The following is a 55,859-nucleotide window of genomic DNA, read 5'->3' as shown; positions in this document are numbered from 1 at the left end:
CCCGGTTCCGCCACTGCGACTTGTACTCCGAGGCCGCGATCGTCAGCACACCGTCCACCAGGCGGGACTCCAGCCGCTCCAGCGCGCGAGTCTTCAGTACGCCGGACAGAGCCGTCGTACCGGCCAGGTCGAAGCTCAGCTCGACCCGGCTGTCGGTGGTGTTCACCGACTGCCCGCCCGGCCCGCTGGACCGGGAGAAGCGCCAGCTCAGCTCCCCCTCGGGCACCACCAGCCCCGGTCGCACGATCAGCCCCGTCTCCTCCACCCACCTATTACACCGTGTTGCCCCTGCCGCTCGTTACCCTTTTCCCGTGCAAACGGGGAGGCCGCAGCAAGGGCCGGCGGAAGAGCAGGAGCCTGAAGAGCTTCCGGAGCTGGCGAACCTGAAGGTCCGCGGGCGATCGGTCAAGACCTGGGTGATCGGCGCGAGCGCCGTCGTACTGGCGGTTTCGGCCGCGTTCGGCGGCCTGGACAAGGCTGCCGCGGAGACGCCGCCGCTAACCGCGGGGAAGGCGGTGGACGCCGGTCAGTTCGCGGTGACCGTCGACCGGGTCGTCACAGTCAAGCACCTGAAGCCGCTGTTCCAGCCCGAGCCCGGTGGCGCCCTGATCGCGATCGTGGCCAAGGTCAAGGTCACCGACGACCTCGGGACCAAGCCGCCGTCGGACCTGTTCCGGCTGATCGGCGTCCCGGGCATCAAGGACACCGAGGCACCGATGGGGACCACCACCATCGACGACGAGACGATGAACCCGGTGCTCACGCCGGACGTCGAGCAGCAGGTGGCCTTCGTCTGGAAGCTGCCGAAGCTCTCCGACCTGCCGACCGAGGTCAAGGTCAGCGTGCAGGGTTACAAGCACTACGACGAATCGCTGCTGGACCACCACGAGAAGTGGCTGCCCGACGAGCTGGCCGGCGCGGGCACGATCAAGGTGAAGGACAACACGAAGTGACCGGCCGCAAGCTCCTGAACGGCGCTCTGACGCTGGTCGTCCTGGTCGCGATCATCGGTCTCTACCGGCTGACGCCGACCCAGAAGGACATCCAGGACCCGACCCCGGTGAACGGCGCCGTCGGCCGCGCGGCCGATGCGGGCCGCTTCAAGCTGACCGTCGATGCGGTGCGGGTCGGCAAGACGTTGAAGATCCCGAGCAGCTCGCCGGACCGCAAGACCCAGACCAGCTTCGTCGTCGTGGACGCGACCGTCACCGCCACGCTGGAGCCGATCCATCTGAACTGGGTGCGGATCCGCAGCGCCGACGGGATCAGCTACCTCGGCGCCAACCGCAGCGGCCTGGACCGGGTCGACCTGACCAGCTTCCAGTTCGCGCCCGGGATCCCGGCGCGTGGCTCGTTCGTGGTCGAGATGCCGGCCGACAAGTTGCCTGGAGCAACCTTGCAGGTGATGGAGAAGTCGATCATGAACGACCTCGAGCCCCAGGTGAACGTGCCGCTCGACGTGAAGGCCCCCGAGGTCAGCCCGGTCGTCACCTTCACCCGCGTGAGCGCGTTGTGACCGGGGCACGCCGGGCCCGGCGTCGCAGCGGCTGGTTCAGCAAGAACGTCGCCGCCCTGACCTCGCTGGTCGTCACCGTCCCGCTCGCCGGGTGGTGGACGACGCGATCGGACTACAAGACCTGGTACGACGCCGAGCCGCGCGACGCGGTAGTCGTGGCCGATGGCGGAACGCCGTACCAGGGAGCCACTTGGTACGCCGCCAGTGTCGAGGAGAACCCGGAGCCCAAGCGGGCCGGGGCTGAGGATCCGCTGCCGGCGGAAACCGCCCGGATCCGCGTGTACTTCCGGCTTCAGGTCGACGACGTCAAGACACTCGACGAGCCGGGGCTCGGCGGTTGCCGACCGCACCTGCGCGCTCCGGACGGGCGGATCTGGGACGAGGACATCCTCGCCGACGACTACCAGGACCGGCCGAACAGCTGCACCGGCGGGTACGACGACAAGCCGCAGAGCTTTCGCGGTCCGAACGCTCAGCACTTCGTGAAGCCGGTCGCCGGCAAGCCCTACGAGATCGTGGCGGTCTTCGTCGTACCGAAGTCTGTCGCGGCCAGTGTGCAGCCGACGATCACGTGGGCTACGAAACTCCCTGAGTATCTGGCATTCCCGAGGTAGCGGCGGTCAGGTCGGCGACGCCGCCCTGCTCGCTGTCGTCCTGCTCGACGACGGGGCGCGTGCCGCGGTTCAGGTAGCCGGCCAGGCCGCCGATCATCCGGTCGTAGGCGGCCGCGAGGAGCGCCACCTGGAGCATGATCTTCAGCCCGTCGGTGAGCAGGTTGAGCGGCTCGTCGATCACCAGCCAGAACTGCAGCGTGTGCGGGCCGAGCACCCACAGCTTCAGCGCGATCCACACCCCGCTGGCGAGGAAGGTGACGACCGCCCAGGCGAGGAAGTAGCCCAGCATCGGGCGCAGGCCGGAGCGGAGCACCAGCCGGAACGCGTCCGCCACCGGCGTCCAGCGATCCTTCCAGTCCGCGACGACGGTGTTGCCGGCCGCCTGCACGAAGCGCGGCGTCTGCTGCCAGCGGTTCGTCAGCCGGTCGAAGCGCCAGCGCGGCTGCTGCTGCGCCTTGTGCACGGCCCGGCCGTAGATCACCGCGGTCATGGTGATCCACATCAGCGGGAGCACAGCAGCACTCCAGAGGTCACCGACGCCGGCGGCGATGAAGCCGGTGACGGTGTCCCAGATCTCGCGGAACTGATTGACGCCCAGCACATGGTCGAGGAGCCAGACGTAGCCGTCGTGTATCCACTGCCAGATCTGGCGCTCCTGCAGCCACTGCTTCGGTGACGGGACGTACGACGACGCCTGGTAGATGACCACGAAGATCCAGAGCGCCTCGAGATACGTGACGAACAGCTTGCGGACCGGGCCCTCGTCCTCCCGCTTCCACTTCTTGAACCCGAAGCGGAGCAGGTACGCCACGGCACCGAGGCCGATGAACAGCCAGGTCGACAGCGACTGCAGACCCTGCGACGGCTCAGGGACGGTCCCGCCGCCGAGCACCGTGGCTGCGGTCTCGTTCACCTTGTGAACGGCCAGTTGGTACTCGTAGTCAAGCGCCTCGGCCTGCAAGAACTTGTACGCCGCGTAGAACGCCAGGAACGGCAGCAACGCCGCGGCCAGCGCATCGACCGGGCGGCTCTCCTTCCCCGGCTCGACACCGTCGGGAGCCAGCATGCCCTCGGCAACAGCTCGCCGGTGGAACGGCAGCTCACCGCGCAGGACGAGGAACATCGCGACGTACATGGCCAGCGAGACCACGACGATCAGCGCCAGGACGGCGAGACCGGCCGCCTCCGCGGCAGCACCGGCCTGGACAGCCACCCACTGCAGCCCGCGATGGGCGAGCTGGGCGATGAGAAACACCGCCAGCAACCTCGGCCACGCCTTACCGAACAAGACCCCCGCGCGGCCCACCGTGGTGAGCAACGACCCCGACTCCATCGCCACGCGCAGAATCTACCTGCCCATGGGGGCTTGGTGCTGATTCAGGCGGGTGCCTCGGCCGTTTCGCGCTGGCTGGCGGTCGGTGGGACCACGAAGCGGTAGCCGACGTTGCGGACAGTCCCGATCAGTTGCTCGTGCTCCGGGCCGAGCTTGGCCCGCAGCCGCCGTACATGGACGTCGACCGTCCGCGTACCGCCGAAGTAGTCGTAGCCCCAGACCTCCTGGAGGAGCTGCTCCCGGGTGAACACCCGCCCGGGGTGCTGCGCCAGGAACTTGAACAGCTCGAACTCCTTGTACGTCAGGTCGAGCGCCCGCCCGTTGAGCTTGGCGGTGTAGGACGCCTCGTCGATCACCACGTCGCCCGTGCGGATCAGGCTGGTGTCCGGGTCCTCGTTGCGGGTCGCGGCGAGCCGGCCGATCACCAGACGCAGCCGGGCCTCGATCTCCGCGGGACCCGCGGTGTCGAGCAGCACGTCGTCGGCACCCCAGTCCGCGTTCACTGCGGTCAGGCCGCCTTCGGTGACGACCAGAATCAGCGGTACGTCGATTCCCGTCGTACGGATCAGGCGGGAGACGCCGCGAACGGCGACCAGATCCCGCCGGGCGTCCAGCAGGACGGCATCCGCGTCGGGGGCATCCACCAGAGCGGCCACCTCGGCGGGCAGGATCCGGATCTGGTGCGGCAACAACGCGAGCGACGGCAGCACCTCGGTAGAGGCCTGCAGTGCGTTCGTCAGCAGAAGCAACGTGCTCACGTTGTCCCCCTGTTCCTGTCGTAGTGCACGTCGAGCCCCAACGGCGTCATTGCCGGGGGCCCGAGACACTGGATAGCAACAGCAAGCTGACATAATAGCGGAAGACTTAACCGATTAGTGAGGTCGCCTCCAGATGCCGGAAGTCACCATCAGGTACTTCGCCGCCGCCCGCAGCGCCGCCGGCGAGTCCACCGCGACCGCTGAGGCCGCCTCGCTCGGCGATCTGATCAGCACGGTCTCGTCCGGCCGGCCAGAGCTCGCCCGGGTCCTCTCGCTCTGCACCTTCCTGCTCAACGGCGAGCGCGCGACACCCGCCACCCTGCTCCCCGCGGGCGCCCAGGTCGACGCCCTGCCACCCTTCGCCGGCGGCTGAGTTACGGCTGTGATCTAGACCGGTCGTGTAACGCCAGAAGTGTTGTGTGACTGGTGAGGCTGTTGTGCGGCTGGCCTTTTACGACTGTCAAGGATCCTGCTACCTTGCGTATTCCGTCGTTCCACGGAAGGTCACCGATCCTCGATGGCGCACGTTGCTCCGACCTCGCATCGCCGCGCGACCCGCGCTTCGCACCGCGGTCACCGGACCGCTGACGGACCGATCCGCCGGCCCACCTGGCTGGGCCTGACGTTGGCGATGATTCTCGGCCTGGTGCTCAGCGGCCGCGAGCACGTCGGCATCCACGCGGGCGGAGTCACCCTGCTGGTGATGCTGGTCCCGCTCACGCTGGCCGTCTTCGGTGCCGCCCTGCGGCGCGGCTTCGGCGGCCTCGCCGCGATCACCACCGCAGGCGCACTGACCTTGGTGGTGCTCAGGCTCCTGCCGTGAGTGCGCCGCACTGAGGCGACGCACTCATCGGAGTCAGGGTCAGGAACCGATCGAGATCCGGTCGGTCGGGCCCGGGGTGTACGGGTCGTGCGCGGTCAGGTACTTCGCGAAGGCATCGATGTCGAGCCCACCGAAGAACTTGTTCGTCGCCGACGCGAACGCCGGGAACCCGTCGCCACCATCGGACAGGAAGTTGTTCGTGACGATCCGGTACGACGTCGCCTCGACGAGCGGCTGCCCGGCGATCTTCACCGACCCCGGCACGATCTTCGAACCCGCCGCGGCGGCCGGGTTCCACGTGTAGGTGATACCGGCCACCTGGAGCACCTTGTACTTGCCGGCCTCCGGACCGTTCACCCCGGAGAACTGCTGCTCGAGCAGGGCCTTGATCTGCGTCCCGGTCATGTCCATCGAGACCAGGAAGTTGTTGAACGGCTGCACGGTGAAGGCCTGCCCGAAGGTGACCTCACCCGCGTTCGACGCCAGGTCGGCCCGGATCCCGCCCGGGTTCATGAACGCCGCCACCGGCACCTTCCCACCGGTCACCGTCGACGGGTCGGCCAGCTGCCCGTCCGCGATCAGGTTGCCGAGCGGGGATTCGAGCGAATCGTCCGGTGTCCGGGAGACCGACGTACCGGTGAGGTGACCGATCACCTTGTTCGAGATCGGAGCGACCAGCGTCTGGTACTTGCCGATCAGCTCGCTGGTCCGGCGGTCGGCCGGCACGTCGCGGGTGACGATCTGGTTGTTGGCCAGCGTGTTCAGCCGGTCGACGTCACCGGTGGCGTTGTTGATGCTCAGCCGCACCTCGGTGACGAGGCGGCCGAACGACGAACCGCTGGTGACGAGCCGCGGCTGACCGGCGCTGTCCGGCAGGCTGCAGTTGTAGCCCTGGTGGGTGTGGCCGGAGATGATCGTGTCGATCTCCGGGTCGAGACCCTTGTTGATGTCGACGATCGGGCCCGAGATCCCCGGGCAGCTGTTGTACGCCTTCGGGTCGGCCGGGAAGCCACCCTCGTGCAGCAGCAGGACGATCGACTTCACACCCTTCTTCTTCAGCTCCGGGACCAGCGCGTTCGCCGTCTCGATCTCGTCCTTGAAGGTCAGTCCCTCGACACCCGCCTTGGTGACGATGTTGGGCGTGTTCTCCAGGGTCATCCCGATGAAGCCGACCTTGCGGCCGTCGTCGAAGGTCTTGATGGTGTAGGGCTTGAACAGCGTCCGCTTCGTGTTCTCGAAGAACACGTTGGCCGCCAAGTACTTGAACTTGGCGCCCTCGAACGGGCGCTTCGGGTCCGGGCAGGAGTTCTGGTTGTTCTGCCCGTCGCCGTCCGGCAGACAGCCACCGGTCTGCATCCGGAGCAGCTCGTGCCAGCCCTCGTCGAACTCGTGGTTGCCGACCGAGGCAGCCTCCAGGCCCATCCCGTTCAGCGCCTCGACGGTCGGCTCGTCGTGGAACGCGGCCGACAGCAGCGGCGACGCCCCGATCAGGTCACCCGCGGCGACCGTCACCGAGTCCTGCCCCTTCGCCTCGGCCGCAGCGCGCATCTGCTTCAGGTGCGTGGCGAGGAAGGCCGCCCCACCGGCCGGAACGCCGTTGATGTTGCCGCTCGAGCCACTCGGCGCCTCCAGGTTGCCGTGGAAGTCGTTGATGGCGAGCAGCTGGATCTGCGTGTGCGTCGGCTTCAGTTTCGCCGGCGTTGCCTGGGTCACGGTTCCCCCCGTGGCCAAGCCGAGCACCGCGGCCGTGCCGACGGCGATCAGGCCCGCGGCCCGGCGTCGGTTCAGCCACTTCATGTCTCGTCCTGTCAAGGCCATGTCTACTCCGTCGTCGTAGCGATCACCGCACGGATTCGCCATGCGGTCCCGCGAAATTACCCGACGCGCGGCGACCCTTCCAAGGACTCGAGCATGAACTCGCCAGGACCTTTTACGGTATTCACGTGACTCTCGAAGCAGTTCCCTCACCGTTGCCCCCGGCCACCGCCGCCGCCGTCACGGAGCTCGCTCACACGGCCGCACACAGCGACGGCGTGAACCCGCTCGACGAACGCACCCTCCTGCACCTCGACGGCGAACACCCCGGCGACCTGCACGTCCTCGCCTACGACGGCGAACCCGGCACCCTCGAACCCACCGGCCTCCAGTCCGCCCGCAACCTGATCGGCTACGCCGCCCTCACCCCCGAAGGCTCCGCCGAACTCGTCGTCACCCCGGAATACCGCCGCCAAGGCACCGGTACGGCGCTCCTGCGCATCCTGCTCGACCACGCCGGCCCCCGCCTCGCCGTCTGGGCCCACGGCCGCCTCCCCGGCGCCGACGAACTCGCCGCCCGCCTCGGGCTCGAGGTATCCCGTGAGCTCTACTTCCTCCGCCGTACCCGCGCCGACCTCCTCGAGCCCACCTGGCCCGAAGGCATCACCGTCCGCCCCTTCGTCCCCGGCCAGGACGACACCGCCTGGCTCGAAGTCAACCGCCAAGCCTTCGCCACCCACCCCGAACAAGGCTCCTGGACCCAGTCCGACCTCACCGACCGCCTCAACCAGCCCTGGTTCGACCCCGAAGGCTTCTTCCTGGCCATCGATGCCGAAGGCAACCTGGCCGGCTACCACTGGACCAAGATCGAAGACGGCACCGGCGAGGTCTACGTAGTAGGCGTCTCCCCCACCCACCAAGGCGCCGGCCTAGGCAAAGCCCTAACCCTCCAAGGCCTCACCTACCTCCAAACCACCCGCAACCTCGACACCATCACCCTCTACGTAGACGGCACCAACACCCCCGCCCGCCACCTCTACAAAACCCTCGGCTTCACCACAGCCGCCCAACACGTCCAATACACCCCCAAATAGCTGCCCCGGGCCCCGATCCCCCTCCCGTGACCGACACCACACCGAACCCATCCCCTCACTCCGCGTCATAATCCCCCTCCCCACCCGTCCCACCCACAACCAGGAGCCGTCCGCGCCTCTAACCCCCCAGCCGGACGGCTCCTGGCCCCCACTTATCCACAGCCCCACCAACTGACCTCCCACCCCCACCGACTCCGTCTACCATCAGATTGACTACGGAGAGGTGACATCGGTGACACCCCGCAACTGGCTCCCAGCCGCCCTAACCTCCTGCGCAACCGCCCTAGCCCTAACCGCCTGCGCCCCCAACAGCCCCGAAGCCGGCCGCCCAAACACAGCGCCAACCTCGTCCTCGAGTCAGCCAACCGGCCCCGGAACAAACCCGCCCTCGCCCCCGGCCCTACCGACGACCCCTCCTACGCGCCTCCCGGCAGCCGCAGGCTCCAGCCTGGCCGCAGGCGAGGCATTCGTCGGCTTCTACGTCGGACTGATCAACTACGCCTATGAGACCGGGGACGCCGAGCCGCTGCTGGCCGAGAGCGACAAGGGCTGCCTCGGGTGCAAGGGGTTTGCGGAGTACGTCCGCAAGACCAACGCAAAGAACGGCGGGCTGACCGGTGACTACAAGGACCGCCTGACCAACGTGAAGGAAATCTTCCGAGGAACCGGTGGAAAGGTCGGCGGCTCTGCCGAGCTGAAGAGTGGAGTCTTTGAAGAACGAACCGCTCCGACCGCTGAGCCCGTCACACATGATCCGGGCACCGGGACGATGGAGTTCACCTTGTCACCGCGAGACGGTGACTGGGTCATGTTCGAGATGCAGATCAAGGAATGAACAGTCACCTGCCCCGTCGTGGCTTGTCGGCCACGATTTCAGCCATCCTGATCATCGGTGGATCCAGTGTGGCCAACGCTGCTGAGCGGGAAGCAGGGCAGGTGCGGTCGCTCAGCTCGGCGTCCGTGAAGGAGACGAAGCCACCGAAGCCGAAGGTCAAAGGAAAAGGGACTGCTTGGGGCTCAACGATCACCGGCACTCAGAATCGCCGGACGACGAAACGATTGACGCCTTCCGTCCCGCACTCTGCAGGCAAGCCACGGAAACCACCGAGAAAGCAGATCCCGAAGGCGCCGAGGGGCACCGATGGCGCTCGCCCGTCCTTTCGGCTGAACATCGGGATCTGTGGACGTCTGGGGCCTGACGGGACGGTTCCTGGGCCGACTCGTTGTCAGCCGACCGGGCCGGTTCGAGGCCGGCGGCCGGGGCGGCCGGCTTCGCCGCCTCGGGTTGTGCAGCCGCGGCCTGAGGATGTTACTTGGGAGCAGGTGGTGGCTGAGTCGAAGGACGTGATCTTTCCGAAGTTGCGGGTTTATGTGCAGCCGAGGGAGCGGACTCTGGTCAATCTGGAGACGATCGTTTACACGGATGACAAGGGTGTGACTACGGTGCCCGTTCGCGTGGCTGGGTTTGCGGTTGTGGTGACGGCGGTGCCTGTCAGCTATACGTGGCACTTTGGTGACGGGGCTAGTAGGACCACGGAGTCTGCGGGGAAGCCGTATCCCTCTCAAGAGATCACTCACAGATACATGAAGCGTGGTGATGTGCGCTTGTCGGTGACCGTCAACTATGACGCCAGGTTTGAGGTTGAAGACCTCGGTCCGCAGTTCATCGGCACTGTCCCGATCACCGGGCCCGCCACGCCGCTTCAGGTTCGGGAAGCCGTGCCGGTTCTTGTTGAGCCGCCTCGTTAGTGGAGGGCTGACCTTAGGTGGGTGGTCAGGGTGGTGATGGCTTCGGCGGTGGCGCCGGGGATGGTCTGGAGGTTGTAGTGGCCGTGGGGGAGGGTGGCGTGGTTGAGGTGGGTTACTTGTACGCCGGCGGCCGTCAGGGCTTCGGCGTACTCGGTGCCTTCGTCTCGGAGGGGGTCGAAGCCGGCGGTGGTGATGAGGGCTGGGGGGAGACCGGCTAGGGACTCCGCCAGTAGCGGGGAGACGACGGGGTCGGGGCGGAGGGCGGGGTCGGGGGTGTAGTGGTCTCGGTACCAGAGGATGTCTTCTTCGGTGAGGAGGAAGTTCTCGCCGAAGAGGTCTCGGCTGGGGCGGCGGCCGACCAGGTCCACGGCGGGGTAGAGGAGCACCTGGAGTGCTGGGCGTGGGAGGTCGCGGACCACGGACTGCTGGGCGACTACCGCGGCCAGGTTGCCGCCGGCGCTGTCGCCGCCGACGGCTATCAGGGCGGGGTCGACGGTCAGGTCTTCGGCGTGTTCGACGGCCCAGGTGAAGGCGGCCAGGGCGTCTTCGGCCGCGGTGGGCGCCGGAGCTTCGGGCGCGAGGCGGTAGTCGACGGAGAGGACGCGGATGCCGGCGTCGGCGGCGATGGTGCGGCAGAGCGAGTCGTGGGTGTCGAGGTCGCCGACGACCCAGCCGCCGCCATGGAAGAAGACGAGCAGCCCGCGGCCGGCGTCGCGAGGTACATACAGGCGAGCCCCGAGCTGGCCATCGGCTCCGCGGACGGTGAGGTCGGTCACACGCTGTAGCTCGCGGGGGTGACCGGCGATCAGCTTGCTCACGCTGCGCAGATGGGCGCGGGCCGTGGCGGCGTCCTTTTTCGTTGTGCCGGGCAACAATGACTCCACGCGCAGGAGCAGTTGCACTTCGGGGTCGAAGGTGTTGCCGTCGATCTGGATCGGGGCGCCGGCCAGGCGTCGGCGGACGGCGGTGGGCAGCGCGTAGAGCGGCGTCAGCGCGTTCGCTTGTACGGCGGACACGGTGCCGCGGAGCAGGGCGTCCAGTCGAGGGTTCACAAGGAGTGACGCTAGCAACAAATTCGGGCGGTCCGTCGACATGCCCTCGGCAACCTCATGTTCATCAAAGGATGGGATGCTGGTCAACGTGGCTGGAGACTTGCTGGCATCCCACAATCGGGAGTACGACGTAGAACCGCCGTACGACATCGCGGCCGCGGGAGATCTCCCGGCGGATCGCTTCTCCGATCGTGAGTTGAGCTGGCTGGCGTTCAACCAGCGAGTCCTGGAGCTCGCCGAGAACGACACGGTCCCGCTGCTGGAGCGGGCCAAGTTCCTGGCCATCTTCGCGAGCAACCTGGACGAGTTCTACATGGTCCGGGTGGCCGGTCTGAAGCGCCGGATCGCGGCCGGGGTCGCGGTGAAGGCGGCCAGCGGGCTGCTTCCCCGTGAGGTGCTCGACCGCAGCCTGACCCGCAGCCGCGAGCTGATGGACCGGCAGGCCGACACCTGGCGCAAGGTGGTTCAGCCGGCGTTGACCGAGCAGGGTATCGACATCCTGCGCTGGGTCGAGCTGGAGCAGAGTGAGCGCGAGGAGATGACCCGGTTCTTCCGGGACCGCGTCTTCCCGGTGCTGACGCCGCTCGCGGTCGACCCGTCACACCCGTTCCCCTACATCTCCGGCCTGAGCCTCAACCTGGCCGTCGTGGTCCGCAACCCCGACACCGGCGGTGAGCACTTCGCGCGAGTGAAGGTGCCGCCGCTGCTGCCGCGGTTCGTGCAGGTGGCGGAGGGCCGGTTCGTCCCGCTGGAGGACGTGATCGCGACCCACCTGGGCCAGCTGTTCCCGGGGATGGAGGTCACCCAGCACCACACCTTCCGGGTGACCCGCAACGAGGACCTCGAGGTCGAGGAGGACGACGCGGAGAACCTGCTGGTGGCGCTCGAGAAGGAGCTGCTGCGCCGCCGGTTCGGACCGCCGGTCCGGCTCGAGGTCGAGGAGTCGATCGATCCGCAGGTGCGGGCGCTGCTGCTGTCCGAGCTAGGTGTCAAAGAGGCCGAGGTGTTCGAGCTGCCCGGTCCGCTGGACCTGCGTGGCCTGTTCGCGATCGCCGGTCTGGACCGCGCCGAGCTGAAGTATCCGGCGTTCGTCCCGTCCACCCACCCGCACCTGGCCGAGGTGGAGACGTCCAACCCGGCGGACATGTTCTACGCGCTCAAGCAGCGCGACGTCCTGGTCCACCATCCGTACGACTCCTTCTCGACCAGCGTGCAGCGCTTCATCGAGCAGGCGGCCGCCGATCCGCACGTGCTGGCGATCAAGCAGACGCTGTACCGCACCTCCGGTGACTCCCCCATCGTCGACGCCCTGATCGATGCAGCCGAGGCCGGCAAGCAGGTGCTGGTGCTGGTGGAGATCCAGGCCCGGTTCGACGAGCAGGCGAACATCAAGTGGGCCCGGCAGCTCGAGCACGCCGGCTGCCACGTCGTGTACGGCGTGATCGGCCTGAAGACGCACTCCAAACTCTCGATGGTGGTTCGTGACGAGCCGGACGGTCTGCGCCGCTATGTCCACATCGGCACCGGCAACTACCACCCCAAGACCGCCCGGTTGTACGAGGACCTCGGTCTACTGACCAGCGACAGGGTGGTCACCGAGGATGTGGCCCACCTGTTCAACCACCTCTCCGGTTTCGCCCGCAACGCGGGCTACCGCCGGATCCTGGTGGCACCCCAGTCGGTACGGCGTGGTCTGCTCGACCGCATCGACCGCGAGATCCAGCACCAGCTGGCCGGTCGTCCGGCCCGCGTGCGGATCAAGGTCAACAGCCTGGTCGACGAGGCCCTGTGTGACGCGCTCTACCGAGCCTCGCAGGCCGGCGTACCGGTCGACCTGTGGATCCGCGGTATCTGCACTCTCCGACCGGGGATCGAGGGACTGTCCGAGAACATCCGGGTCCGCAGCATCCTGGGCCGGTTCCTCGAGCACAGCCGGGTGTTCTGGTTCGAGAACGGCGGCGAGCCCGAGGCCTGGATCGGATCGGCCGACCTGATGCACCGCAACCTGGACCGCCGGGTCGAGGTGCTCGTGCAGCTCAAGGAGACCGACCACATCGGCGAGGTCCGCGAGATGTTCGACATGGCTCTCGACGAGGGCACCCAGTCCTGGTGGCTGCAGCCGGACAACACCTGGGAAGCCAGACTGACCCGACCGGACGGTGAGCCACTCCGTGACCTGCAATCAAAACTGATCGCCACGCGTGGCCGCCGCAGAACTGCCGATCCGATTACCTAGGCTGAGGCTATGAGCAACCCGGCGACGGTTATCGCCGCGGGTGGTGTCGTCTGGCGTGAGCGCCGCGGCATCCGTGAGGTGCTGCTCGTGCACCGCCCCCGGTACGACGACTGGTCCCTCCCGAAGGGCAAGCTCACCCAGCGCGAGCACATCCTGCTGGCGGCTCGGCGCGAGATCGAGGAGGAGACCGGCGTACAGGTCGTTCTCGGTGCGCCGCTGGGTGTGCAGCGCTATCCGATCCGCAAGAACGGCGCGACGGCGCAGAAGCTGGTGCACTACTGGTCCGCCGTCCCCACCGGTGGCGTTGACTTCGAGCCGAACGACGAGGTCGACGAGATCGACTGGCTGCCGGTTGACGAGGCCCGGTCGCGGCTCAGCTACCCCCGCGACGTCGACATCCTGGACGTTCTGGCCCGCGTGGCGCCCGTCGCGGCGACGCTGGTCCTGGTGCGGCACGCGGAGGCGGTGAAACGCAAGGACTGGGACGGCAAGGACACGCTCCGCCCCCTCAACCCCACCGGTACGGCGGTCGCCGAGCGACTGAGCGACGTACTGGCTGCTCTCGGTGCGGACCGGTTGATCAGCAGCGACGCCGAGCGTTGCACCTCCACCCTGCTGCCGTACGCCAAGTCGATCGATCGGCACCTGCATCTCTGGCCGGAGATCTCCGAGCGTGGGTACGACGCTCATCCGCACGGCCTGCGTGGTTTGGCCGACCGGGCGTGGAAGGCGGACCGAGTGACCGTGGTCTGCTCGCACCGGCCGGTGCTCCCCGCGCTGCAACGCGAGCTCGGTCTCAAGGTCGGGAAGTTCTCCCCAGGCGCCTTCCTGGTCGCACACCGCCTGACCGACGGCCGCCTCGTGTACGAACGGTTCGGCGCACCGTAGAGACACGGCTCGGTGTCGATCCTGGCACAGCCGCAGGGGTGTCCGGGTGACACTGGAACCGACGGGTATGTTCCTACCGAGGAACCGGCGCCCCACCGGGTGCCGGTCTGAGGAGAGGTCGCACCATGACGATGATGCGAGAACTGACACTGATCGGGATCCGGATGGAATCGCCCAACCGGGCCCCGGTGATGATGCTGCGCGAGACCGAGGGTTACCGCTACCTGCCGATCTCGATCGGCTCGGTCGAAGCGACCGCGATCGCCTACGAGGAACAGGGCCTGCGCCCGTCCCGCCCGCTCACCCACGACCTGATGCGGGACCTGATCGAGGCCTGGGGCGTGCGGCTGGAAGCGGTCGAGATCGTCGAACTGCGGGACGCGGTCTTCTACGCAGAGTTACTGCTCGACAACGGTGCGCGGGTATCGGCGAGACCGAGCGACTCGGTGGCGCTCGCAGTCCGCCTGAACACCCCGATCCGCTGTACAGAAGAGGTTCTGCGCGAGGCCGGCGTGGCCACCCCCGAGGAGGAACAGGCCGAGCTGGAGCGGTTCCGCCAGTTCCTGGACGGCGTCGCGCCGGAGGATTTCTCCAGCTGAGTCGACCCTTTGCACGTGGATGCAATTGTTTTCCGGTCTGAACCGTTGACCTGTTATGGTCCGAGCCACGTACTGGCGGCAGGGGTGATCGCCAGGCGTTTCTCACCTGGGGTCTCTACATGCGCAGATTTGCTGCCACCACTGCGGCTGCGGCCGCCCTCCTGACCGCCGGCCTCGCCACGCCCGCCTGGGCGGCCGCTCCGGCTGCCCCGACCGACGTGACGGTCGCTTGGGGCGTCGACGGCAAGATCGAGCTGTCCTGGAAGGACAGCGGCGAGGCCAACGTCGTCTACCTGAAGTACCCGAACGACGCCACGCTCCTCGAGTTCGCCAAGGTGGCCGCCGCCGACGCCAACGCAATTCAGGTGCCGACGGGCATCTTCGCGCGCGCGGACCACGTGCAGCTGGTCGTCAAGTCGGCTGTGGCCGAGGAGCTCAGCGAGCCCGGCCTCTCGCCGGAGTTCGACACCTTCCTCCTGCCCGCCCCGGTGCTCCAGGACGCCAACCTGCTGCCGAACCTGTCGACCCAGCTCAAGTGGACGCAGGCCGCCATCGCGGACGGTACGCCGAACGACCCGCTGGACGACCCGCTCCGCGACGGGGTCGAGGTCACCGCCCTGCGGCCGAACGGCAGCACCGAGAGCATCGGGTTCATCCAGGCCCCGGCGACGACCTTCACGTTCGTACCCCAGCCGCGCCCGACCACGTTCACGCTGTACTCGCGCAACCCGTGGGGCCGGAACAAGGCCGTCAAGACCGTCAAGGTCGGCACGCTGGGCGCCGGGATCACGGTCCCCGCCTCGGCGGCGTACTCGAACCGGCTCGCCATCAAGAGCACCCTGGACCTGTTCACCAGCCCGGGCCGCGAGGAGCGCGCGAGCGGCATCCCGGTCGAGCTCCAGGCTCGCGCCAAGACCACCGACGCCTGGAAGACCTACGGCCGGTACGCCGGGAACACGACCGCCGCGTTCGACACCGGCATCGCTTCGCTGGGCAATCGCCAGTACCGGCTGTGGGTCCCGGCCCGGAAGGTTGTCAGCGGCAACGTCATCGTGCTGACCCCGGCGTCGTCGACCTCGGCGAAGTCCTCCAAGACCTTCGTCAACTACGCCGGCAGTGGCTTCAGCCCGTCGGCCGGACGGATCGGTACCCGCTGGACCTTCGCGGTCAAGATCCAGCCGGCCGTGACCGTGCAGGGCAAGCTGCAGTTCTGGGACGGCCGGGCCTGGTTCGACGCCGGACCGCTCCCGATCACCAAGGGGTCGTACGTCGAGCGCGGCGGCCCCGAGACCGAGCCGCTCAGCATCCGGCTCCGCGTCACCGTCCCCACGGTCGTCGTCAACGGTCTGACCGTCAACGCCACCACGAGTTCGGCGTACAACCTGACCATTCGCTGAAGACAACAACCAGTTGTCTTCTTCTGTCCCTATAAGAAGCGGGATTCACATGCGCAAGATTGCTCTCGCGGTGACAGCTGTCGCCGCCCTGTCCGCCGGTCTGCAGACCCCGGCCTTCGCCGCGGTTCCGGATGCACCGACCGATGTCAAGATCTCCTGGGCCGACAGCAACAACATCAAGCTGACCTGGGTCGACACCGACCTGGCCAACTCGGTCTTCTGGCAGTTCCCGGGCGGTAACGAACTCAAGTTCGCCGACGTCACCTCGACGGCTCCCAACGAGTTCCTGGTTCCGAAGAGCATCTTCTCGCGGAACGTGGACAAGATGAAGCTGATCGTCAAGTCCTCCAACGCCGACGGCGCGAGCGCTCCGGCTCCTTCGGCGGAGTTCGACACCTTCCTGCCGGCCGTACCGGCACTGAAGGACGCCAACCTGGTCGCGGTCTCGACTGCCTCCATCAGCTGGACCCTGGCCGCCGTTGCCGACCAGACGCCGGGTGACCCGCTGGACGTGGCCGGACCCGGTTCGGTCAAGGCCAACATCGACCTTCCCGGCACCGCGACCAACAGCCACACCTTCGCCGCCGGCCAGACCTCGGGTGTACTTCCGCCCGTCGCCCGGCCCGCAGCGATCCGGCTGAGCGCGGTCAACGAGTGGGGCGAGAGCGCACAGGACGCCAAGGTCCTGCGCGTCGGCAGCCTCGCCGCCGGAATCACCGTGCCTGCACGGGCCGTCTACGGCGCCCGGCTCGCCATCAAGAGCACCCTCGACCTGTTCACCAGCGAAGGCCGCGAGGAGCGTGCGAGCGGCATCAAGGTCGAGCTCCAGGCTCGCGCCAAGAGCACCGACGCCTGGAAGACCTACGGCCGGTACGCCGGTAACACCACGGCCGCGTTCGACACCGGCATCGCCTCCCTCGGCAACCGCCAGTACCGGCTCCTGGTCCCGGCCCGCAAGATCGTCGGCACCAACGTCATCGCGCTGACCCCGGCCACCTCCACCTCGGCCAAGTCCTCGACGACGCTGACCAAGTTCATCTCCGCGGGCTTCACGCCGGCCGTCGCCAACCGCGGCGCCAACGTGGACCTGTCCGCGCGGATCTCGCCCGCCTCGACGGTCAAGGCCCGCCTGCAGTTCTGGGACGGCCGCAGCTGGTTCGACGCCGGCCCCCTGCAGTTCAACAAGGGCTACGCCCTCCAGCACGGCAGCGCCGGCGACGAGCCCGGCTCGGCTCGCTTCCGCATCACCGTGCCCGCGGTCCTCGTCAACGGCCTGACCGTCAGCGCCACCACGAGCTCCGCCTTCACCCTCACCGTTCGCTGACACCCGTGCCCTCACCTGGGGATCCCATGCGTAAATTCGTCGTCATCGCGGCCAGTGCCGCCGTACTGTCGGCCGGGCTCCAAGCGCCGGCCTGGGCCGGAGCACAGGCCTCACCGACCAACGTCGAGATCGTCTGGACGCCCGACACCGATATCCGGTTGTCGTGGCAGGACCAGGGCGAGGGCAACACTGTCCAGGTCGAGTACGAGAACCCGCACCGGATCGAACTGGTCAGGTCGGTGACCGCTGCCGAAGGCAACGAGGTCATCCTCCCGGCCAAGTTCGATGCCGCGGATCGGGTGCGGCTGCTCGTCTCCACCAGTGACGGTCTCTCCGTGGCGACTCCGACCGCATGGTTCGACACCAGGCGTCCCCCGCCCCCGGGCCTGTACGACGCCCTGGAGACCAACAGGCAGGGCACCAACCTGTACTGGAAGGGCGAAGCCGGCCCCGACTCGACGCCGAACGATGCACTGGACAATCCGTATCCGTACGTCCCGGTTGTCCGGGCCGTCGTCGACCTTCCGGGCACCGCCACGGAGACCCATACCTTCAAGCCTGGGCAGACGTCGGCCGCACTGACTCGGATGGCACGTCCCGCAGCCATCCGGCTGATCGCCAGCAATGAGTGGGGTGAGACCCCCGACACCAAGATTGTGCGGCTCGGCACCATGGGGGCCGGCATCAGCGTCCCCGCATCGGCCGTTTACGGCAACCGGCTCGGTATCAAGAGCACCCTCGACCTGTTCACCAGCGAAGGCCGCGAGGAGCGGGCGAGCGGGATCAAGGTCGAGCTCCAGGCTCGCGCGAAGAGCACCGACGCCTGGAAGACCTACGGCCGGTACGCCGGTAACACGACCGCCGCGTTCGACACCGGCATCGCGTCGCTCGGCAACCGTGAGTACCGGCTGTGGGTCCCGGCGCGGAAGGTTGTCAGCGGCAACGTCATCGCGCTGACCTCGGCCACCTCCACGTCGGCCAGGTCCTCGAAGACCCTGATCAAGTTCGTGAGCAGGGGATTCACGCCGGCGGTCGCCCGGCGCGGCGCCAACGTGGACCTGTCCGCGCGGATCTCACCCGCCTCGACGGTCAAGGCCCGCCTGCAGTTCTGGGACGGCCGCAATTGGCTCGACGCCGGCCCCCTGCAGTTCAACAAGGGCTACGCCCTCCAGCACGGCAGCGCGGGCGACGAGCCCGGCACCGAGCGCTACCGCATCACCGTGCCCGCGGTCGTCGTCAACGGCCTGACCGTCAGCGCCACCACGAGCTCCGCCTTCACCCTCACCACTCGCTGACCCAGCTCCACAAGAAGCCCGCTCCGGCCATGAGCCGGAGCGGGTTTTCCGTGCCCAACCCCTGAGGAATCCTTCGTGCGTAAACTCGCCGCCGTCGCGGCGTCCGCCGCCGTACTGACCGCCGGCCTGCAGGCCCCTGCCTGGGCTGCCGATCCGGCCACCGACTTCGAGATCTCCTGGCTCGGCGCCAAGCTGCACCTGACCTGGAAGGACAACGGCGAGAAGAACATCGTGCTCGCCGAGTACGACGGCCAGTCGCAGCCGGTGCTCTTCACCGACGTCGCCGCAGGCGAGCCGAACGACATCCAGCGCTTCTCCACCCTGCAGGCGTCGGACAAGGTCCGGTTCGTCCTCCGCACGGTCGCCGCGGACGGATCGAGCGTGGACACACAGTCGCCTTGGTTCGACACCCGGGGCCCCGCCGCACCGGTTGTCCAGGACGCCAACCTGCTCACGAACCTGACCACCACGCTCACGTGGATCCAGAGCACCGTCGCGGACACGACCCCGGGCGACCCGCTGGACCTGCCGACCGGCGGTTCGGTCAAGGCCGTCGTCGACCTGCCCGGCACAGCCACGAAGAGCTACCCCTTCGCCGCCGGTACGACGTCCGCCACGATCCCCGCGCAGGCCCGCCCCGCGGCGATCAAGCTGATTGCGGTCAACGAGTGGGGTGAGACCGCCGGTCCCAAGACCATCCGCCTTGGCACGCTCGGCGCCGGGATCACGGTCCCCGCGTCGGCGGCGTACGGGAATCGGCTTGGTATCAAGAGCACCCTGGACCTGTTCACCAGCGAAGGCCGCGAGGAGCGTGCGAGCGGCATCAAGGTCGAGCTGCAGGCCCGTGCGAAGAGCACCGACGCCTGGAAGACCTACGGCCGGTACGCCGGTAACACGACCGCTGCGTTCGACACCGGGATCGCTGCCCTGGGCAACCGTCAGTACCGGCTGTTCGTCCCGGCACGGAAGGTTGCCAGCGGCAACGTCATCGCCCTGACCCCGGCCTCGTCCACCTCGGCCAAGTCCTCGGTGACGCTGACCAAGTTCGTCTCCGCCGGCTTCACACCGGCGACGGCCACGAGCGGCGCCGTCGTCAAGCTCACCGCGAAGATCCAGCCCGCGGTGACGGTCAAGGCCACCCTGCAGTACTGGGACGGCAAGCGGTGGTCCAACGCCAGCGCGGTCACGTTCACCAAGGGTTCGGCGCTCGAGAGCGGCCGCGCGGGCGGCCCGCCCGGAGTCTCCTCCTACCGCATCGCCGTGCCCCCGATCTCGATCAACGGCCTGTACCTGAACGCAACCCAGAGTGCCATCTTCAGAATCACCGTTCGCTGAGATTGCACGAAGCTGCAATTCATTGAGCTTGCCTGATCCCGCCGGTGCGTGCGCTACTTTTCCTGCACGCACTGGCGGCAGGGGTGATCGTCAGGCGCTCTCACCTGGGGATCACATGCGAAAGACTGTCCTGACTGCGGCCACTGCCGCCCTCCTGACCGCCGGCCTGCAGGCACCTGCCTGGGCCGCGGCCCCCGCCGCACCGACCGACCTCACTGTCGGCTGGGCCGCCGGCAAGGTCCAGCTGACCTGGAAAGACACCGGCGAGGCCAACCAGATCTTCGTCGAGTACGACGGCGGCTCGCCCGCCCTGATCGCCTCGGTGCCTGCTGACGGCGGCAACGAGTTCGCGCTGAGCAACCCGCTCACCGCCTCGGACAAGGTCCGGCTGATCGTCAAGTCCGTCGTCGGCGAAGAGGCCAGCGACGGTACGGCGACTCCGGCCTTCGACACCCGACGTCCCGCCGTACCGGCGTTGAAGGACGCGAATCTGACCGCATCCTCGACGGCTGCGATCAGCTGGACCCTGGCCGGCGTCGCCGACCAGACGCCAGGCGACCCGCTGGACATCGCCGGCCCCGGAGCTGTCAAGGCCACCATCGACCTCCCCGGCACCGCCACGCAGTCCGTGACGTTCCCTGCCGACGTGACGGCCGGCACCCTGCCGCCCGTAGCCCGCCCGGCGGCGATCAAGCTGAGCGCCGTCAACGAGTGGGGCACGAGCGCGCAGGACGCCAAGATCCTGCGGCTGGGCACGCTCGGCGCCGGGATCACCGTCCCCTCGAAGGCCCTCTACTCGGCACGCCTCGCCATCAAGAGCACCGTCGACCTCTTCACCAGCGAAGGCCGCGAAGAGCGCGCCAGCGACGTCAAGGTGGAACTACAGGCCCGCGCCAAGTCCACCGACGCCTGGAAGACCTGGGGCCGCTACACCGGCAACACCACCAGCGCCTTCGACACCGGCATCGCCTCCCTCGGCAACCGCCAGTACCGCCTCTGGCTCCCCGCCCGGAAGGTTGTCGTCGGCAACGTCATCGCCCTGACCCCGGCCGCCTCCACCTCGGCCAAGTCCTCCACCACACTGGTCAAGATCGTCAGCGGCGGCTTCAACCCGACGGTCGGCCGGCCCGGCGTCCGCTGGACCTTCTCGCTGAAGATCCTGCCCGCCGTGACCGCCAGGGGCACCTGGCAGTACTGGGACTGGGACACCAACACCTGGTACAACGACGGCAAGATCCAGCTCACCAAGGGTTCCTACTACTACCGCAGCGAACCCGACTTCGAGCTCGGCACCATCCGCCTCCGCGTCGTCGCGCCCACGGTCGTCGTCAACGGCCTGACCGTCAACGCCAACACCAGCCCCGCCTACAACCAGACCATCCGCTGACCAAGCTCCGTCCACTCACCGTCACGGCACCTGCTGCCGTGGCGGTGCGTGCTTTTGAAAGGCTTCCCATGCGTAGATTTGCCCTCGCGGCGACCGCCGTCGCCGCCCTCGCCACCGGTCTCCAGACGCCGGCTTTCGCCGCGGCCCCGGACACACCGACCGACCTCACCATCGGCTGGGCCGGCGAAGACATCCGCGTCACCTGGAAGGACGACAGCGTCCGCAGCGTCGTCTACATCGAGAAGGAAGGCGAGGCGCCTTTCATCGCGATGGCACTGCCGGAGACCGGGCCGAACGAGGCCCTGTTGAAGACGTACCAGTTCAAGGAATCCGACAAGACCCGGATCATCGTCAAGAGCGAAGTCGGCGACGTACTGAGTGCGGGCGCCGAGTCGGCGTGGTTCGACGCCAGCCGTCCCGCCGTACCGGCACTGAAGGACGCCAACCTGGCCGCGAACCTGACCACCACGCTGAGCTGGACACTCGGTGCGACCACGGACTCGACGCCGAACGACCCTCTCGACGTCGCGGGCAACGGATCCGTCAAGGCCACCGTGGACCTGCCAGGCACCGCCACCAGCAACTACACCTTCGCCACCGGTACGACGTCCGGCGTTGTACCGGCGCAGCCGCGGCCGGCGGCGATCCGGCTGAGCGCCACCAACGAATGGGGGTCAAGCGCACAGGACGCCAAGATCGTCCGCCTAGGCACCCTTGGTGCCGGGACCACCGTGCCGGCCTCGGCCGTGTACGGCGCGCGTCTCGGAATCAAGAGCACCCTCGACCTCTTCACCAGCGAAGGCCGCGAAGAGCGCGCCAGCGGGATCAAGGTCGAACTCCAGGCCCGCGCCAAGACCACCGACGCCTGGAAGACCTACGGCCGGTACGCCGGAAACACGACAGCCGCCTTCGACACCGGCATCGCCTCCCTCGGCAACCGCCAGTACCGGCTGTACGTCCCGGCCCGCAAGGTTGTCAGCGGCAACGTCATCGCCCTGACCCCCGCCGCCTCCACCTCGGCCAAGTCCTCCAAGACCCTGATCAAGTTCGTCAGCAAGGGCTTCACGCCGACCCACCCCGCGCGGCACGCCCGGGTGGACGTGTGGGCCAAGATCCAGCCGGCCGCCACCGTCCGCGGCACCCTGCAGGTCCTCCTCAAGGGCAAGTGGAGCAACGTCTTCCCGGTCCAGTTCCGGAACGGCTCCATGCTCGTGCACGCCAACACCGGCGCCGACCGTGGCCCCTACAGCTACCGCATCGCCCTCCCCGCCGTCACCGTCAACGGCCTCACCCTCAGCCCCACCACCAGCTCCCCCTTCCCGATCACCATCGGCTGATTGCACGAAGCTGCAACCGGTTCAACTTGCCTGATCCGCCAGTCCGTGCGCTACTTTTCCTGCACGTACTGGCGGCAGGGGTGACCACCAGGCGTTCTCACCTGGGGATCCCATGCGAAAACTCGCAGCCACCACCGCTGCCGCCGTACTCCTGACCGCCGGTCTGTCGACCCCGGCTATGGCTGCCGACCCGCCGCCGCCGACCGACGTACAGGTCTCATGGGCCGACGGCAAAGTTCGCGTCACCTGGGCGGACACCGGTCAGGCGAACATGGTTTACCTGACGTCCCCGGGTTATGCGTACCTCGCGGCCGAGCCGACCGCGGATGCGCCCAACGAGGTCCTGCTCGACCCCAGGAACATCCGGGACCAGGCCGAGATGCGGATCGCGCTCCGGACGATGGTGGACCGGCAGGAGAGTGCCTCGGCCAACAGCCCGGTATTCGACACTCACAGGGTGCCGAAGCCTACGATCCTCAGCGCCACGTCATTGTCCGGCAGCTCGGTGCGGATGTGGCTGAGGCAGGACGAGATCACGGACAAGAACCCGAACGATCCGCTGGATCACCCGGCCGGCGCGTGGCTGCGAGCCAGCATCAGCGGGCCGGCCGCCGGCGAACAGAGGGAGTTCCTGATTCCCAGCGGCACCAAGCAGGCTGACGTGCCGGTTCGGCCGGGCCCGGTGACGATCAAACTCTCCGCGAGCAACGAGTGGGGAAGCTTTCCGGTCTTCAGGACAGTGCGGGTCGGAACCATGCGAGTGTCCGCCGCGCTACCCGCGCGAGCGAGCTGGACCGGCTTCACCGTCAACGGCCAGGTGGAAATGTTCGGGCCTCCGGCCGGCGAAGGAGTCCCCGTCACCATCCACGCGCGCCCGAACGCGTCAGCTCTGTGGAAGACAATCTCCGGCACCAGCGCCGAGAAGTCCGGTCCGATCCTTCCGGCCGCACTCGGTCCCGCCGGTGGTCGGGAGTACCGGCTGTGGGTGTCGGAGACCGGGTTCTTGAGGGATGACACATTCCTACTGACCCCGGCCGCTTCGACATCGGCGAAATTCGTGCGGACGAACGCATCCATCAACCGCGCGGAGTTCTTCCCGACGAGGGCGCCTGCGGGCACCACAGTGAAGCTGATCGTCCACGTGGAACCGCAGCTGCCCATGAAAGCTGCCCTGCAGAAGTGGGACGGCAAGCAGTGGCGTTACCTGCGCGCGGTCCAGCTGGACGCCAACGGGAATGCCACCATAGCGATGCGCGCCCCGCTCCGAGGGACGGCGAAGTATCGGATCGCCACGCCCGCGGTGAAGGTCAACGGTCTGCCGGTGGACTTCAGTACCAGCCTCCCCTTCGCCCTGACGGTCCTCTGACATGCGCAAACTCACGGTCCTCGCGGCTTCCGCCGTACTGCTGACTGCCGGCTCGGCCACGCCGGCCTGGGCAGCCGTGCCTACGGCGCCGACCAACGTGCGGGTGGCCTGGGCCGGTGACAGCATTCGGGTGACCTGGGAGGACCAGGGCGAGGCCAACGTCATCAAGCGCCGGTACGGCGGTCGGCCGGTCGAGGCCGCGGTCACGACGGCCGAGCAGGTCAACGAGGTGCTGTTGCCGCCGGACTTCGACGAAAGCGCCGACGTACAGATCTCGGTCGAGTCGAAGTCCGACGGGCAGACCAGCGGTCTGGGCGTGAGCCCGCGCTTCGACACCTTGCGGCCGGCCAAGGCCACTGTGATGGGTGCGAACATGCTGACCGACCTGTCAGTGCGGCTGATGTGGAACCGGCCGACGAGGGACGACCCGTATCCGGACGATCCGCTGGACCGCCCGGACACGGAGTGGTTCAAGGCAACGGTCACCGGGCCGGGTGCCGGGCAGACGGAAGACTTCTCGATCCCGCTCGATCCGCAGACCACCGGCTTCACGGTCCCGGCCCGGCCCCGACCCACGACCATTACGCTTGCTGCCGGCAACGAATGGGGTACGACGCCCGGTGACGGGCCGCGGGTTCGGGTCGGCACGATACGCGTCGGCGCCGTCATGCCGGCACAGCAGGTCTACAACCGGGACATCCAGTTCGCTGCCACGCTGCACCGCTTCTTCTGCGCCTGCGCCGCAACACCGGACCCGGATCCGATCCAGGTCGACCTGCAAGCCCGCCCGAACAGCTCAACACCTTGGAAGACGGTCATCTCCAACAGCCGCCCCAACGGTCAGGAGATCCCGCTCCCCACTCGGTCACTGGGCAGTCGGCAGTACCGGCTGTGGGTGCCGTCGTACACGCGGTACTACGACGATGGCCACGCGATCGAGGTCACGGCCCCCGCCTCGACGTCGGCGAGAACCTCGCTCACGCTGGCGCATTTCGGCAAGGTCGGGATCTTCCCGGCATCGGCGCCGGTGAGTGCAACCGTCAAGCTGATCGTGCAGCTGTCACCGCAGGTCGACATGAAGGCCGCCTTGCAACGCTGGGACGGCAAGCAGTGGCGCTACGCCCGCGAGGTACGCCTCACCAAGGGCCACGCCGACATCGCCATCCGCGCCGCCGGCCGCGGCACCACCACGAAGTACCGGATCCTCACCCCACGCGTGATCGTCAACGGCCTCCCCACGGAGCCCAACACCAGCGCCCCCTTCACTCTCACCGTCCGCTAGGAACTCAGCACATGCGCAAAACACTGGCCACGACGGCCGCCGTCGCCCTCCTCACCGCCGGTCTGTCCGGCACCGCCTGGGCCGCTGCCCCGGACGCGCCGACCGACGTACAGGTCTCCTGGACCGAGGACGGCAAGGTCCGCGTCACCTGGAAAGACAACGGCGAGGCCAACACGGTCGCAGCCGTCTTCCCGGACACCGGGTACGGCCTCGACCAGCCGACGGCCGATGCACCCAACGAGCTCGTGTTCGAACCAAGGGTGCTCCAAGAGGCGCCCAAGGTCCGCATCTCGGTGCGGACGGTCGGAGCAGACAAGGAGCTGAGCGAGCCGGTCCGCAGCCCGCTCTTCGACACCCACCGCGTGCCCACACTGCGCATCAACAAAGCCCAGTCGCTGTCCACCACCTCGGTGCGCGTGTGGTGGGAGCGGGATCCCTTCGTGGACGAGACTCCGAACGATCCGCTCGACCAGCCGACCGGCACCTGGGCGAAGGCGACCGTGACTGGTCCGGCCGCGAGCCAGCAGACCGAGTTCGTGGTGCGAGGTGGCGTGTCGACGGCCGACGTGCCGGTACGCCGCGGTCCGCTGACGATCAAGCTCTCCACGGGCAACGAGTGGGGCCAGACACCGGCCGGTGAGTACCAGACCGTGCGCGTCGGAACGATGAGCGTGACCTCGACCCTCTCCGGGCCGGGCCGTTGGACCCAGACCAGCTGGAACACCAAGCTGCTGGCCAACTTCCCCGAGATCATCCGCAACGAGGTGTTCGAGGTCGAGGTCCAGGCCCGGCCGAACAGCTCCAGCCCCTGGAACAAGGCCGGCCGGAACGGCGGCCAGATCGACGGCAAGGTCTTCTACCCGTCCGCCGGTGCAGCCGGCGGCCAGGAGTACCGGCTGTGGGTCCCCGCGGGTCAGCTCTACCGCGGCGACGTCATCCTGCTCACACCGCCGGCCTCGACCGCGGCGCAGTTCGTGCGGAAGTACGCCGACATCGGCACCGGACACGCAGCGGACACGGCACAGGTGGGCGTGACCGTGCATCGGACGATCATTGTCGCGCCTGGCCTTCCGCTCAAGGCCGCACTGCACAAATGGGATGGCAAGCAGTGGCGCTACGTGCGCGCCGTCCAGCTCGACAGCAAAGGCAAGGCCGACGTGGCGATCCGCGCCGCCGGCCGTGGCACCACCCAGAAGTACCGCATCGCGACCCCGCCGGTGAAGGTCAACGGTCTACCGGTCGAGCTCAGCACCAGCCTCCCCTTCACCCTGAAGGTCGTCTGACATGCGCAAACTCATCGCCACCGCCTCCACCGCGGCCCTGCTCACCGCAGGCCTCGCCACCCCGGCCTGGGCTGCGGCTCCGGACGCGCCCACCGACGTACAGGTCGCTTGGATCGGTGACAAGATTCGCGTGACTTGGAAGGACAACGGCGAAGCGAACGTCGTCCGGGCGGAGTACCTGAACGAGGGCCAGAAGAACATCAAGGCCACCACGGCCGCCGGTGCGGACAACGAGGTCCTGATCGCCAGGAACCTCATCCTCAACCGCGACCGGATCCAGCTCACGGTCGACGCGAAGGGCGCCGACCAGAGCGTCAGCCCGGCCGCCGCGAGCCCGCTGTTCGACGCGCTGGTTCCGGTGTACCCGATCATCGAGGACGCGGATCTGCTGGCCGACGGATCAGTGCGGCTGAACCGATGGACGCAGCCCGCGATCCAGGACGCGACTCCTGGTGACCCGCTGGATCGGCCCGCGTCGGACGGCTACCTCGGAGCCCAGGTCGTCGTACCGGGCTCACCGGCGAAGGAGCGGATGCTCATCCCGGCCGGTGCGACGTCGTTCACGGTGCCGCCGCGCCCGCGACCGGCCACCATCACTTTGTACGCCGGGAACGAGTGGCGGGAGTCTTCCCTGCACCTCGAGGGTCACGGGCGAGAGCGCAAGGTCGAGGTGGGCACGATGGCGGCGTCGTTCTCGGTGCCCGCGATGGGGGTCTACAGCCATTACCTCGACATCAAGACCACTCTGAAGTCCAACCTGACGAACTTCGGCCCGCCTGTCCAGTTGCAGGCCCGCCCGAACAGCGCGTCACCGTGGAAGACGTACGGCCGGTACAACGGTGAAGTGGGCGATACCTTCGACACCGGGATGGCATCCCTGGGCGAGCGTCAGTACCGGATCTGGGTGCCGCCGGCGAAGGAGGTCACAATGCTGGCGATCAAGCTGACGCCAGCCGCGTCCACGTCCGCGAAGTCCTCGAAGACGATCGCCAAGATCTACACCCGCGGGATCGTTGCCTCGAAGGCGCGGGCTGGGCGGATGGTTGGACTGAAGGTGCAGGTGCAGCCGGCGATAGACATGAAGGCCGCGCTGCAGAAGTGGGACGGCAAGCAGTGGCGATACGTGCGCGAGCTGGCGCTGAAGGCGGGGGTGGCAAGCATCCAGTTCCGCGCCACGGCACCGGCCGGGACGACCCGGTACCGTGTCCTCACTCCGCCGGTGAAGGTGAACGGGCTCCCGGTACTGGCCACCAGTACGTCGTACTTCACTTTGACCGTCTACTAAGTGAAACGCTGAGCGTTACCGGAACGTGAGCAAACGCCTGTTTCTGTCTACGGAGAGTGACGGGCGTTAACTCAGTTCACCTGATGGCCGCCTGGTGGCACGCCGGGCGTCGTTTACGGTGCTGGAACCGTTCACCGGTCGTTTACCGACGACGGACCGGGCAGTCACCTGGTCTCCCTACCGTCTGTGGAAGTTCAGAAGTCTGATTCCCGCAGAAGGGCAACACTCTCGTGTTCGTGAATCGTCTGGTCCGCGTCGGCTCGGTCGCCGTGGCATCCCTCGGTGTGCTCGCTCTGAGCGCCTGTGGCAGTGACCCGGAGCCGTCCGGCTCCTCGAGCCCGAGCACGGGTTCCTCCTCGACCGGCGCCGAGTGCCCGCAGGGCACGCTGAACGCCGAGGGCTCCTCGGCGCAGAAGAACGCGATCGAAGAGGTCATCAGCAAGTACAACGAGACCTGCGACAAGGTCACGGTGAACTACAACCCGACCGGGTCCGGTGCGGGGATCAAGCAGTTCAACAACGGCCAGGTCGACTTCGCCGGTTCGGACTCGGCGCTGAAGACCGAGGCCAAGGACGGTGGCGAGAGCGAGGCCGCCCAGGCCGCGAAGCGCTGCGCGACCAACGCGGCGCTGAACCTGCCGATGGTGATCGGCCCGGTCGCGATCGCCTACAACGTCGACGGGCTGCCGAAGCTGGTTCTCGACGGTGCGACCGCCGCCAAGATCTTCCAGGGGACCGTCAAGACCTGGAACGACCCGGCGATCGCCAAGCTGAACGCGGGCGTCACGTTGCCGTCGGCCCCGATCTCGGTGTTCTTCCGTTCGGACGAGTCCGGCACCACGGAGAACTTCACCAAGTACCTGAAGGCTGCCGGTGGTGACGCCTGGAAGGGTGAGCCGGCCAAGAAGTGGACCGGTACCGGTGCGGGCAAGGAGAAGTCCGCGGGTGTCGCCGAGGGCGTCAAGAGCACCAAGAACTCGATCACGTACGTCGAGTGGTCGTACGCCGTCGACAACAAGCTCGGCGTCGCCCAGATCGACAACGGGTCGGGTGCGCCGGTCGAGCTGACCGCCGAGACCGCCGGTAAGGCGCTGGCCGCCGCGAAGCCGGCCGGTACCGGGTCCGACCTGTCGATGAAGCTGGACTACGCGACCAAGGAGGCGGGTGCCTACCCGATCATCCTGGTCACCTACGAGATCGCCTGCAGCAAGGGCCTGCCGGCCGAGAAGACCGCGCTGGTGAAGAGCTTCCTGACCTACTTCGCCGGCAAGGACGGCCAGGGCGCCCTGACCGAGCTGAACTACGCGCCGCTCCCGGAGGAGATCCGGACCAAGGTCGACGCGGCCATCCAGACGATCAGCTGATCCAGCCGATCCGCTGACGAAGAAGTTGCAGTGAGGCGAGCCCCGGCCGGTTCCGAGTTCCTCGGAGGACGGCCGGGGCTTCGCCGCGTCATCCCGCACCGCGCACAGCCCCACGACGACCCCAGGCGCTTGGAGCACCATCAATGAGTAGTCCAGACGGCACGGAACCGCCCGACCGGCCGGCGGAACCACGGATCGAGGACCTGGTCGAGACCACCGGCCCGGCCGCCGTGCACTTCGAGACGTTGACCGACGAGCAGGACGACGGGCGCCCGGCGGCCCCGGAGCCGGAGCAGAGCAAGGAGAAGCTCGAGCTCGGCCCGGTCGGTCACCTCGGCGACCGGCTGTTCTCCGGCCTGGCCCACGGATCCGGCGGCCTGGTGGTCGCGATCGTGGCGTTCGTCGGCATCTTCCTGCTGGCGCTGGCGATCCCCTCGCTGGCCGACAACAACACCAGCTTCCTGTTCTCCCGCGTCTGGGAGCCGGGCGGCTCCGATCCCAAGTTCGGGATCGCGGCGCTGTTCTACACGACGATCATCAGCTCGATCATCGCGATGCTGATCGCGGTACCGATCGCGATCGGGGTCGCGCTGTTCGTCACGTACTACGCGCCGCGGCGGATCGCCACCCCGGTCGCGCACGCCGTCGACCTGCTGGCCGCCGTACCGTCGATCGTGTACGGCCTGTGGGGTCTGCTGTTCTTCGCCCCGATCCTGCTGCCGGTGATCAACGGCCTGTCCGACGCGCTCGGCTGGATCCCGGTGTTCGAGAAGCCGGTCGGCGACAACGTCGGCGTGATCTTCACGATCTCGGTGGTGCTGGCGATCATGATCCTGCCGGTGGTCACCGCGATCAGCCGGGAGATCTTCGCGCAGACGCCGATCGCGCATCGCGAGGGCGCGCTGGCGCTGGGCTCCACCAAGTGGGAAATGATCCGGATGGCGGTCCTGCCGTACGGACGCTCCGGTGTGACGAGCGCCGCGATGCTCGGTCTCGGCCGGGCGCTCGGTGAGACCGTCGCGGTGATGATCATCCTGACGGTGCCGAACGGCAACGACCCGTGGAACTCGTCGATCTTCTCCGGTGGCGAGACCTTCGCGTCGAAGATCGCCAACAACGCGGCCGAGTTCGACACCCCGGAGAAGACCGGCGCGTTCATCGCGGCCGGCCTGGTGCTGTTCGTGGTGACCTTCCTGGTCAACTCCGCGGCCCGCCTGATCGTCGCCCGCAGCGCCCCGGGCGCCAAGCGCCCGCGCCGCACCCGCCGTGCAGGAGAAGGAGCGTCAGTATGACGGCCATCGTCGAGAACAAGCCGGCGTACGACGGCAAGGAACTGGATCTCACCGGTAAGTCCGGGGCCCGTGCCTTCAAGAACGTCCTGGCGACCGTCCTGATCGTTGCGGCCTTCGTGATCGCGCTGATCCCGCTGGTCTGGATCCTCTGGACTGTTATCAGCAAGGGCTATCACCTGCTGCTGAGCGCCGACTGGTGGAGCCAGTCGCAGCGCGGTGTCACCGTCCGCCGCGAAGGTGGTGGCGCGTACCACGCGATCATGGGCACGTTGATCATGGCGCTGATCACCGCCGTGATCGCCGTACCGATCGCGATCATGGGCGCTGTCTACCTGGTCGAGTACGGCAAGGGCACCAAGGCCGCCCGCGCGGTCAGCTTCATGGTCGACATCCTGACCGGTGTCCCGTCGATCGTGGCCGCCCTGTTCATCTACGCGGTCTGGATCACGGTCTTCGGCTTCAACCGGGTCGGCTTCGCGGTCTCGCTGTCGCTGGTGCTGCTGATGCTGCCGGTCGTACTGCGCTCCACCGAGGAGATGCTGAAGCTGGTCCCGGACGAGCTCCGGGAGGCGTCGTACGCGCTCGGGGTGCCGAAGTGGAAGACGATCCTGAAGGTGGTCGTGCCGACCGCGTTCGGCGGCATCGTCACCGGCGTGATGCTCGGTCTGGCCCGGGTGATGGGTGAGACCGCGCCGCTGCTGATCCTGGTCGGCTACTCCAAGAACATCAACCTGAATCCGTTCAACGGCTTCATGGGTGCCCTGCCGACGATGATCAACCAGGACCGGACCGAGCTGGCCCTGCAGCCGGCCGCGGACCGGGTCTGGTCGGCGGCCCTGACGCTGATCCTGCTCGTCCTTGCCCTCAACCTGCTGGCCCGGCTGGTTGCCCGGTTCAGCACCATCAAGTCGAAATAGTCAGAGAGGTTCTGAGTCGATATGGCTAAGCGCATCGAGGTCAGCGGCCTCAACGTCTACTACGGCGATTTCAAGGCCGTCGAGGATGTGTCGATGACGATCGAGCCCCGCTCGGTCACGGCGTTCATCGGCCCGTCCGGCTGCGGCAAGTCCACCTACCTGCGGACCCTGAACCGGATGCACGAGGTGATCCCGGGGGCCCGCGTCGAGGGCAAGGTGCTGCTGGACCAGCAGGACCTGTACGCGACCGGTGTCGACCCCGTCGCCGTACGGCGGGTCGTCGGCATGGTGTTCCAGCGGCCGAACCCGTTCCCGACGATGTCGATCTTCGACAACGTCGCGAGCGGCCTGAAGCTGAACGGTGTCAAGGACCGCAAGAAGCTCAGCGAGGTGGTCGAGGCGTCCCTCAAGGGTGCCAACCTGTGGAACGAGGTCAAGGACCGCCTGGACAAGCCGGGTGCCGGTCTGTCCGGTGGTCAGCAGCAGCGGCTGTGTATCGCCCGGGCGATCGCGGTCGAGCCCGAGGTGATCCTGATGGACGAGCCCTGCTCGGCCCTGGACCCGATCTCCACACTGGCGATCGAGGACCTGATCGAGAAGCTCAAGGACCGGTTCACCGTGGTGATCGTCACGCACAACATGCAGCAGGCGGCCCGGGTCTCGGACCAGACGGCGTTCTTCAACCTGGCCGCGACCGGTAAGCCGGGCCGGCTGATCGAGATGGCGGCCACCAAGCAGATCTTCTCGAACCCGACCGAGAAGGCCACCGAGGACTACATCACCGGCCGCTTCGGCTGATCACGGAGAATCACGTACCCCTGCCGAGCGGCGGGGGTACGTGACCCTGAACCCGTGGCCCAGATAGTCTGCGGGGATTCTTCGATGTCTCAGAAGGGACTGTGGTGAGCACTCCGACGCCTCCCGGCGATGACCAGAACGACCCCCAGGACACTCCTGGCCAGACTCCGGGCGGCCAGCCGGGGCAGTACGGCCAGCCTGGCTACGGCCAGCAGCAGCCTGGGTCCTACCCGGGTCAGCCCGGCCAGTACGGCCAGCAGCCCCCGCAGCAGCCTGGCTATGGGCAGCAGCCTGGTTACGGCCAGCAGCCGCCGCAGCAGCCTGGCTATGGCCAGCAGCAGCCCGGTTACGGCCAGCAGCCCGGCCAGCCGGGTCAGCCGGCAGCCGGTGGCTACGGCGCCTACCCGGGCGGCCAGAACGCCGGCTACGGCTACGGTGCACAGGCTGCGCCGAGCAACACCCCGATGATCCTGTCGATCATCGGCATCGTCTGCTGGTTCTGCTGCTCCCCCGCCGCGATCGGCCTCGGCCTGTTCGCGCAGAGCAAGTACCGCGAGCAGGGCCAGTCGGACACGCTGGCCAAGGTGGCCTGGATCGGCGGTATCGCGTTCCTGATCCTCGGCATCATCGGGTACGCCACCGGTCTCGTCAGCCGCCCCTGACGTTCACGCTCGAATGGCGCCGGGTAGCACTCGCTACCCGGCGCCATTCAGTTGAGGTTGCGAGCGACGCCGTACACGATCAGCAGTGCGATGACGGCCTTGACCAGCCAGTCGACGACGCGCGGGCTCATGGTGAGCCGTGGCAGCCGGACCAGCCGCAGGGCATCCAGCGCCCACGCCAGCAGCTGGTAGCCGACTGCGAGACCGATCAGCGGTCCCAGCACCAGTACGACGGGGTTGTAGTGCCAGGCGGCGTTCAGATCGCCACGTAGTAAGGCGGCAGCCATCCGGGTCGATCCACAGAGTGGACAGTTCAGACCGGTCGTGGCGTGCAGAATGCACGGGATGCCGAGCCCGGTCAGCTGGTAGACGCCGGCGAGCGCGAAGCCGCCGACACCGACCAGCGCGAGCCCCTGCACCCGTCGGTCCACCGGCACGACCGGTCCCGTGGGGCGAAGTACGACGCCATCACTCACCGCACCACAGTAACCTGCCTTGCAGCCCGCAGTAGAGCACCCGAGAGGAACCGCAGGTGACCACCCCTCCGTCCGGCCCGTACGACGGGTCCACGCCACCCGGTCAGCCCAACCAGTACCCGCCTGGTCAGCCGAACCAGTACCCGCCGGGCCAGCCTGGTGGGCAGCTCCAGCCGGGTGGGCACATCCAGCCGGGCTACAACCCTTATGGGCAAGGCCCTTCGGGGCAGGGCAACTACCGCTACGCACTTCCCGGCGAGCCGGTCGGCTACACGACGCGGGTGGGCGCATCCCTGATCGACGGCTTCGTGCAGGGCATTCCGGCGGGGATCGGGCTCATCGTCACGATCGCGATGCACACCTCGGATGCCGCCGGCACCCCGCTGTCCCTGGGCTTCCTGGGCAGCGGGGTGATCTGGTTCCTGAACCGGGTGATCCAGCAGGGCCGCACCGGCCAGTCACTCGGCAAGAAGATCACCGGCACCCGGATCATCAGTATCCAGACCGGTGAGCTGATCGGCTTCGGCCCGAACCTCGGCCGCGAGATCTGCGCCTACTTCTTCAACTACATCTGCTTCATCAACCTGCTCTGGCCGTTGTGGGACGAGAAGCAGCAGACCTGGCACGACAAGATCGTCAACGACATCGTCGTCAGCACCTGAGACAGGACACACAGATGACCACACCGTTCCCCCCACCTGGCAGCAACGACCCGTACGGCGCGAGCCAGCGACCCCAGGACACCCACCAGCCGCAGTGGGGCCAGCAGCCGCCGCCGTACGCGCAGCCGGCCAACGAGTGGGCCCCGCTGGCGGAGTGGCTGCCGCGGGTCGGCGCGTCGCTCATCGACGGGCTGGTCCAGGGCCTACCGCTTGCCATCGGCTACATCTTGTTCATCGTGAACGTCTTCAGCCGGGCAGACCTGGAGAACGACGCCCCGCAGGCCTGGGCCGTGATCGTGTTCCTGCTCGGCATGGGGATCACCTTCGGCCTGTGGCTGTGGAACAGGGTGTTCCGCCAGGGCAACACCGGCCAGAGCATCGGCAAGAGCGTGCTGAAGATCCGGCTGATCGACGGCGTCTACAACCAGCCGGTCGGTCCGGGTAAGGCGCTCGGCCGTGAGCTGCTCGCCTGGGTCTTCAGCTACGCCCCACTGATCGACGTACTGTGGCCGCTCTGGGACGAGAAGAAGCAGACCCTGCACGACAAGGTGCTCAACACGTACGTCGTGGTCGACACCCAGCGTTAGAGGTCAGTGCGACAGCAGGAAGCCGGCGCAGGTGACTGCCCAGAGCACACTGGTGAAGCTGCCGATGATGAAGCGCTCGGCGACCGCCTGTGGTGTGACGGAGGCGGGCTGGTCCGGACTGCGGAGCTCGGGGTAGCGGGCCAGCCCCTTGATCGCCAGCACGATGGCCAGCCCCTCCGGCCAGCCGGCCACCAGGGCGGCGAAGATCGCACCACGCTCGAGTGAACCGATCAGTGCGCCGCCTCGCAGCACCTCACCGGCCTTCTGCGTCGACTGGGCCCGAGTGTTGCCTCGGTCCACCAGAGCGAGCACAGAGGTCGTCAGCGGGCCGCCTCCGGTCACTGCGAGGCCTCCGGCCAGCAGGAGCAGGACATTCCACCAGCGCTCCGGCCAGGACGCCACACCGTCGCCGGAGAGCAGCACCAGGCCGACAGCGACGCCACAGGCCAGCATGATGCCGCTGAGCACGATCTCCAGCGTGGCACCTTCCGACTTCGGCACCCAGGCCAGTACGGCGAAAACGAGACCGACTGCCGTGAGCGCTAGGACAAGTGCCGTCACGCAGCGACCTCGGCGCGGCTGAGCAGTTCGGCCGCCAGCAACCGGCCACGCTGCTCCTCGGCCACTCCGGCCGCCTGGGCCCGTTGGGTTACCGCAGATTGACTGATCCCCAGTTTCACGCCGATCTCCCGTCGTGTCAGTCCCTCGGCCAGCAGGTCGGCAACGGCCCACCCGCGGTCACTGCGCCGGCGCAGCACCGATGCCATCAACCAGAGCACAGTCTCCACCTGATCGGCCAGCTGGGCGTCGGCGCCACACACATTGACATGGTGCGGGCTGTACTTCGCCTTGGTGACCGCGTCCCGGGCATACACGAACGCATCCCCGTTACCCGCCCTGGTACTGCGCGGGAGCGGCTCGATCACCTCGCCGATCCCGAGCCCGACGTACCAGCAGTCGCGGCGGAGCAGCTCGACGACCAGATCGATCGTTGCCTTGGCCTCCGACAACACGCCCTGGACCTCGTCGCCCGCGGTCCGCTCGAACTTGCGGATCAGCCCGGGCCACCGGGGTCTGCGGTTCAGACTGTTCAATAGCTCGGGTACGAGATCGCCGCTGATTCTGCTGCCGCGCTGATCTACCGTGAGAACGAAGAGCACTGTCCCGCACCTCCTTCCAACGGAGTTAAGGCTACAGTCTTATTCACGCTGAGTGAAGGCAAAAACCTGAATCGGTTCACCCAGTCACTCTCGGTGATCACCCCGCAGGACAGCTGATTCCCCAATTCTCCGCTCAATCGGGCCACTTCGGCATCTCGACACACGCCGGGATTTCACAGCGCGTAAGGCTGAAAAGCCCGGTTTTCGTGCGAAAAGGCCCCCAAAACCGCTTCAGACAGCGGTTTCGGGGGCCGGTGAGTCAGTCGGCCAACGGTAGGTAGAGCTTGCTGTCTCCTGCCTTGAAGGTCTCGGACATCTCGGTGAGGCCGGCCTCGATCGCTTCGGTCGAGGTCAGGCCGTGCTCTTCGGCGTAGGCGCGGATGTCCGCGGTGATCCGCATCGAGCAGAACTTCGGCCCGCACATCGAGCAGAAGTGTGCGGTCTTGGCCGGCTCGGCCGGCAGGGTCTCGTCGTGGTAGGACCGCGCGGTGTCAGGATCCAGCGAGAGGTTGAACTGATCCTCCCAGCGGAACTCGAACCTGGCCGTCGACAACGCGTCGTCCCAGGCCTGTGCGCCCGGATGCCCCTTGGCCAGGTCGGCAGCGTGGGCAGCGATCTTGTAGGTGATCACACCGGTCTTGACGTCATCACGGTCCGGCAGCCCGAGGTGCTCCTTCGGCGTGACGTAGCAGAGCATCGCCGTACCGAGCCAGCCGATCTGGGCCGCACCGATGGCGCTGGTGATGTGGTCGTAGGCCGGTGCCACATCGGTTGCCAACGGCCCCAAGGTGTAGAACGGCGCCTCACCACACAGCTCTTCCTCGAGCCGCACGTTCTCCGCGATCTTGTGCATGGGCACATGTCCCGGGCCCTCGATCATCACCTGTACGTCGTGCTCCCAGGCGATCTTGGTGAGCTCCCCCAGCGTGCGCAGCTCGGCGAACTGGGCGTCGTCGTTCGCATCCGCGATACATCCCGGGCGAAGTCCGTCACCGAGCGAGAACGTCACGTCGTACTCACGCAGGATCTCGCACAGCTCGGCGAAATGCGTGTACAGGAAGGACTCCTGGTGATGCGCGAGGCACCACGCGGCCATGATCGACCCACCGCGCGAGACGATGCCGGTGATCCGCCGCGCGGTCAGCGGCACGTACCGCAGCAGTACGCCGGCGTGCACGGTCATGTAGTCGACGCCCTGCTCGCACTGCTCGATCACCGTCTCGCGGTAGACCTCCCAGTTCAGTGCGGCCGGGTCGCCCTTCACCTTCTCCAGCGCCTGGTAGAGCGGGACCGTCCCAATCGGAACCGGCGAATTCCGCAGGATCCACTCGCGGGTCTCGTGGATGTTCTTGCCGGTGGACAGATCCATCACGGTGTCCGCGCCCCAGCGGGTGGCCCAGACGAGCTTCTCGACCTCGTCCTCGATCGAGCTGCTGACGGCGGAGTTGCCGATGTTCGCGTTCACCTTCACCAGGAACTTCTTGCCGATGATGGTCGGCTCGCTCTCCGGATGCCGGCGGTTGACCGGGATGACGGCCCGGCCGCGGGCCACCTCGGACCGGACGAACTCCGGATCCATGTTCTCCCGCAGCGCGACGTACCGCATCTCCTCGGTGATGGTGCCGGCTCGCGCATGCGCGAGCTGGGTCAGGTTCGCCCGGCCGGCGATCCACTCGCGCCGGAGCGCGGGCAGACCGGCCTGTACGTCGATCTGCGCGGTCGCGTCCGTGTACGGCCCGGACGTGTCGTACAGGTCGAAGTGCTCGCCGTTGGTGAGGTGGACACGACGCGCCGGGACACCCAGCTCGCCGCGATAGATCTTCTCGGAGCCCGAGATCGGGCCGGTGGTGACAGTCGGTCGTACGGTGCCGATGGTTGTCACTTGATGTGCTCCCTACGCCGGAATTACCCGGACAGGTTCGGCGGTCGGCGGCGCCGGATTCCTCCAGCCGCCCTCTCAGCCCACTACGGTGCGAGCTCCCGCGATCTCCAGTTATCGGCAATACCTTAGTAGAGTTCCGACGATGCGCGACTTTGTGTATCCGCCGGTGGTCGGAATCGCCCGTACGGCGTTCAAGGTGCTGGATGTGAACTTCCAGCTCTCCGGGACCGAGAACGTGCCCCGGACCGGCGGTGCCGTGATTGCGCTGAACCACATCAGCTACGTCGACTTCGTTCTCGGCGGGTACGGCGCTCTGCCGAGCAAGCGGCTGGTCCGGTTCATGGCCAAGGAAGTCCTGTTCCGCAACCGCTGGTCCGGTCCGCTGATGCGTGGGATGCACCACGTCCCGGTGGACCGCGGTGCCGGCGCGGCGTCGTACGAGCAAGCCCTGCGGCTGCTGCGCGCCGGTGAGGTGGTCGGCGTGTTCCCGGAGGCGACGATCAGCCGGTCGTTCGAGCTCAAGGAGTTCAAGTCCGGCACGGTCCGGATGGCCGCGGAGGCCGGCGTACCGGTGATTCCGCTGATCCTGTGGGGCACCCAGCGGATGTTCACCAAGGATCACCCGAAGGACTTCTCCCGGCACCGCACGATCGCGATCACGGTCGGTACGCCGATGACCGTGAGCACGGACGACGACCCGGTCGCGGCGACCGCCGTACTGCGCTCGACGATGGCCGAGATGCTCGACGACACCATCCGTGCCTACCCGGAGCAACCGCCCGGTGCCTGGTGGTTGCCGGCCTCGTACGGCGGCTCCGCGCCCACGCCCGAAGAGGCCGACCGGATGGATCGTGAGGAGCTGGCCCGCCGGGCGGAGCGTCGGCAAGAACCGCGTCAATAACGCCGCCTTACCCCGGACAAGGCCTTGACCTCGGCGGTCTGCGACGGTACGAAGGGCACTTGTTGCTGACATGACAGGAACCTCGGGGGTCCCTGTGTTGGGCGGGGGAAGGTTTGTGTTCGATTCACCGGAAGAACTGCGCCTGTTCGAACCCGGGACGCTGCAGGTCGCGCCGCACGTGGCGGAGCACCTCCCGGACGCGGGTGCCTACTTCATCGGCTGGTCCACGCAGGACCTGGACGCCGAGCGGACGCGCGAGGTCGAGGCCGCGGTCAACGGGCGGCGCTGCGCGAACGGCTGGTTCCCGCTGGAGGTGCTGGACAGCATCGGTCACCGCGGCTACTGGCGTGGTCCGCTGACCTACCTGGCCCAGATGACCGCCGACGACGCGGCCATCCTGCAGGACTGGGCCGGCCGCGGCCTGACAGGTGAGAACCAGCGCCGTATCCAGGCGACCGTCAACCACCTGCTCCACCAGCAGGGTCACGCGGCGGCAGCGACCTGGGCCGTGGCTGTCCGCCCCCAAGCCGGTCTGGACGCAGCTGAGCTGGGCGATCGCCTCTTCACCGCCTGGGAAGAGAACCTCGACGCGGTGCGCACCAAGGACGTCGCCAAGGCAGTGCGTAGGTGGAACCGCTAGTGGAACTGCGGAATGATCAAGTAGAGGCCGTACAGCACCGCAGCTAGGCATGCTGCGAAGCACAGCGACGCCACTGCGGTGTCCAGCATCGCAGGCGGCCGTTTCTCGTCGAGCGCCACCGCACGCCGTCCCATAGCGGTCACTCCGAAGGCGAACACCACCGCCAGCCCTACCCCGAAGAGCAGGCTGACCAGCGCTACTTCGCCGAGTCCGGCCCAGTCGATGTGCATCGCCCTGCTCCTCTCAGACCGCCGCGGTCGCCGAGGAGGCGGCCGGGGTGCTCGGGTACTCGTTCACGTTGGCCGAGTTGACCGGCTTGCGCCGGGAGGCGGCGTACAGGCCACCACCAGCAACCAGAGCCAGTACGGCGATCAGCGCGACCCCGAGGTTGCCGGAGTTCGCCACGCGGCCGGACAGCGCGCCGACGATCGCAGCGGCGGGCAGTGTGAACAGCCAGGCCAGTGCCATCCGGCCGGCCACCGTCCAGCGCACCTCAGCCAGCCGCTTGCCCAGTCCGGCGCCCAGGATGCTGCCGGAGCAGACCTGCGTGGTGGAGAGCGGGAAGCCCAGGTGCGACGAAGCCAGCAGCACTGCGGTCGAACTGGTCTCCGCGGCAAAGCCCTGCGGCGACTCGATCTCGGTCAGCCCCTTGCCCATCGTGCGGATGATCCGCCAGCCGCCCAGGTACGTGCCGAGGGCAATCGCCATACCGGCCGCGAAGATCACCCACAGCGGCGGCCGGGAGCCCTGCGCCAGGCTGCCGGAGGTGATCAGGACCAGCGTGATGATGCCCATCGTCTTCTGCGCGTCACCCGTGCCGTGCGCCAGTGAGACCAGCGAGGCGGAGGCGATCTGACCGGCGCGGAAGCCTTCCTCGACGCTCTTCTTCCGGGCCCGGGCCGTGATCTTGTAGGCCAGGTAGGTCCCCAGCAGTGCGACGACTCCGGCCACGATCGGCGCGGCGACGGCCGGGACGATGATCTTCTGCACCACGGTGCCGAAGTTGACCGCGCCGCTGCCGGCCGCGATCCAGGTGGCCCCGATCAGACCGCCGAACAGCGCGTGCGACGAGGAGCTCGGCAGACCGAGATACCAGGTCAGCAGGTTCCACAGGATGGCACCGACCAGGCCGCCGAAGACGATCGGGACGGTGATCAGCGTGTCGTCGACCAGTCCGCTCGAGATGGTGTGGGCCACCTCGGTGGAGATGAACGCCCCGACCAGGTTCAGTACGGCGGACAGCCCGACCGCGACCTTGGGTCTGAGCGCGCCGGTGGCGATCGAGGTCGCCATCGCGTTGGCGGTGTCGTGGAAGCCGTTGGTGAAGTCGAACACCAGCGCGGTGATGATCACCACGACGACGAGAAACGACAGATCCATCTCGATCACATCCCTGGGCGGACGAGTTGGGGCCTCGTCCGACCGTAGGGGCGGTGGATGAATTCGAAATGAATGGGGTTCTTGGTTTACTCGAGGATCAGGTGGGCGATCGCGTAGCAGCCGGCCGCGACCAGGCCGGCGGCCGGGATGGTCAGCACCCAGGCGGTGATGATGCCCTTCGCGACGCCCCAGCGGACGGCGGACAGCCGCTTGGTGGCACCGGCGCCCATCACCGCACTCGTGATCGTGTGGGTCGTGGAGACCGGCGCGTGCAGGCCGATCGCCATCACGTACAGCACCGTGGCCGCGACGGCCTCGGACGCGAATCCGCGGGCCGGGTCGAGGTGGATGATCCGGCGGCCAAGGGTCCGCATGATCCGCCAGCCACCGGAGTACGTCCCGAGCGAGATCGCGGTCGCCGCGGACAGCTTGACCCACAGCGGGATGCCGTCACCCTTCGCGACGTGACCGGTGGTCAGCAGCGCCAGGAAGATGACGCCCATCGTCTTCTGAGCGTCCTGGAGGCCGTGACCGAGCGCCATCGCGGCGGCCGACAGAGACTGCGCCAGGCGGAAGCCGCGGGTGGTCTTGCCGGGGTTCTTGCGCCGGAAGATCCACAGGATCGCGGTCATCAGCACGAACGCGCCGAGGAAGCCGATGGCCGGGGACAGCACCATCGGGATCACGACCTTGTCGACGATCCCGGACCACAGCACCACACTGGACGAGGCCAGACCGGCGCCCACCAGACCGCCGATCAGAGCGTGCGACGACGAGCTGGGCAGACCGAAGTACCAGGTGATCAGGTTCCAGGTGATCGCACCGATCAGGGCCGCGATCACGACCACCAGGCCGTGCTGTCCGGCCGGCGTGTTGATGATTCCCTTGCCGACGGTCTCGGCCACCTCGGTGCCCAGCAGGGCGCCGAGGAAGTTGCACACCGCGGCCATCACCAGGGCGACCCGCGGGGTCAGCGCCCGGGTCGAGACCGAGGTCGCGATCGCGTTCGCCGCGTCATGGAAGCCGTTGGTGTAGTCGAAGGCCAGCGCGATCACGACGACCGCGATGACGAGCGCGAGCTCCACGCTCAGCTCTCCTTGACGGCGATCTGCTCGACCGTGTTGGCGACATGCTCGAACGCGTCGATCGCAGCCTCCAGCAGATCGACCACGGTCTTCAGCTTCAGCACGGTGAGCGTCTCGTACTCACCGCTGAACAGCTTGGCGATGATGCGGCGGTGCACCGCGTCGCCGGTGTTCTCCAGCCGGTTGATCTCGATCCAGTACTCGGCCAGGTCCTTCATGGTGCGCAGTCGCGGCATCGTCTCCGCGGTCAGCGCGGCCGCCCGCTGCAGGACCTCGATCTGCTCGGCGACCTCCTCCGGCAGCTTCTCCAGGTTGAAGAGGTGGATCGTGTCCACCGCCTCCTCCATGAAGTCCATGACGTCGTCGAGGTCGGACGCCAGCCGGTAGATGTCCTCGCGGTCGAACGGCGTCACGAACGTCGAGTTCACCCGCCGGATGATCGAGTGCGTGGTCTCGTCGGCGGCGTGCTCGGCGTCCTTCATCTGGACGGCGATCTGATGACTGGCCGCGAGGCCGGTGCCCGCGGCGCTGCCGAGCAGTTCGGCGAGGATGCGAGCACCGTCCACGAGGTGGTTGGCGGACTCGGTGAAAAGGTCGTAGAACGTCGGGTCGTTCGGACGCAGACGTAACGGCACTTCAAGCTCCGGGTGAACGAGGGACAAACCGTTGATCATGCTAGGGGGAACAGCCCGCGGTTCTTGCATCCGCGGGGTCAACGTAGCGCGTCGGGGTGAACTAGTTCACTAGGAGATGACGACCGAGTAATCAATTGGTATCAGCGCGTGATCACGGCGTAGAGGTCGAAGAGACCGACCACGAGGACCAGTCCGGCGGCGATCCGGAGCACCCGTTCGTGGCCGAGGGCATGGACCGGGGCACCCCGCGAATGCCGGTAAACCGCGCTCACCGCCGCCCAGCAGCCCAGCGAAAGCACCAGTACGACGATGCCGAGACCGGTGCGGACGTCGGACGAACCGTGGCCGGAGGCAAGCAGCAGGACGCCGTTGGTGATCAGGCCGAGCGAGGTCCGACGCCAGGCGAGCAGGGTGCGCTCGGGCTGCAGGCCGGGGTCCGGTGTGCTCATCGCCACAATGCGAAAATCAGACCGACCAATCCGGCAACGGCGATGGTTGCCGCCAGCATCAGCGGCAGTCGGGTCACCGGTAGCGGCTCGCCGCGGCGCATGGCAACCATGTTCTGCTGCCAGCGGCGCAGTGCGCCGAAGGTCGTGACCAGTCCGGCACTGACCAGGATCAGTCCGATGATGCGGGCCGGCCAGCGGTTCAGTCCGAGGTCGAGAAACTGCACGGCCGAGAGGCCACCGGCATAACAGGCCAGTGAGGTCCGCAGGTACGCCAGATAGGTTCGCTCGTTGGCCAGAGTGAACCGGTAGTCGGGCTCCTGCTCCGCCTGCATCAGCAGGTCACCAGACCGTGCTTCTGCTTGAGCGCGAGCACCCGCCGTACGCTCTGGTCGAGCTGTGCGGCGAACTCCTTGTCCTGCTGGGCCTTCACCACCAGCGCGTTCACCATGGTCGCGGTGAGGTCCGCAGCACCGTTGATGACGATGTCGCCACCCGCTGCGATGACCCGGGTCGCGCGCTGCCCGGCCGGCACCTTCGCCACGTTCGCGGCCGCCCCGACATCGTCGGTGATCACGACGCCGTCGTACCCGAGGTCGCCGCGGATCATGCCCTGGATGACGGTCTTCGAGAACGCAGCCCGGTTCTTGGGGTCGATCTTGGTGTACGTGACGGTGGAGACCATCAGCATCTCGCTACCGGCCTCGATCCCGTCCGCGAACGGCTGCAGGTCGTCGTCGCCACGGACCGTGACGTTGTCGAGCACATCGGCGGAGAAGTCGGTGTTGCCTTTGACCTTGCCGATACCGGGGAAGTGCTTCACCGAGGTGATCACACCACTCTTGGCCATCCCTCGGATGAACGCTTGTACCGGCGGCCCGACCTCAGCCGCCGTGTTGCCGAACTCACGGTCCAGACTGCCGATGGGCGCGTTCTGCTTCTTCAGAGAAACCGGTACGACGTCCGCCACCGGAGTGAGGTTGGTATTCACCCCGGCCTGCTTGAGCTGGCCGGCCCACTGCGCCGCCCGGACGGTGAGCTTGTCACTGGTCCACGTGCCCTGAACGGTCGCCGACGGGATGCGGGTGAAGCCAGAGCCCTTCAGCCGCTGGACCTGACCACCTTCCTGATCCGCTGCCACCAGCGGCCGGATTCCGTCGACCGTGGCGGCAGTCGTCGCGGCCGCGGTCGCCGTACGGGTGTGCGCGAGGCTGCCACCTGGGCCGAGCAGCAGGACTCCGCCCGGCTTCTGCTTCTGGATGATCGACCGCTGCGCCGACGTCATACCGTTGGCGCCCATGCCCGTCATGATCAGCTGGGCGGCGCGCTGGCGAAGTGTGAGGCTCTCGAGCTTCGTGTCGATGCAGCTGGGTGCTGACGGCGTCTCGCTCGGGGTTGTTGTTGGTGGTTGAGCCGTGGTCTTCGGCGGCAGCGGTACTGACGACGAGGGGACTGTGTCGGGTCCGGCGGTCGGCGGGGACTGGCTGTCGTTGCAACCGGCCAGCAGCAGCGCAGACAGTACGACGAGGGCCGTTGCGCGGGCCCGCATCAGCGGTCCTGATCGGTGTTCTCGGCCAGCGCCGTACAGATGTCGAACAGGTGCTCCACCTGCTCCGGGGTCAGCGCGTCGAAGATCGCACTGCGGACCTCCTCGACATGACCGGGCGCGGAGTCCACCAGCTTCTGCCGACCGACGTCGGTGAGGATCGCCACCTGACCACGACGGTCCGACTCGATCCCTTCGCGACGCACCCAGCCGTACTGCTCCAGGCGGTTGACCGCATGCGAGAGACGGCTACGGGAACCGAGCGTCGCGATCGCGAGCTCGCTCATCCGCAGCCGGCCGTCCGGCGCGTCGGACAGCCGCACCAGAATCTCGTAGTAGGTGTGCGGAATTCCGGCGTCCCGCTGCAACTGCTGCTCGATCCGGCTGTTCACCACGCGTTGGGCCGCGATGAACGCTCGCCAGGCTCGCGCCTCTTTCTCGTTCAGCCATCGGGGTTCCGCCATGTCCGCAGCGTAATCAGCAGGACTGCAACGGCACAGACCAACATGCCGAGCACCGTGAGCACTCCGATGCTCTCGTCCAGCACGAAGTAGGCCACCAGCATCGTGGTCGGCGGCACCAGATAGAGCAGACTGCTCACCCGCGTGGCGCCGGAAAGCTTGAGATTCACCAGGTACAGGCCCCAACCACCGCCGGTTGCCAGCAGCACCAACCAGAGCACAGCGCCGTAGAACCCCGGCTGATGCGGCACGCTGAGCTGGTGCGTCGAGATCGCCAACGTGACGAACAGCACTGCCGACACCATGCTCTGAACACAGAGCGCATCGAGCGAACTCACCGCAGGTTGACGGCGACGATCCAGGCAGGTACCGGCCACCAGGCCGAGCAGGCCGACCAGCGGGATGAGGAAGAGCAGGGGTGAGCCCCGACCCGCACTGAGGTCGTCGGCGACGACCAGCGCGACTCCGAGTAGCCCGAGAACAAGCCCGAGCCACTGACGCCTGCTGACCGCCTCTCCGAGCAGTGGGCCTGCCACAGTCGCGATGAGCAGCGGCTGGAGCGACCCGATGAGTGCTGTTGCTCCTGCGGTGATGCCGTGGTCGATGCCGGTGAAGATGGCGCCGAGGTAGACGAACTGGGTCAGGACTGCCATCCACACCTGGGTGATGAGGTCTCGGCGGGTCATTCTGGGGCGGCGGATGCTCAGGATCAGGGCACCGAGCAGTCCGGCGAGCAGGAAGCGCCAAGCGAGCAGGTCGAACGCGTTCGTGTACCGCGTTCCCCAGCCGGCGCCGATGAACCCGGAGCTCCAGAACAGGACGAACCCGGCTCCCGAGGCCAGCGTGATCAGGCGCAGGTCCGGCGTACGGCGTACTGCCTGGGTTGTCATGTCCCGACAGTAACCATACCGGTCGGTATACTGTCAGTATGCCTGTTCAGCAGATGAGACTGCTCGTCGACCGCGGAGTGCCGGCGGCGGACCGGCTGACGCCTGCCGGGACACGGATCCTGGCGGCCGCCTCGACGCTGTTCTACGAGCAGGGCATTCGGACGGTCGGGGTGGACGCGATCGCGGCGGCGGCCGAGGTGACGAAGAAGACGCTGTACGACCGGTTCGGATCGAAGGACCGGCTGATCGCGGCGTATCTGGAACACCGGAACCGGGTGTGGCACGAGTTCCTCGACGAGCAGCTTGTACTTCGCGCGCCTCAGACACCCGAGGACGTGGTGCTCGCACTGTTCGGTGCGCTGACCGACTGGCTGGCGGGGTCGCGCAACGGCTGCGGGTTCATCAACGCGAGTGTCGAGCTCGCGGCGCCCGATCATCCGGCGATGCCGGTGATCGTCGGGCAGAAGCAGTGGATGCGCTCCGAGTTCGAAGCGCAGGCACGGCTGGCCGGGATGGCGGATCCAGGCGAGCTGGCCGATCGACTCCTACTGCTCCACGAGGGCGCGCTGGTCAGCTACCGGGTCGCTGCAATGACGAATGCGACCGAAGTCGCTGCCCGGGCGGCCGCCGACCTGTTGGCCGGCTGGCCGCGACTTGCCGGTTAGGCGTTGCAGCTATGCGTTGCAGCTATGCGTTGCGGCGCGAGATCGTCAGACCGACCAGGCGGGACACGACCATGGCGACGTACCCGAGACCGGCCAGTTGCTCGAGCATCACGACCGAGCGACCCCAGTTGCTGATCGGGACGACGTCGCTCAGGCCGGTGCTGGACAGGGTGGTGAAGCTCAGGAAGAGCAGCTCCATCCAGGTCCGATCGTTGCTGGGGGCAACCGCTGCGATGAAGCTGCCGGGGACGAGGACCTGGACGAAGACGTACAGGTAGGCGAAACCCCAGGCCACCAAGGTGAACGTGGCACCGGTGGCGTACAGCTCGTCGGTGCTGACCTCGTGGTCGGAAAGCATGTACCGCAACAGGCTGTAGGCCGCGTAGAAGTAGAAGGCCGCGTGCAAGGCGGCCGAAACAGCCACCACGGCGTCGCTGGAGTTGTACACGTCGATGAACGAGAGAGCGACGGCCGGGATGCCCAGGCCGATGCTGATCCAGGTGAGACCTGGGGTGGCGCGCACGGAGAACACGGCGAGTACCAGAACGATGATGCCGATGATCTCGAAGGCGATCCGGCCGGCCTGCGACCCCTGAGTCAGCGGGTACATCAATACGCCGAGCAACTGGACGACGAGCAGGACGGCGGACGGATGCCGCCGGGCGCCGTGGAACCAGCTCATGACCGGTCTTCCTCGCGGGACGCGATGATCGCGGCGCGCCGGGCCAGCCGGTGGCTCCGGCGGATCTCTGCCTCGCGCATCCGGCGCAGCTCCTCGTCGGTCTCCGGCACCACCTGCGGAACCTCGCGCGGCTTGCCTTCCGCGTCGACCGCCACGAACACCAGGTACGCCGACGCCACGTGCACCTCGGGCCCGACCGCGTCCCACCGGTCGGCGGTGATCCGCACCCCGACCTCCATCGAGCTCCGGCCGGTCCAGTTCACCTGGCTGCTGAAGTGCACGACGTCTCCGACCCGGACCGGGACCAGGAAGACCATCTCGTCCATCGACGCCGTCACCGCGGCCCCACCGGAGTGCCGCGCCGCGACCACGCCGGCGACCGAGTCGACCAGGGTCATGATCACCCCACCGTGCACGGTACCGAGCAGGTTCGTCTCGTGCTGTGCGGTGATGTGCGACAACGACAGCCGGGTCACCGAGGTCGGCCGCGACGCCGGGATGCTGGACATCTGGTCTCTCCTTCACTCCGGAACCGGGTTCGGTCCCGGGCCGCAGAGTACCGACCAAGTTGTCCACAGGTTCGAATTGACCGGCTGGGGAGTGAGCAAATCCTCGTACTTTCTCTGTCGAGGAGGTGCCCATGACAACCACCGAAACCCCCGCCGACGCCTACCTGAGCCCCCTGAGCGGCGCCCAGGTCGACCGTCTCGTCACCCTCGCGCTGTCCACCTGCCGCCGGCTCGGCTTCGACCTGCACTACCAAGCCGGCGCCCTGATGACCACACCCGAAGCAGCTGGCCCGATCCTCGGCCTCACCAACCTGGCCCGGGCGATCGCCCAGCAGGATCCCGACGACTGGCCGCAGTTCGTCGACCTCCACTTCACCGACCTGCTCGGCCGCCTCGACGAAGGCGTGCCCGATCCACCCGGCAACCCCGCCACCGAGCTGATCCAGCGGCTCGTCCCCCGCGCCTCACTCCCACCCAACTGGGTCGACGACCGCCCCGACGTCCTCCCCGGCCTGCTGTCCGTGCCGGCCACACTGCACGACCACACCGTCACCATGTACCTCGACCCGACCGACCTGGGCCTCACCTGGTCGGCCGCCGAAGCCCTAGGCCTCGCCAACCTCCGCCGCCGCCGCGACCACCTGGAGCTCCTCGAGGAGGACGGCGTTCAGCTCGCCCGCCTCACCGGCGACTCCTTCACCGCCTCCCGTGCCCTAGTCCTCGACACGGTCCTCCACGAAACCCTCAACCTCCCCAACCTCCCGCCCGCCGTCCTGGCAGCCGTCCCCTCCCGAGACCTCCTCCTCATCCACGTGATCGAAGACCTCTCCGTCCTCCCCGCCCTAGGCCTCCTCCTCCACCTCACCGCCCGAGCCCACGCCCAAGCCCCCGGCCCTCTCTCCCCCGACATCCACCTAGTCACCTTCACCCCCACCGGCCACCCCACCTGGCACCCCGCCACCACCCAAACCACCCCCACCACCCTCGCCCTCTCCCCCCACCTAACAACCCTCATCACCGCACTCCCCCCAGAGCCCCGCTAACAACTGGCCACGAGGCCCCCGGCACGACGTTGAGCCCCGGCCACCCACGCACGCAGCCAGCAGGTGGTTGGTGGGTGCTCAAGGTGAGCCGGCCGGGCGACCTTGAGCACGGTTCAACCGTTCGGGGCGGGTGTCAGATGGTTGATGGAGTCTCAAGGTGCCTCCAGCCCCGGCGATCGCGGGTCCCCGGGCTGTCCATGCGTTAGGTGGTGATTTTTCGTCACATAGGCCCGAAAAATCACCGGATAGTGCAGACCTCGACCATCACGTACCTCAGCCACAGCCCGTCAGCCCCAGGCAGCGCGAAACCGCGGTCACCGACCTCGCCATCCGGCTCAGCCATCTGCGTGGCTCACCCTCTGGTTTTGTCGGCCGCCTTTGGCGGTCGAGTGGGCTGAGGCCCGAAAGAACTCGGCCGGGGACGTGCGCTGTGGCTGATCGCCGCTCCCGGCCGATCTGAAAGACAGCATGGCTGGTCGCCGCGGTGGCTAGGGGCAGATGGCGAGCTCGGTGACCACAGTTCCACGTCGCCTGGGGTCGCCGGGCCATGGCTGGGGAAGTTGAGTTCCCGTCGCGTGAGAAGTGACCGTTGCAGGAGGCAGGGGTGGATAGTGCGATCGGTGACCGCGGCTCCACGTCGCCTGGGGTGACCGGGCTATGGCTGGGGAAAGTCGACTTTCTGTCGCGTGAGAAGTGACCGTTGCAGGAGGTCGGGGTGGATGTTCGCCCTGACCGGCCCATTTTCCTTCCCAAACCGGTTTGGGGAGCGGGGGCGCCGTCCGCTAGGGGATGTGGGGAGGATCCACCCCCCGAATCCGTCGCAGATCCACCCCAAACCGGTTTGGGGATTCGGCGCCCGTTCGCTGCAGGTTGGGGAGCATCTTGGGCCGCCGCGGACCAGCAGGCTCCCCACCCCCACCCGGCCGACACCAGAACACCCCGGCCGCATTCCAGCCCAGCTGCCTTCCAGCCCGGCCACTCTCCGGGCCAGCCAGCGCATCGGCCCGCCCGAAGGGTTTCAGTCGGGGCGCCGTGACGGGTGATTCAGCCAGATCATGGGGGTGGGCAGGGCTGGTGGTGGGCTTGAACACGTTATTCCTTGTCTCGACCCACCAGTTCCTGTTCACGCCCCTCGCAGGAGGCTGCTCTGCGGTCTATACACGCTGTTGCGGCGCCTTTACCATCAGTTTCGGGAGCGCTCCCATATGCACCGTTCGAGGCCGTCTTGTCGGCGCGAGAGACGGTCCATGGAGGAGGATCATTGTGAGGCTTTTACGACCTTTTGCACTGAGCGCTGCCCTGCTCGGTCTCACCGGCGCGCTCCTGGTGGCGTTGCCGGCACCGGTGGCTCAGGCTCATGGCGCGTTCACTTTTCCCGGTAGCCGGACTTATCTGTGCTACGTCAACGGCAAGGAAGGCGGTAACGGCGGCGACCTCAGGCCAACCAACCCCGCGTGCGCGGACGCCTGGAACAACGGCGACCACTATCCGTTCTGGAACTGGTTCAGCAACCTGATCAGCAACGCCGGGGGCCGGCACCGCGAGATCATTCCGGACGGCAATCTGTGCGGCCCGGATGCGCGGTTCGCCAAGTTCCGGGCGGCGCGATCGGACTGGCCGACCACCAACCTGAAACCCGGTTCGACGATCAACATCCGCTACAACGCCTGGGCGCCGCATCCGGGCACCTGGACGCAGTACATCACCCGGGACGGCTGGAACATCAACGAGCCGCTGCGCTGGTCCGACCTGGAGCCGGCTCCCTGGAACGAGGTGACCAACCCACCTCTGAACGGAAGCGGCCCGGAAGGTCCGGAATGGACCTGGCCGGCCACACTGCCCGCGAACAAGACCGGCCGCCACATCATCTACTCGATCTGGCAGCGCAGCGACAGCCCTGAGGCGTTCTACCAGTGCGCGGACGTGAACCTGACCACCGGTTCAGGTGACCCCACGCCTCCGCCGCCCCCGCCTCCGCCACCGACCAGTTGCTCGGTGACCTACTCCACGCCGAGTCAGTGGAACAACGGTTTCACGGCCAGCGTGAAGGTGACCAACACCGGCCAGAACCCGGTCGGCGGCTGGACGGTTCGCTGGACCTGGCCGAACGGGCAACGGGTCGTCGGCGAGGGATGGGACGCCACCGTGGTGAACAACGGCGCTACCGGGGCGATCGCCTCCAACGCGTCCTGGAACTCGGTCATCCGGCCGGGTGAATCGGTGACGTTCGGCTTCAACGGATCCCACACCGGGACGAACGGGCCGCCGACCGATTTCGTTGCCTGCAAACCGGCAAGCACACCCACGGCGGCCGGGAGCGAAGGCGTCCTGATGCAGATGCTGACCACCGCCCGAAGTTTCCAGCACCTCGCGCACGACCACGCGAAACACGATCACTCGAAGCACGACCACTCGGCGCACACACAGCCATCGCGCTGACCGAGGCCAGTTCTCGGTGACGCCGGTCGGGCGGACGCTCATCAGCCGACGAGTGTCTGCCCGATCGCGCGGCCAACCGACGTCAGGTGAGGGTTGGCCAGGGCTGGGGTGGGTTGGCGGTGAAGAAGTGCAGCAGATTGAGGAGGCGGCTGGTGGGTGGGGCGGTCCAGTGGCGTTGGGCCGGCCAGGGCTCGGCGGTGAGTTTGCCGAGCGCCCAGGAGAGGTGGAGGTAGAGGATGCCGGCAGCGAGTTCGTCGGCGGCGAGGGTCTCGTCTGCGGTTGCGGTCAGGTAGGAAGGCAGCAGGTGGGCTACTTCGGTCAAGCGGAGCTTGGCGAAGTCGAAGGCGCGTGGTCCCCAGGCAGCGTCGCCCCAGTCGATGAGGGCTTCGAGACTGCCGTCGGCCGGGTCGACGAGAAGGTTGTGTGGGGCAACATCTCCGTGAAGCAGCACGGGTGGTGCGGAGCGGTCGAAGCGTTGCTCCAGCCGCTCGAGCCAGCCCGTCAACCAGTCGGCCGTGCCCGCATCCAGATATCCACTAACAGCAAGACCTTCCACGGTCGCGCGCGGTTCGCCCCATCCATCCTCAGGGACATCGGGTAGCGAGGTGCGTTCCAACGAGTGCAGGCGGGCCAGATCGACGGTGACGCCGGTCGGCGTGCTGAGCGGCTCGACCCCGTGGACGCGTTCGACCACGACGTACGAACCTTCGAGCTGTGCGCGACTCTCGTCGTACTCGAGGATGGCTGGGGTGCGGACGCCGGCCTTGCGGGCCAGCGGTACGACGGCGGTTTCCTTCCGCAGGTCGTCCTCGAAGCCGGTTCGGGCCACCCGGACGAACAGGCGCGGGCCGAGCGTGAAGCCGCGGTTCGCGACACCACCGGGCACTTCGTGCACCTCGGCCGGGGCGACGCCGTACCGGGGCGCGAGCAGGCGAACGTCGTCCAGCATCCGATCCATCCTGGAAATCCTCGTGCGGGTGCACGTCGGTGTCCAACGGTTTGACCTGCAGGTCACTGATGATGGAGAGATGTTCAACCTGTTGTTCGGCGGACCGTGGAAACGGCTGGTGAACGCGGACAGTGAGTACCAGGCGGCCAAAGCCGAGTTCCTGAACGCTGAGCCCGTGGAGACGCTGCGGAGGCAGTTCAGGTCGGCTTCCGACCTGCACGCCGCGCTCCGCTTTCTCGACGCGACCGCCTGGAGTCACCCATCGGTCGCCAAGGAGCTGATCCCCGAGGTCTTTTACTGGGCTTGTATGCAGGCCCGTTACTCGGGTCTCGCCCGGCGCATCCTCGTCACCCTCCGCCCGCGCGACCGCGACGCCGCGCTGGAACCCTTGATCGCCGCGGAGCTGAACAATCTGACTGCCGACCGCTGGGACCAGATCCGCGGTCTGGTCTGGCTGCTCGAGGACCTCGGCCGCGACGATGTCCTGGCCGAGTTGAAGACCCGCCTCCTGGCGTCTGCCGATGAGGAACTTCTCGACATCGCCGAGGACATCGACGACCCGCCTGAAACAGTTTGATGTACTGCGGGGGTGCGAGTTGAGCTGGATCCGGAGCAAATCCCGGCACGGGACATCTATGCGACGTTGAACTCGGTGGTGGTGCCGCGGCCGATTGCGTGGGTGTCGAGCCGGTCGGCGGACGGCGTGCTGAACCTGGCACCGCATTCGTTCTTCACGGTGTCGTGTGTGCGGCCGCCGATGGTGCAGTTCACGTCGGTGGGGCGCAAGGACAGCCTGAACAACGTCGAGGCGACCGGGGAGTTCGTGGTGAACTTCGCGGCCGAGGCGTTGTTCGAGCAGGTGAACGCGTCGGGGACGAACTTCCCGCCCGAGGTGTCGGAGTTCGAGGCGATCGGAGTCACGCCCGAGCCGTCGCGGACTGTCGGCGTACCGCGGGTGGCCGAGTCGCCGGTGGCGATCGAGTGCACGTTGCACACGACGCTGGAGCTCGGGGACTGCACGGTCGTGATCGGCCAGGTGCGGGCGATCGCGATCGACGAGGCAGTGCTGGCCGACGGCCGGCCGGAGGTGCGGTTGCTGCGGCCGCTGGCACGGCTCGGCAAGGACGAGTGGTCGACACTCGGCGAGATCCGGGAGATCACCCGGATCCGCCATGCCGATTGGCCCGGTCATTTCGACCCATCAAGAAGACCGGGTTCTGGGTCTCAGAGCTGACGTTTCTTGCGCAAAACAAGGGGTTTTGCGCTTGTTACGACATGGTGCAGACTGAGGCTCGTGACTGACTACGTGGCTGCCCAGGAGCGGTACGACGACCGGATGGTGTATCGGCGGACGGGCCGGAGTGGGCTGCAACTGCCGGCGATCTCGCTGGGGCTGTGGCACAACTTCGGTGACGACAAGCCGTTCGAGACGCAGCGCGACATCCTGCGCCGCGCGTTCGACCTCGGTGTGACGCACTTCGACCTGGCGAACAACTACGGCCCGCCGTACGGCGCGGCCGAGACCAACTTCGGCACGCACTTCCAGCGGGACTTCACGAAGTACCGCGACGAGCTGATCCTGTCGAGCAAGGCCGGGTACGACATGTGGCCGGGTCCGTACGGTCAGGGCGGTGGCTCACGGAAGTACGTGCTGGCGAGCCTCGACCAGTCGCTGCAGCGGATGGGCGTCGACTACGTCGACATCTTCTACTCGCACCGGTTCGACCCGGACACCCCGCTCGAGGAGACGATGGGTGCCCTCGACACCGCGGTCCGTTCCGGCAAGGCCCTGTACGCCGGGATCTCGTCGTACAGCGCGGAGAAGACGCGCGAGGCGGCGCGGATCCTGCAGGAGCTGGGTACGCCGCTACTGATCCACCAGCCGTCGTACTCGATGCTGAACCGCTGGATCGAGGAGGACCTGCTCGACGCCGTCGGTGAGCTCGGGGTCGGCGTGATCGCGTTCTCGCCGCTGGCGCAGGGCGTGCTGACGGATCGCTACCTGGACGGCATTCCCGAGGGCTCGCGGGCCTCCCAGGGCAAGTCCCTGAACCCGGATTCGCTGACCGAGGACACCCTCAAGCACGTCCGCGCGCTGAACGAGATCGCCAAGCAGCGCGGCCAGTCCGTCGCCCAGCTCGCCCTGGCCTGGACGCTGCGCGACGACCGCGTCACCAGCGCCCTGATCGGCGCCTCCAGCGTGCAGCAGCTGGAAGGCAACCTCGAGGCCGTCCGCAACCTCGAGTTCACCGCTGAGGAGCTCGAAGCCATCGACGCCGACGCGGTCGAGGCCGGTATCAACCTGTGGAAGAAGAGCTCGGACCACTAGGACGGCTCCGCTGAGAACCACCCCGGGCAACCGTTACCTTACGGAAAGTCCCGGGGTGGTTGCGTTGTGCAGCGCGTGGGCACACGCTGGGGAGAGAAACCCTGGAGGTGGTTGCCGTGACCGCTTCGACGCTGGAAATGGCGCTGAACTATGAACACGCGAACATCCGGGAGCTGGCCGAGCCGGCGCACCATCCGGCCGCGGCGCACCCGGATCGCAGGCATCGGACCGACTGGTTCTACGCGATCACCGCGCAGCACCTGGCCGCCGCCGAAGACGTGCTGCTGCCACAAGTACGGCGCCTGCCCGACGGCGCCGAGCTGGTCGCCCGGTACGTCGGCAATGCCAAGGACCTCGAGCGAAACCTGCGGTACCTCAAGGGACGTCAGTACGGCGACAGCCGCGTCCAGCACCTGGATCCGCACGACATCCTGCGCACGATCGACTGGCTGCTCACCGAGCACGAGCGACTCGAGACCGACTACGGCCACCAGCTGAGTGAGTACCTCGACGCAAGTGAGGTCAACGAGCTGACCAAGGAGCTCCTCGAGGCCGAAGAAGTCGCCCCGACCCGAGCACATCCGAACTCGCCGCACACCGGCCGCGCCGGCCGGTTGGCACACCGGATGTGGCGACTGGCCGACAATGCCTGGGACAGCGCCGAAGGGCGCGTCGTACCGACGAAGTACCACGTGCACCCCAAGCGCAACTCGGCGTTGTCGCACTACCTCTACGGGACCGCGATGCACAGCACCGAAAAGTGACCGGGCCCGGGTCCCCTCGGATGCCTCCGAAGGGCCGGGCCCGGCCGACCGGCTCTCACTGCGCCTGGTTGTGGGAGCCGATCTGACGTCCTCCCCCGCTGCGCCTGGTGTGCGAGGGAGGACGGTTCAGGGGATTACTGCTGGATCACTTCAGGGCATCCAGTGCTTTCTGAGCACCCGGGTGCAGCGGCACCGGGTCGGTCTTGGCGGCGTTCTCCTTGGTGATGCCCTTGGCGGCCGCGTTCACCGCGACCAGAGCGTCGAGGTTCTCGTACAGGGTCTTGGTGAGCTGCTCGGCCAGTTCGTCCTTCATGTCCTTACGGACCAGCAGCACATTCGGTACGACGATCGTCGCGACATCGGCCGGCTGCTTGTACGTCGCGGCCGGGATCGGCGCCTCGGAGTAGACCGAGCCGTACTTCTCCGTCATTTTGGGCAGCAGATCGGCGATCGGCAACAGCTTGACGCCCTTGCCGAGGCTGGTGGTCAGGTCGGTGATGCCACCGGTCGGCAGCCCGCCGGACCAGACCAGGGCGTCGATCGTGCCCGACTTCATCGCGTCCACCGACTCCGGCAGCCCGAGCCGCTGGGCGGTGACGTCCTTGGCCGGGTCGAGACCGGCAGCCTCGAGCAGGCGCCGGGCGATCACCTCGGTGCCCGAGTTCGGCGAGCCGGTGGAGACGCGCTTGCCCTTCAGGTCGGCGATCGAGTTGATGTTCGCCGACGTCCGGACCGCGACCTGCGTGTAGTTGTTGTAGAGCCGGGTCAGCGCGACCACGTCCTGCTTGGCCTGGAAGCTGTTCTCGCCCTTGACCGCGTCGGCCGCGGTGTCACCCAGCGAGAAGGCGATGTCGTAGTTGCCGCCGGCCAGACCCTGGATGTTCTGCACCGAGGCGCCGGTCTCACTCGCGGTGGCCCGGTAGCCGGGCATCTTCTGCGAGATCACCGAGGCCAGCGCACCACCGAGCTGGTAGTAGACGCCGGTGG

59 protein-coding genes and 1 riboswitch (2 of these 60 running past the window's edge) are annotated in these 55,859 nt (G+C 67.5%); of the genes, 37 read left to right on the top strand and 22 right to left on the bottom strand.

What is annotated here, in order from left to right; genetic code table 11:
- A protein-coding gene (arfB, locus tag ACFCV3_RS09190; RefSeq protein ID WP_376027890.1) for an alternative ribosome rescue aminoacyl-tRNA hydrolase ArfB crosses the window boundary here: on the bottom strand, positions 1 to 265 show its 5' portion. The gene continues 164 nt to the left of window position 1, outside the view; only the first 265 of its 429 coding nucleotides appear in the window; the start codon lies at positions 263 to 265; its stop codon lies off the left edge, out of view.
- Positions 266 to 311: 46 nt separating this feature from the next.
- Here arfB and ACFCV3_RS09185 point away from each other — a divergent pair, with 46 nt between their 5' ends.
- Genes ACFCV3_RS09185 through ACFCV3_RS09175 form a run of 3 tightly spaced genes read left to right on the top strand, consistent with a single transcriptional unit; the run spans position 312 to position 2,130 of the window.
- Positions 312 to 953: a hypothetical protein gene (locus ACFCV3_RS09185; protein ID WP_376027888.1), complete on the top strand. Its 642-nt coding sequence runs from the start codon at positions 312 to 314 to the stop codon at positions 951 to 953.
- Positions 950 to 1,516, top strand: a complete 567-nt coding sequence (locus ACFCV3_RS09180) for a hypothetical protein (RefSeq protein ID WP_376027887.1) — start codon at positions 950 to 952, stop codon at positions 1,514 to 1,516. Before ACFCV3_RS09185 ends, ACFCV3_RS09180 begins: the two co-directional genes overlap by 4 nt.
- Complete coding sequence (locus ACFCV3_RS09175) at positions 1,513 to 2,130, top strand: hypothetical protein (protein WP_376027884.1); 618 nt, start codon at positions 1,513 to 1,515, stop codon at positions 2,128 to 2,130. The genes ACFCV3_RS09180 and ACFCV3_RS09175 overlap by 4 nt, the downstream gene beginning before the upstream one ends.
- Here ACFCV3_RS09175 and ACFCV3_RS09170 read toward each other — a convergent pair.
- Both ACFCV3_RS09170 and ACFCV3_RS09165 read right to left on the bottom strand, forming a co-directional pair.
- Positions 2,093 to 3,463: a hypothetical protein gene (locus ACFCV3_RS09170; RefSeq protein ID WP_376028721.1), complete on the bottom strand. Its 1,371-nt coding sequence runs from the start codon at positions 3,461 to 3,463 to the stop codon at positions 2,093 to 2,095. The genes ACFCV3_RS09175 and ACFCV3_RS09170 overlap by 38 nt on opposite strands.
- Before the next feature lie 44 nt (positions 3,464 to 3,507).
- Positions 3,508 to 4,221, bottom strand: coding sequence for a winged helix-turn-helix domain-containing protein (locus ACFCV3_RS09165; RefSeq protein ID WP_376027881.1), 714 nt, complete (start codon positions 4,219 to 4,221; stop codon positions 3,508 to 3,510).
- Between the two features lie 133 nt (positions 4,222 to 4,354).
- On the opposite strand from ACFCV3_RS09165, the gene ACFCV3_RS09160 reads away from it, so the two are divergent.
- Positions 4,355 to 4,594, top strand: a complete 240-nt coding sequence (locus ACFCV3_RS09160) for a MoaD/ThiS family protein (protein WP_376027880.1) — start codon at positions 4,355 to 4,357, stop codon at positions 4,592 to 4,594.
- A gap of 144 nt (positions 4,595 to 4,738) precedes the next feature.
- Positions 4,739 to 5,044, top strand: a complete 306-nt coding sequence (locus ACFCV3_RS09155; protein WP_376027878.1) for a hypothetical protein — start codon at positions 4,739 to 4,741, stop codon at positions 5,042 to 5,044.
- Between the two features lie 39 nt (positions 5,045 to 5,083).
- Here ACFCV3_RS09155 and ACFCV3_RS09150 read toward each other — a convergent pair whose 3' ends face one another.
- Positions 5,084 to 6,841, bottom strand: coding sequence for a bifunctional metallophosphatase/5'-nucleotidase (locus tag ACFCV3_RS09150; protein WP_376027876.1), 1,758 nt, complete (start codon positions 6,839 to 6,841; stop codon positions 5,084 to 5,086).
- A gap of 146 nt (positions 6,842 to 6,987) precedes the next feature.
- On the opposite strand from ACFCV3_RS09150, the gene mshD reads away from it, so the two are divergent.
- The 3 genes from mshD to ACFCV3_RS09135 all read left to right on the top strand — a co-directional run bounded on the left by mshD (position 6,988) and on the right by ACFCV3_RS09135 (position 9,642).
- Entirely contained in the window at positions 6,988 to 7,893 is a 906-nt protein-coding gene (mshD, locus tag ACFCV3_RS09145; protein WP_376027874.1) for a mycothiol synthase, read from the top strand.
- Between the two features lie 232 nt (positions 7,894 to 8,125).
- A complete protein-coding gene (locus ACFCV3_RS09140; protein WP_376027871.1) occupies positions 8,126 to 8,728 on the top strand; it encodes a DUF6318 family protein in 603 nt (200 codons plus the stop codon).
- A 491-nt stretch (positions 8,729 to 9,219) separates the two neighbouring features.
- Positions 9,220 to 9,642, top strand: a complete 423-nt coding sequence (locus ACFCV3_RS09135) for a PKD domain-containing protein (RefSeq protein ID WP_376027868.1) — start codon at positions 9,220 to 9,222, stop codon at positions 9,640 to 9,642.
- On the opposite strand, the gene ACFCV3_RS09130 is transcribed toward ACFCV3_RS09135, so the two are convergent.
- Positions 9,639 to 10,694: an alpha/beta hydrolase gene (locus ACFCV3_RS09130; protein ID WP_376027866.1), complete on the bottom strand. Its 1,056-nt coding sequence runs from the start codon at positions 10,692 to 10,694 to the stop codon at positions 9,639 to 9,641. The genes ACFCV3_RS09135 and ACFCV3_RS09130 overlap by 4 nt on opposite strands.
- A 76-nt stretch (positions 10,695 to 10,770) precedes the next feature.
- Between ACFCV3_RS09130 and ACFCV3_RS09125 the strand changes: the two genes are divergently transcribed.
- From ACFCV3_RS09125 to ACFCV3_RS09040, 18 genes are all read left to right on the top strand, one after another.
- Positions 10,771 to 12,930 carry an RNA degradosome polyphosphate kinase gene (locus ACFCV3_RS09125; RefSeq protein ID WP_376027864.1) on the top strand — a complete coding sequence of 720 codons (2,160 nt, stop codon included), beginning with the start codon at positions 10,771 to 10,773 and terminating at the stop codon, positions 12,928 to 12,930.
- 9 nt (positions 12,931 to 12,939) lie between these two features.
- Positions 12,940 to 13,818 carry an NUDIX domain-containing protein gene (locus ACFCV3_RS09120; RefSeq protein WP_376027861.1) on the top strand — a complete coding sequence of 293 codons (879 nt, stop codon included), beginning with the start codon at positions 12,940 to 12,942 and terminating at the stop codon, positions 13,816 to 13,818.
- A 134-nt stretch (positions 13,819 to 13,952) separates the two neighbouring features.
- On the top strand, positions 13,953 to 14,417 hold the full coding sequence (locus tag ACFCV3_RS09115) for a bifunctional nuclease family protein (RefSeq protein WP_165952492.1): 465 nt from the start codon (positions 13,953 to 13,955) through the stop codon (positions 14,415 to 14,417).
- Between the two features lie 119 nt (positions 14,418 to 14,536).
- Positions 14,537 to 15,814 carry a hypothetical protein gene (locus tag ACFCV3_RS09110; protein ID WP_376027858.1) on the top strand — a complete coding sequence of 426 codons (1,278 nt, stop codon included), beginning with the start codon at positions 14,537 to 14,539 and terminating at the stop codon, positions 15,812 to 15,814.
- A gap of 49 nt (positions 15,815 to 15,863) precedes the next feature.
- Positions 15,864 to 17,138, top strand: a complete 1,275-nt coding sequence (locus ACFCV3_RS09105) for a hypothetical protein (RefSeq protein ID WP_376027856.1) — start codon at positions 15,864 to 15,866, stop codon at positions 17,136 to 17,138.
- A gap of 26 nt (positions 17,139 to 17,164) precedes the next feature.
- Positions 17,165 to 18,433, top strand: a complete 1,269-nt coding sequence (locus ACFCV3_RS09100) for a hypothetical protein (RefSeq protein WP_376027855.1) — start codon at positions 17,165 to 17,167, stop codon at positions 18,431 to 18,433.
- A gap of 75 nt (positions 18,434 to 18,508) precedes the next feature.
- The gene (locus tag ACFCV3_RS09095; protein WP_376027852.1) at positions 18,509 to 19,768 is read left to right on the top strand and encodes a hypothetical protein; all 1,260 of its coding nucleotides are present in this window, start codon (positions 18,509 to 18,511) and stop codon (positions 19,766 to 19,768) included.
- Positions 19,769 to 19,883: 115 nt separating this feature from the next.
- Positions 19,884 to 21,155: a hypothetical protein gene (locus ACFCV3_RS09090; RefSeq protein ID WP_376027850.1), complete on the top strand. Its 1,272-nt coding sequence runs from the start codon at positions 19,884 to 19,886 to the stop codon at positions 21,153 to 21,155.
- 68 nt (positions 21,156 to 21,223) lie between these two features.
- Complete coding sequence (locus tag ACFCV3_RS09085; protein ID WP_376027848.1) at positions 21,224 to 22,492, top strand: hypothetical protein; 1,269 nt, start codon at positions 21,224 to 21,226, stop codon at positions 22,490 to 22,492.
- 112 nt (positions 22,493 to 22,604) lie between these two features.
- Complete coding sequence (locus ACFCV3_RS09080; protein ID WP_376027846.1) at positions 22,605 to 23,858, top strand: hypothetical protein; 1,254 nt, start codon at positions 22,605 to 22,607, stop codon at positions 23,856 to 23,858.
- Between the two features lies 1 nt (position 23,859).
- On the top strand, positions 23,860 to 25,140 hold the full coding sequence (locus ACFCV3_RS09075) for a hypothetical protein (RefSeq protein WP_376027843.1): 1,281 nt from the start codon (positions 23,860 to 23,862) through the stop codon (positions 25,138 to 25,140).
- A gap of 11 nt (positions 25,141 to 25,151) precedes the next feature.
- Positions 25,152 to 26,423, top strand: coding sequence for a hypothetical protein (locus ACFCV3_RS09070; protein ID WP_376027842.1), 1,272 nt, complete (start codon positions 25,152 to 25,154; stop codon positions 26,421 to 26,423).
- A 1-nt stretch (position 26,424) separates the two neighbouring features.
- Positions 26,425 to 27,708, top strand: a complete 1,284-nt coding sequence (locus ACFCV3_RS09065) for a hypothetical protein (protein ID WP_376027839.1) — start codon at positions 26,425 to 26,427, stop codon at positions 27,706 to 27,708.
- A gap of 236 nt (positions 27,709 to 27,944) precedes the next feature.
- A complete protein-coding gene (gene pstS / locus ACFCV3_RS09060) occupies positions 27,945 to 29,072 on the top strand; it encodes a phosphate ABC transporter substrate-binding protein PstS (RefSeq protein WP_376027836.1) in 1,128 nt (375 codons plus the stop codon).
- A gap of 143 nt (positions 29,073 to 29,215) precedes the next feature.
- Entirely contained in the window at positions 29,216 to 30,364 is a 1,149-nt protein-coding gene (gene pstC, locus ACFCV3_RS09055) for a phosphate ABC transporter permease subunit PstC (protein ID WP_376027834.1), read from the top strand.
- A complete protein-coding gene (gene pstA, locus ACFCV3_RS09050; RefSeq protein ID WP_376027831.1) occupies positions 30,361 to 31,281 on the top strand; it encodes a phosphate ABC transporter permease PstA in 921 nt (306 codons plus the stop codon). The genes pstC and pstA overlap by 4 nt, the downstream gene beginning before the upstream one ends.
- A gap of 21 nt (positions 31,282 to 31,302) precedes the next feature.
- Complete coding sequence (gene pstB / locus ACFCV3_RS09045) at positions 31,303 to 32,079, top strand: phosphate ABC transporter ATP-binding protein PstB (protein ID WP_376027829.1); 777 nt, start codon at positions 31,303 to 31,305, stop codon at positions 32,077 to 32,079.
- Between the two features lie 104 nt (positions 32,080 to 32,183).
- Entirely contained in the window at positions 32,184 to 32,741 is a 558-nt protein-coding gene (locus tag ACFCV3_RS09040; protein ID WP_376027826.1) for a hypothetical protein, read from the top strand.
- Between the two features lie 47 nt (positions 32,742 to 32,788).
- Here the strand turns inward: ACFCV3_RS09040 and ACFCV3_RS09035 are convergent, their stop codons facing one another.
- Positions 32,789 to 33,217: a DUF2752 domain-containing protein gene (locus ACFCV3_RS09035; RefSeq protein WP_376027824.1), complete on the bottom strand. Its 429-nt coding sequence runs from the start codon at positions 33,215 to 33,217 to the stop codon at positions 32,789 to 32,791.
- A gap of 56 nt (positions 33,218 to 33,273) precedes the next feature.
- Between ACFCV3_RS09035 and ACFCV3_RS09030 the strand changes: the two genes are divergently transcribed.
- Positions 33,274 to 33,879, top strand: a complete 606-nt coding sequence (locus ACFCV3_RS09030) for an RDD family protein (RefSeq protein ID WP_376027821.1) — start codon at positions 33,274 to 33,276, stop codon at positions 33,877 to 33,879.
- Positions 33,880 to 33,893: 14 nt separating this feature from the next.
- Entirely contained in the window at positions 33,894 to 34,466 is a 573-nt protein-coding gene (locus tag ACFCV3_RS09025; protein WP_376027818.1) for an RDD family protein, read from the top strand.
- A 3-nt stretch (positions 34,467 to 34,469) separates the two neighbouring features.
- Here ACFCV3_RS09025 and ACFCV3_RS09020 read toward each other — a convergent pair whose 3' ends face one another.
- The 3 genes from ACFCV3_RS09020 to thiC all read right to left on the bottom strand — a co-directional run bounded on the left by ACFCV3_RS09020 (position 34,470) and on the right by thiC (position 37,508).
- Positions 34,470 to 35,027 (bottom strand): hypothetical protein, encoded by a 558-nt coding sequence (locus ACFCV3_RS09020; protein ID WP_376027817.1) that lies wholly within the window; start codon positions 35,025 to 35,027, stop codon positions 34,470 to 34,472.
- Positions 35,024 to 35,626, bottom strand: coding sequence for a SatD family protein (locus ACFCV3_RS09015; RefSeq protein ID WP_376027814.1), 603 nt, complete (start codon positions 35,624 to 35,626; stop codon positions 35,024 to 35,026). Before ACFCV3_RS09015 ends, ACFCV3_RS09020 begins: the two co-directional genes overlap by 4 nt.
- A gap of 259 nt (positions 35,627 to 35,885) precedes the next feature.
- Positions 35,886 to 37,508, bottom strand: coding sequence for a phosphomethylpyrimidine synthase ThiC (gene thiC / locus ACFCV3_RS09010; protein ID WP_376027813.1), 1,623 nt, complete (start codon positions 37,506 to 37,508; stop codon positions 35,886 to 35,888).
- A riboswitch (TPP riboswitch) is annotated at positions 37,501 to 37,620 on the bottom strand. (Overlaps the previous gene by 8 nt.)
- A gap of 30 nt (positions 37,621 to 37,650) precedes the next feature.
- Here thiC and ACFCV3_RS09005 point away from each other — a divergent pair.
- The gene (locus tag ACFCV3_RS09005) at positions 37,651 to 38,409 is read left to right on the top strand and encodes a lysophospholipid acyltransferase family protein (RefSeq protein WP_376027811.1); all 759 of its coding nucleotides are present in this window, start codon (positions 37,651 to 37,653) and stop codon (positions 38,407 to 38,409) included.
- 115 nt (positions 38,410 to 38,524) lie between these two features.
- Positions 38,525 to 39,049 (top strand): hypothetical protein, encoded by a 525-nt coding sequence (locus ACFCV3_RS09000; protein ID WP_376027808.1) that lies wholly within the window; start codon positions 38,525 to 38,527, stop codon positions 39,047 to 39,049.
- On the opposite strand, the gene ACFCV3_RS08995 is transcribed toward ACFCV3_RS09000, so the two are convergent.
- The 9 genes from ACFCV3_RS08995 to ACFCV3_RS08955 form a co-directional block, all read right to left on the bottom strand.
- A complete protein-coding gene (locus ACFCV3_RS08995) occupies positions 39,046 to 39,279 on the bottom strand; it encodes a hypothetical protein (RefSeq protein WP_376027805.1) in 234 nt (77 codons plus the stop codon). The genes ACFCV3_RS09000 and ACFCV3_RS08995 overlap by 4 nt on opposite strands.
- Positions 39,280 to 39,292: 13 nt before the next feature.
- Positions 39,293 to 40,429 carry an anion permease gene (locus ACFCV3_RS08990; RefSeq protein ID WP_376027803.1) on the bottom strand — a complete coding sequence of 379 codons (1,137 nt, stop codon included), beginning with the start codon at positions 40,427 to 40,429 and terminating at the stop codon, positions 39,293 to 39,295.
- Between the two features lie 86 nt (positions 40,430 to 40,515).
- Entirely contained in the window at positions 40,516 to 41,514 is a 999-nt protein-coding gene (locus ACFCV3_RS08985) for an anion permease (protein WP_376027801.1), read from the bottom strand.
- Positions 41,515 to 41,516: 2 nt separating this feature from the next.
- Positions 41,517 to 42,149 (bottom strand): DUF47 domain-containing protein, encoded by a 633-nt coding sequence (locus ACFCV3_RS08980; RefSeq protein WP_376027799.1) that lies wholly within the window; start codon positions 42,147 to 42,149, stop codon positions 41,517 to 41,519.
- A gap of 140 nt (positions 42,150 to 42,289) precedes the next feature.
- Complete coding sequence (locus ACFCV3_RS08975; RefSeq protein ID WP_376027797.1) at positions 42,290 to 42,598, bottom strand: DUF202 domain-containing protein; 309 nt, start codon at positions 42,596 to 42,598, stop codon at positions 42,290 to 42,292.
- Positions 42,595 to 42,930: a YidH family protein gene (locus ACFCV3_RS08970; protein ID WP_376027794.1), complete on the bottom strand. Its 336-nt coding sequence runs from the start codon at positions 42,928 to 42,930 to the stop codon at positions 42,595 to 42,597. The genes ACFCV3_RS08975 and ACFCV3_RS08970 overlap by 4 nt, the downstream gene beginning before the upstream one ends.
- The gene (locus ACFCV3_RS08965; RefSeq protein ID WP_376027792.1) at positions 42,930 to 44,144 is read right to left on the bottom strand and encodes a glycoside hydrolase family 3 N-terminal domain-containing protein; all 1,215 of its coding nucleotides are present in this window, start codon (positions 44,142 to 44,144) and stop codon (positions 42,930 to 42,932) included. The genes ACFCV3_RS08970 and ACFCV3_RS08965 overlap by 1 nt, the downstream gene beginning before the upstream one ends.
- Positions 44,144 to 44,605: a MarR family winged helix-turn-helix transcriptional regulator gene (locus ACFCV3_RS08960; RefSeq protein ID WP_376027789.1), complete on the bottom strand. Its 462-nt coding sequence runs from the start codon at positions 44,603 to 44,605 to the stop codon at positions 44,144 to 44,146. The genes ACFCV3_RS08965 and ACFCV3_RS08960 overlap by 1 nt, the downstream gene beginning before the upstream one ends.
- Positions 44,584 to 45,492 carry a DMT family transporter gene (locus tag ACFCV3_RS08955; protein WP_376027786.1) on the bottom strand — a complete coding sequence of 303 codons (909 nt, stop codon included), beginning with the start codon at positions 45,490 to 45,492 and terminating at the stop codon, positions 44,584 to 44,586. The genes ACFCV3_RS08960 and ACFCV3_RS08955 overlap by 22 nt, the downstream gene beginning before the upstream one ends.
- Positions 45,493 to 45,530: 38 nt before the next feature.
- Between ACFCV3_RS08955 and ACFCV3_RS08950 the strand changes: the two genes are divergently transcribed.
- Positions 45,531 to 46,157, top strand: coding sequence for a TetR/AcrR family transcriptional regulator (locus ACFCV3_RS08950; RefSeq protein WP_376027784.1), 627 nt, complete (start codon positions 45,531 to 45,533; stop codon positions 46,155 to 46,157).
- 22 nt (positions 46,158 to 46,179) lie between these two features.
- On the opposite strand, the gene ACFCV3_RS08945 is transcribed toward ACFCV3_RS08950, so the two are convergent.
- Complete coding sequence (locus tag ACFCV3_RS08945; RefSeq protein WP_376027781.1) at positions 46,180 to 46,839, bottom strand: potassium channel family protein; 660 nt, start codon at positions 46,837 to 46,839, stop codon at positions 46,180 to 46,182.
- Complete coding sequence (locus tag ACFCV3_RS08940) at positions 46,836 to 47,348, bottom strand: acyl-CoA thioesterase (protein WP_376027779.1); 513 nt, start codon at positions 47,346 to 47,348, stop codon at positions 46,836 to 46,838. Before ACFCV3_RS08940 ends, ACFCV3_RS08945 begins: the two co-directional genes overlap by 4 nt.
- A 131-nt stretch (positions 47,349 to 47,479) precedes the next feature.
- Here ACFCV3_RS08940 and ACFCV3_RS08935 point away from each other — a divergent pair, with 131 nt between their 5' ends.
- A complete protein-coding gene (locus tag ACFCV3_RS08935; protein WP_376027777.1) occupies positions 47,480 to 48,391 on the top strand; it encodes a hypothetical protein in 912 nt (303 codons plus the stop codon).
- A 1,263-nt stretch (positions 48,392 to 49,654) separates the two neighbouring features.
- Positions 49,655 to 50,830, top strand: a complete 1,176-nt coding sequence (locus tag ACFCV3_RS08930; RefSeq protein WP_376027776.1) for a lytic polysaccharide monooxygenase — start codon at positions 49,655 to 49,657, stop codon at positions 50,828 to 50,830.
- Between the two features lie 82 nt (positions 50,831 to 50,912).
- Here the strand turns inward: ACFCV3_RS08930 and ACFCV3_RS08925 are convergent, their stop codons facing one another.
- Positions 50,913 to 51,788 carry a phosphotransferase family protein gene (locus tag ACFCV3_RS08925; RefSeq protein ID WP_376027774.1) on the bottom strand — a complete coding sequence of 292 codons (876 nt, stop codon included), beginning with the start codon at positions 51,786 to 51,788 and terminating at the stop codon, positions 50,913 to 50,915.
- A 70-nt stretch (positions 51,789 to 51,858) separates the two neighbouring features.
- Between ACFCV3_RS08925 and ACFCV3_RS08920 the strand changes: the two genes are divergently transcribed.
- The 4 genes from ACFCV3_RS08920 (at position 51,859) to ACFCV3_RS08905 (ending at position 54,872) form a co-directional block, all read left to right on the top strand.
- Positions 51,859 to 52,356, top strand: coding sequence for a hypothetical protein (locus ACFCV3_RS08920; protein ID WP_376027772.1), 498 nt, complete (start codon positions 51,859 to 51,861; stop codon positions 52,354 to 52,356).
- Between the two features lie 12 nt (positions 52,357 to 52,368).
- Complete coding sequence (locus tag ACFCV3_RS08915) at positions 52,369 to 53,013, top strand: flavin reductase family protein (protein WP_376027771.1); 645 nt, start codon at positions 52,369 to 52,371, stop codon at positions 53,011 to 53,013.
- 60 nt (positions 53,014 to 53,073) lie between these two features.
- Positions 53,074 to 54,108 (top strand): L-glyceraldehyde 3-phosphate reductase, encoded by a 1,035-nt coding sequence (gene mgrA, locus ACFCV3_RS08910; protein WP_132414257.1) that lies wholly within the window; start codon positions 53,074 to 53,076, stop codon positions 54,106 to 54,108.
- A 116-nt stretch (positions 54,109 to 54,224) separates the two neighbouring features.
- The gene (locus ACFCV3_RS08905) at positions 54,225 to 54,872 is read left to right on the top strand and encodes a hypothetical protein (protein WP_376027769.1); all 648 of its coding nucleotides are present in this window, start codon (positions 54,225 to 54,227) and stop codon (positions 54,870 to 54,872) included.
- 145 nt (positions 54,873 to 55,017) lie between these two features.
- Here ACFCV3_RS08905 and ACFCV3_RS08900 read toward each other — a convergent pair whose 3' ends face one another.
- Positions 55,018 to 55,859 carry the 3' portion of a TAXI family TRAP transporter solute-binding subunit gene (locus ACFCV3_RS08900; protein ID WP_376027768.1) on the bottom strand. It continues 136 nt past the right edge of the window, so 842 of the gene's 978 nt are visible here — the last part of the coding sequence; the start codon falls outside the window, past its right edge — the gene reads right to left on this strand; its stop codon occupies positions 55,018 to 55,020.

This window comes from Kribbella sp. NPDC056345, from assembly GCF_042262745.1.
Taxonomy (GTDB): Bacteria; Actinomycetota; Actinomycetes; order Propionibacteriales; family Kribbellaceae; genus Kribbella.
The sequence above is the reverse complement of the archived record's forward strand: the minus strand, read 5'-3'. Positions and strand labels throughout refer to the sequence as shown.

What these genes read in the sequence shown, in the direction of transcription:
- ACFCV3_RS09105 (WP_376027856.1), top strand. Translation starts at nt 15,864, where the DNA reads ATGCGCAAGATTGCTCTCGCGGTGACAGCTGTCGCCGCCCTGTCCGCC.
- ACFCV3_RS09080 (WP_376027846.1), top strand. Translation starts at nt 22,605, where the DNA reads ATGCGAAAACTCGCAGCCACCACCGCTGCCGCCGTACTCCTGACCGCC.
- ACFCV3_RS09155 (WP_376027878.1), top strand. Translation starts at nt 4,739, where the DNA reads ATGGCGCACGTTGCTCCGACCTCGCATCGCCGCGCGACCCGCGCTTCG.
- ACFCV3_RS09075 (WP_376027843.1), top strand. Translation starts at nt 23,860, where the DNA reads ATGCGCAAACTCACGGTCCTCGCGGCTTCCGCCGTACTGCTGACTGCC.
- ACFCV3_RS08950 (WP_376027784.1), top strand. Translation starts at nt 45,531, where the DNA reads ATGCCTGTTCAGCAGATGAGACTGCTCGTCGACCGCGGAGTGCCGGCG.
- ACFCV3_RS08990 (WP_376027803.1), bottom strand. Translation starts at nt 40,429, where the DNA reads ATGGATCTGTCGTTTCTCGTCGTCGTGGTGATCATCACCGCGCTGGTG.
- pstB (WP_376027829.1), top strand. Translation starts at nt 31,303, where the DNA reads ATGGCTAAGCGCATCGAGGTCAGCGGCCTCAACGTCTACTACGGCGAT.
- ACFCV3_RS08940 (WP_376027779.1), bottom strand. Translation starts at nt 47,348, where the DNA reads ATGTCCAGCATCCCGGCGTCGCGGCCGACCTCGGTGACCCGGCTGTCG.
- ACFCV3_RS08920 (WP_376027772.1), top strand. Translation starts at nt 51,859, where the DNA reads ATGTTCAACCTGTTGTTCGGCGGACCGTGGAAACGGCTGGTGAACGCG.
- ACFCV3_RS09120 (WP_376027861.1), top strand. Translation starts at nt 12,940, where the DNA reads ATGAGCAACCCGGCGACGGTTATCGCCGCGGGTGGTGTCGTCTGGCGT.
- ACFCV3_RS09005 (WP_376027811.1), top strand. Translation starts at nt 37,651, where the DNA reads ATGCGCGACTTTGTGTATCCGCCGGTGGTCGGAATCGCCCGTACGGCG.
- ACFCV3_RS09150 (WP_376027876.1), bottom strand. Translation starts at nt 6,841, where the DNA reads ATGAAGTGGCTGAACCGACGCCGGGCCGCGGGCCTGATCGCCGTCGGC.
- ACFCV3_RS09065 (WP_376027839.1), top strand. Translation starts at nt 26,425, where the DNA reads ATGCGCAAACTCATCGCCACCGCCTCCACCGCGGCCCTGCTCACCGCA.
- ACFCV3_RS09085 (WP_376027848.1), top strand. Translation starts at nt 21,224, where the DNA reads ATGCGTAGATTTGCCCTCGCGGCGACCGCCGTCGCCGCCCTCGCCACC.
- ACFCV3_RS08965 (WP_376027792.1), bottom strand. Translation starts at nt 44,144, where the DNA reads ATGCGGGCCCGCGCAACGGCCCTCGTCGTACTGTCTGCGCTGCTGCTG.
- pstA (WP_376027831.1), top strand. Translation starts at nt 30,361, where the DNA reads ATGACGGCCATCGTCGAGAACAAGCCGGCGTACGACGGCAAGGAACTG.
- ACFCV3_RS09170 (WP_376028721.1), bottom strand. Translation starts at nt 3,463, where the DNA reads ATGGAGTCGGGGTCGTTGCTCACCACGGTGGGCCGCGCGGGGGTCTTG.
- pstC (WP_376027834.1), top strand. Translation starts at nt 29,216, where the DNA reads ATGAGTAGTCCAGACGGCACGGAACCGCCCGACCGGCCGGCGGAACCA.
- ACFCV3_RS09125 (WP_376027864.1), top strand. Translation starts at nt 10,771, where the DNA reads ATGCTGGTCAACGTGGCTGGAGACTTGCTGGCATCCCACAATCGGGAG.
- ACFCV3_RS09160 (WP_376027880.1), top strand. Translation starts at nt 4,355, where the DNA reads ATGCCGGAAGTCACCATCAGGTACTTCGCCGCCGCCCGCAGCGCCGCC.
- ACFCV3_RS09115 (WP_165952492.1), top strand. Translation starts at nt 13,953, where the DNA reads ATGCGAGAACTGACACTGATCGGGATCCGGATGGAATCGCCCAACCGG.
- ACFCV3_RS08925 (WP_376027774.1), bottom strand. Translation starts at nt 51,788, where the DNA reads ATGGATCGGATGCTGGACGACGTTCGCCTGCTCGCGCCCCGGTACGGC.
- ACFCV3_RS08975 (WP_376027797.1), bottom strand. Translation starts at nt 42,598, where the DNA reads ATGAGCACACCGGACCCCGGCCTGCAGCCCGAGCGCACCCTGCTCGCC.
- ACFCV3_RS08935 (WP_376027777.1), top strand. Translation starts at nt 47,480, where the DNA reads ATGACAACCACCGAAACCCCCGCCGACGCCTACCTGAGCCCCCTGAGC.
- ACFCV3_RS09100 (WP_376027855.1), top strand. Translation starts at nt 17,165, where the DNA reads ATGCGTAAATTCGTCGTCATCGCGGCCAGTGCCGCCGTACTGTCGGCC.
- ACFCV3_RS08955 (WP_376027786.1), bottom strand. Translation starts at nt 45,492, where the DNA reads ATGACAACCCAGGCAGTACGCCGTACGCCGGACCTGCGCCTGATCACG.
- ACFCV3_RS08970 (WP_376027794.1), bottom strand. Translation starts at nt 42,930, where the DNA reads ATGCAGGCGGAGCAGGAGCCCGACTACCGGTTCACTCTGGCCAACGAG.
- ACFCV3_RS09070 (WP_376027842.1), top strand. Translation starts at nt 25,152, where the DNA reads ATGCGCAAAACACTGGCCACGACGGCCGCCGTCGCCCTCCTCACCGCC.
- ACFCV3_RS09090 (WP_376027850.1), top strand. Translation starts at nt 19,884, where the DNA reads ATGCGAAAGACTGTCCTGACTGCGGCCACTGCCGCCCTCCTGACCGCC.
- ACFCV3_RS08995 (WP_376027805.1), bottom strand. Translation starts at nt 39,279, where the DNA reads ATGCACATCGACTGGGCCGGACTCGGCGAAGTAGCGCTGGTCAGCCTG.
- ACFCV3_RS09025 (WP_376027818.1), top strand. Translation starts at nt 33,894, where the DNA reads ATGACCACACCGTTCCCCCCACCTGGCAGCAACGACCCGTACGGCGCG.
- ACFCV3_RS08945 (WP_376027781.1), bottom strand. Translation starts at nt 46,839, where the DNA reads ATGAGCTGGTTCCACGGCGCCCGGCGGCATCCGTCCGCCGTCCTGCTC.
- ACFCV3_RS08960 (WP_376027789.1), bottom strand. Translation starts at nt 44,605, where the DNA reads ATGGCGGAACCCCGATGGCTGAACGAGAAAGAGGCGCGAGCCTGGCGA.
- ACFCV3_RS09110 (WP_376027858.1), top strand. Translation starts at nt 14,537, where the DNA reads ATGCGCAGATTTGCTGCCACCACTGCGGCTGCGGCCGCCCTCCTGACC.